Origin of the sequence: Anabaena azotica FACHB-119 (assembly GCF_014697625.1) — a bacterium.
In the GTDB taxonomy this organism is placed as follows: Bacteria; Cyanobacteriota; Cyanobacteriia; order Cyanobacteriales; family Nostocaceae; genus Trichormus; species Trichormus azoticus_A.
In genome coordinates this window covers 57,672-115,342 of record NZ_JACJSG010000011.1, presented here as the reverse complement: position 1 = coordinate 115,342, position 57,671 = coordinate 57,672, and the positions used below count along the sequence as shown (strand labels likewise).

The 57,671-nt window shown below is 40.6% G+C and carries 47 protein-coding genes, 1 tRNA gene and 3 pseudogenes (1 of these 51 only partly in view); 29 read left to right on the top strand and 22 right to left on the bottom strand.

Annotation, left to right across the window (positions count from 1 at the left end):
* From H6G83_RS10165 to H6G83_RS10140, 6 genes are all read left to right on the top strand, one after another.
* Positions 1-979, top strand: the 3' portion of a protein-coding gene (locus H6G83_RS10165; RefSeq protein ID WP_190470807.1) for a diflavin flavoprotein. It extends 752 nt beyond the left edge of the window; only the last 979 of its 1,731 coding nucleotides appear in the window; its start codon lies off the left edge, out of view; the stop codon is at positions 977-979.
* A 106-nt stretch (positions 980-1,085) separates the two neighbouring features.
* Complete coding sequence (locus tag H6G83_RS10160) at positions 1,086-1,607, top strand: phosphate-starvation-inducible PsiE family protein (RefSeq protein WP_190470804.1); 522 nt, start codon at positions 1,086-1,088, stop codon at positions 1,605-1,607.
* 74 nt (positions 1,608-1,681) lie between these two features.
* Positions 1,682-3,412, top strand: a complete 1,731-nt coding sequence (locus H6G83_RS10155) for a diflavin flavoprotein (protein ID WP_190470802.1) — start codon at positions 1,682-1,684, stop codon at positions 3,410-3,412.
* A 190-nt stretch (positions 3,413-3,602) separates the two neighbouring features.
* Positions 3,603-4,076 (top strand): type II toxin-antitoxin system VapC family toxin, encoded by a 474-nt coding sequence (locus H6G83_RS10150; RefSeq protein WP_190470798.1) that lies wholly within the window; start codon positions 3,603-3,605, stop codon positions 4,074-4,076.
* Between the two features lie 2 nt (positions 4,077-4,078).
* On the top strand, positions 4,079-4,306 hold the full coding sequence (locus H6G83_RS10145; RefSeq protein WP_190470795.1) for a hypothetical protein: 228 nt from the start codon (positions 4,079-4,081) through the stop codon (positions 4,304-4,306).
* Between the two features lie 62 nt (positions 4,307-4,368).
* Positions 4,369-4,989, top strand: a complete 621-nt coding sequence (locus H6G83_RS10140) for a Uma2 family endonuclease (RefSeq protein WP_190470792.1) — start codon at positions 4,369-4,371, stop codon at positions 4,987-4,989.
* Between the two features lie 139 nt (positions 4,990-5,128).
* Here the strand turns inward: H6G83_RS10140 and ftsH2 are convergent, their stop codons facing one another.
* Positions 5,129-7,015 carry an ATP-dependent zinc metalloprotease FtsH2 gene (ftsH2, locus tag H6G83_RS10135; RefSeq protein WP_190470789.1) on the bottom strand — a complete coding sequence of 629 codons (1,887 nt, stop codon included), beginning with the start codon at positions 7,013-7,015 and terminating at the stop codon, positions 5,129-5,131.
* A 299-nt stretch (positions 7,016-7,314) separates the two neighbouring features.
* On the opposite strand from ftsH2, the gene H6G83_RS10130 reads away from it, so the two are divergent.
* Positions 7,315-7,482 carry a hypothetical protein gene (locus H6G83_RS10130; RefSeq protein WP_190470786.1) on the top strand — a complete coding sequence of 56 codons (168 nt, stop codon included), beginning with the start codon at positions 7,315-7,317 and terminating at the stop codon, positions 7,480-7,482.
* On the opposite strand, the gene H6G83_RS10125 is transcribed toward H6G83_RS10130, so the two are convergent.
* The 6 genes from H6G83_RS10125 to H6G83_RS10100 form a co-directional block, all read right to left on the bottom strand.
* Positions 7,452-7,946 (bottom strand): hypothetical protein, encoded by a 495-nt coding sequence (locus tag H6G83_RS10125; RefSeq protein ID WP_190470783.1) that lies wholly within the window; start codon positions 7,944-7,946, stop codon positions 7,452-7,454. The two genes, H6G83_RS10130 and H6G83_RS10125, sit on opposite strands and share 31 nt — an antisense overlap.
* A gap of 152 nt (positions 7,947-8,098) precedes the next feature.
* A complete protein-coding gene (gene gltX, locus H6G83_RS10120; RefSeq protein WP_190470781.1) occupies positions 8,099-9,541 on the bottom strand; it encodes a glutamate--tRNA ligase in 1,443 nt (480 codons plus the stop codon).
* Positions 9,542-9,703: 162 nt separating this feature from the next.
* Positions 9,704-9,777 (bottom strand) — tRNA-Asp (locus tag H6G83_RS10115).
* Between the two features lie 32 nt (positions 9,778-9,809).
* Positions 9,810-10,040 carry a hypothetical protein gene (locus H6G83_RS10110; RefSeq protein WP_190470778.1) on the bottom strand — a complete coding sequence of 77 codons (231 nt, stop codon included), beginning with the start codon at positions 10,038-10,040 and terminating at the stop codon, positions 9,810-9,812.
* A gap of 400 nt (positions 10,041-10,440) precedes the next feature.
* On the bottom strand, positions 10,441-11,973 hold the full coding sequence (locus H6G83_RS10105; protein ID WP_190470775.1) for a serine/threonine protein kinase: 1,533 nt from the start codon (positions 11,971-11,973) through the stop codon (positions 10,441-10,443).
* Between the two features lie 53 nt (positions 11,974-12,026).
* Positions 12,027-13,628, bottom strand: coding sequence for a serine/threonine protein kinase (locus H6G83_RS10100; RefSeq protein ID WP_190470772.1), 1,602 nt, complete (start codon positions 13,626-13,628; stop codon positions 12,027-12,029).
* 996 nt (positions 13,629-14,624) lie between these two features.
* Between H6G83_RS10100 and H6G83_RS10095 the strand changes: the two genes are divergently transcribed.
* The 7 genes from H6G83_RS10095 (at position 14,625) to H6G83_RS10065 (ending at position 23,616) form a co-directional block, all read left to right on the top strand.
* The gene (locus tag H6G83_RS10095) at positions 14,625-15,857 is read left to right on the top strand and encodes a glycosyltransferase family protein (protein WP_190470768.1); all 1,233 of its coding nucleotides are present in this window, start codon (positions 14,625-14,627) and stop codon (positions 15,855-15,857) included.
* A gap of 15 nt (positions 15,858-15,872) precedes the next feature.
* Positions 15,873-17,051 carry a glycosyltransferase family protein gene (locus tag H6G83_RS10090; protein ID WP_242044518.1) on the top strand — a complete coding sequence of 393 codons (1,179 nt, stop codon included), beginning with the start codon at positions 15,873-15,875 and terminating at the stop codon, positions 17,049-17,051.
* Positions 17,052-17,093: 42 nt separating this feature from the next.
* Positions 17,094-18,944, top strand: coding sequence for an ABC transporter ATP-binding protein (locus tag H6G83_RS10085; RefSeq protein ID WP_190470762.1), 1,851 nt, complete (start codon positions 17,094-17,096; stop codon positions 18,942-18,944).
* Positions 18,928-19,662 carry a histidine phosphatase family protein gene (locus H6G83_RS10080; protein ID WP_190470759.1) on the top strand — a complete coding sequence of 245 codons (735 nt, stop codon included), beginning with the start codon at positions 18,928-18,930 and terminating at the stop codon, positions 19,660-19,662. Before H6G83_RS10085 ends, H6G83_RS10080 begins: the two co-directional genes overlap by 17 nt.
* A 165-nt stretch (positions 19,663-19,827) precedes the next feature.
* Positions 19,828-21,117: a colanic acid biosynthesis glycosyltransferase WcaL gene (locus H6G83_RS10075; protein ID WP_190470755.1), complete on the top strand. Its 1,290-nt coding sequence runs from the start codon at positions 19,828-19,830 to the stop codon at positions 21,115-21,117.
* Between the two features lie 3 nt (positions 21,118-21,120).
* The gene (locus H6G83_RS10070) at positions 21,121-22,368 is read left to right on the top strand and encodes a glycosyltransferase (RefSeq protein WP_190470752.1); all 1,248 of its coding nucleotides are present in this window, start codon (positions 21,121-21,123) and stop codon (positions 22,366-22,368) included.
* Positions 22,369-22,590: 222 nt separating this feature from the next.
* Positions 22,591-23,616 (top strand): glycosyltransferase family 2 protein, encoded by a 1,026-nt coding sequence (locus H6G83_RS10065; RefSeq protein WP_190470750.1) that lies wholly within the window; start codon positions 22,591-22,593, stop codon positions 23,614-23,616.
* A 283-nt stretch (positions 23,617-23,899) separates the two neighbouring features.
* On the opposite strand, the gene ilvD is transcribed toward H6G83_RS10065, so the two are convergent.
* Positions 23,900-25,591 carry a dihydroxy-acid dehydratase gene (gene ilvD, locus H6G83_RS10060; protein WP_190470748.1) on the bottom strand — a complete coding sequence of 564 codons (1,692 nt, stop codon included), beginning with the start codon at positions 25,589-25,591 and terminating at the stop codon, positions 23,900-23,902.
* A 236-nt stretch (positions 25,592-25,827) separates the two neighbouring features.
* Between ilvD and H6G83_RS10055 the strand changes: the two genes are divergently transcribed.
* Together H6G83_RS10055 and H6G83_RS10050 are read left to right on the top strand one after the other, a co-directional pair.
* Positions 25,828-26,700: a LysR family transcriptional regulator gene (locus tag H6G83_RS10055; protein ID WP_190470743.1), complete on the top strand. Its 873-nt coding sequence runs from the start codon at positions 25,828-25,830 to the stop codon at positions 26,698-26,700.
* Positions 26,701-26,849: 149 nt separating this feature from the next.
* Entirely contained in the window at positions 26,850-28,223 is a 1,374-nt protein-coding gene (locus tag H6G83_RS10050) for an MATE family efflux transporter (protein WP_190470741.1), read from the top strand.
* Between the two features lie 119 nt (positions 28,224-28,342).
* Here H6G83_RS10050 and H6G83_RS10045 read toward each other — a convergent pair whose 3' ends face one another.
* Positions 28,343-30,031: a PAS domain-containing sensor histidine kinase gene (locus tag H6G83_RS10045; RefSeq protein WP_190470739.1), complete on the bottom strand. Its 1,689-nt coding sequence runs from the start codon at positions 30,029-30,031 to the stop codon at positions 28,343-28,345.
* A 482-nt stretch (positions 30,032-30,513) separates the two neighbouring features.
* Between H6G83_RS10045 and H6G83_RS10040 the strand changes: the two genes are divergently transcribed.
* The 8 genes from H6G83_RS10040 (at position 30,514) to H6G83_RS10005 (ending at position 36,326) form a co-directional block, all read left to right on the top strand.
* Positions 30,514-31,569 (top strand): L-histidine N(alpha)-methyltransferase, encoded by a 1,056-nt coding sequence (locus tag H6G83_RS10040; RefSeq protein ID WP_190470734.1) that lies wholly within the window; start codon positions 30,514-30,516, stop codon positions 31,567-31,569.
* 499 nt (positions 31,570-32,068) lie between these two features.
* Positions 32,069-32,404, top strand: coding sequence for a cation:proton antiporter subunit C (locus H6G83_RS10035; protein WP_190470732.1), 336 nt, complete (start codon positions 32,069-32,071; stop codon positions 32,402-32,404).
* Positions 32,401-33,840 (top strand): cation:proton antiporter, encoded by a 1,440-nt coding sequence (locus H6G83_RS10030; RefSeq protein ID WP_190470729.1) that lies wholly within the window; start codon positions 32,401-32,403, stop codon positions 33,838-33,840. The genes H6G83_RS10035 and H6G83_RS10030 overlap by 4 nt, the downstream gene beginning before the upstream one ends.
* Positions 33,825-34,232 carry a Na+/H+ antiporter subunit E gene (locus tag H6G83_RS10025; protein WP_190470726.1) on the top strand — a complete coding sequence of 136 codons (408 nt, stop codon included), beginning with the start codon at positions 33,825-33,827 and terminating at the stop codon, positions 34,230-34,232. The genes H6G83_RS10030 and H6G83_RS10025 overlap by 16 nt, the downstream gene beginning before the upstream one ends.
* A gap of 286 nt (positions 34,233-34,518) precedes the next feature.
* Positions 34,519-34,782, top strand: coding sequence for a hypothetical protein (locus H6G83_RS10020; RefSeq protein WP_190470723.1), 264 nt, complete (start codon positions 34,519-34,521; stop codon positions 34,780-34,782).
* Positions 34,783-34,808: 26 nt separating this feature from the next.
* The gene (locus H6G83_RS10015) at positions 34,809-35,093 is read left to right on the top strand and encodes a monovalent cation/H(+) antiporter subunit G (RefSeq protein WP_190470720.1); all 285 of its coding nucleotides are present in this window, start codon (positions 34,809-34,811) and stop codon (positions 35,091-35,093) included.
* Entirely contained in the window at positions 35,080-35,667 is a 588-nt protein-coding gene (locus tag H6G83_RS10010) for a DUF4040 domain-containing protein (RefSeq protein WP_190470717.1), read from the top strand. Before H6G83_RS10015 ends, H6G83_RS10010 begins: the two co-directional genes overlap by 14 nt.
* Positions 35,664-36,326: a Na(+)/H(+) antiporter subunit B gene (locus tag H6G83_RS10005; RefSeq protein ID WP_190470713.1), complete on the top strand. Its 663-nt coding sequence runs from the start codon at positions 35,664-35,666 to the stop codon at positions 36,324-36,326. Before H6G83_RS10010 ends, H6G83_RS10005 begins: the two co-directional genes overlap by 4 nt.
* A gap of 227 nt (positions 36,327-36,553) precedes the next feature.
* Here the strand turns inward: H6G83_RS10005 and H6G83_RS10000 are convergent, their stop codons facing one another.
* The 9 genes and pseudogenes from H6G83_RS10000 to H6G83_RS09960 form a co-directional block, all read right to left on the bottom strand.
* Positions 36,554-36,700 carry a CopG family transcriptional regulator gene (locus H6G83_RS10000; RefSeq protein WP_190470992.1) on the bottom strand — a complete coding sequence of 49 codons (147 nt, stop codon included), beginning with the start codon at positions 36,698-36,700 and terminating at the stop codon, positions 36,554-36,556.
* Between the two features lie 616 nt (positions 36,701-37,316).
* Positions 37,317-37,448 carry a hypothetical protein gene (locus tag H6G83_RS35875; RefSeq protein ID WP_277876304.1) on the bottom strand — a complete coding sequence of 44 codons (132 nt, stop codon included), beginning with the start codon at positions 37,446-37,448 and terminating at the stop codon, positions 37,317-37,319.
* 746 nt (positions 37,449-38,194) lie between these two features.
* Positions 38,195-38,722 (bottom strand): BUD32 family EKC/KEOPS complex subunit, encoded by a 528-nt coding sequence (locus H6G83_RS09990; protein ID WP_190470709.1) that lies wholly within the window; start codon positions 38,720-38,722, stop codon positions 38,195-38,197.
* Positions 38,723-38,811: 89 nt separating this feature from the next.
* Positions 38,812-38,940: pseudogene (locus tag H6G83_RS35870) on the bottom strand (IS982 family transposase); the annotation flags it as partial.
* 193 nt (positions 38,941-39,133) lie between these two features.
* Positions 39,134-39,520, bottom strand: a pseudogene (locus tag H6G83_RS35260) (ISAs1 family transposase); the annotation flags it as partial.
* Positions 39,521-39,649: 129 nt separating this feature from the next.
* A complete protein-coding gene (locus H6G83_RS09975) occupies positions 39,650-40,582 on the bottom strand; it encodes a hypothetical protein (RefSeq protein ID WP_190470706.1) in 933 nt (310 codons plus the stop codon).
* A 199-nt stretch (positions 40,583-40,781) separates the two neighbouring features.
* A complete protein-coding gene (locus H6G83_RS09970; RefSeq protein WP_190470703.1) occupies positions 40,782-41,714 on the bottom strand; it encodes a hypothetical protein in 933 nt (310 codons plus the stop codon).
* A 426-nt stretch (positions 41,715-42,140) separates the two neighbouring features.
* Positions 42,141-42,569, bottom strand: coding sequence for a hypothetical protein (locus tag H6G83_RS09965; RefSeq protein WP_242044517.1), 429 nt, complete (start codon positions 42,567-42,569; stop codon positions 42,141-42,143).
* Between the two features lie 99 nt (positions 42,570-42,668).
* Positions 42,669-46,052, bottom strand: coding sequence for a sensor domain-containing protein (locus tag H6G83_RS09960; protein WP_190470700.1), 3,384 nt, complete (start codon positions 46,050-46,052; stop codon positions 42,669-42,671).
* Positions 46,053-46,884: 832 nt separating this feature from the next.
* Here H6G83_RS09960 and H6G83_RS09955 point away from each other — a divergent pair.
* The 3 genes from H6G83_RS09955 to H6G83_RS09945 all read left to right on the top strand — a co-directional run bounded on the left by H6G83_RS09955 (position 46,885) and on the right by H6G83_RS09945 (position 50,569).
* Positions 46,885-48,189 (top strand): RNA-guided endonuclease InsQ/TnpB family protein, encoded by a 1,305-nt coding sequence (locus H6G83_RS09955; RefSeq protein ID WP_190470697.1) that lies wholly within the window; start codon positions 46,885-46,887, stop codon positions 48,187-48,189.
* A 61-nt stretch (positions 48,190-48,250) separates the two neighbouring features.
* Positions 48,251-48,919, top strand: coding sequence for a response regulator transcription factor (locus tag H6G83_RS09950; protein WP_190470694.1), 669 nt, complete (start codon positions 48,251-48,253; stop codon positions 48,917-48,919).
* 78 nt (positions 48,920-48,997) lie between these two features.
* Positions 48,998-50,569, top strand: coding sequence for a sensor histidine kinase (locus tag H6G83_RS09945; RefSeq protein WP_190470690.1), 1,572 nt, complete (start codon positions 48,998-49,000; stop codon positions 50,567-50,569).
* A gap of 200 nt (positions 50,570-50,769) precedes the next feature.
* Here H6G83_RS09945 and H6G83_RS09940 read toward each other — a convergent pair whose 3' ends face one another.
* The 4 genes and pseudogenes from H6G83_RS09940 to H6G83_RS09925 form a co-directional block, all read right to left on the bottom strand.
* Positions 50,770-51,576: an EndoU domain-containing protein gene (locus tag H6G83_RS09940; protein WP_190470687.1), complete on the bottom strand. Its 807-nt coding sequence runs from the start codon at positions 51,574-51,576 to the stop codon at positions 50,770-50,772.
* 160 nt (positions 51,577-51,736) lie between these two features.
* A complete protein-coding gene (ilvC, locus tag H6G83_RS09935) occupies positions 51,737-52,732 on the bottom strand; it encodes a ketol-acid reductoisomerase (RefSeq protein ID WP_190470685.1) in 996 nt (331 codons plus the stop codon).
* A 363-nt stretch (positions 52,733-53,095) separates the two neighbouring features.
* Positions 53,096-53,392 (bottom strand): aldo/keto reductase, encoded by a 297-nt coding sequence (locus H6G83_RS09930; RefSeq protein WP_390821601.1) that lies wholly within the window; start codon positions 53,390-53,392, stop codon positions 53,096-53,098.
* A gap of 321 nt (positions 53,393-53,713) precedes the next feature.
* Positions 53,714-54,337: pseudogene (locus tag H6G83_RS09925) on the bottom strand (aldo/keto reductase); the annotation flags it as partial.
* A gap of 265 nt (positions 54,338-54,602) precedes the next feature.
* Between H6G83_RS09925 and H6G83_RS09920 the strand changes: the two are divergent.
* Positions 54,603-55,535, top strand: a complete 933-nt coding sequence (locus H6G83_RS09920; RefSeq protein WP_190470683.1) for an aldo/keto reductase — start codon at positions 54,603-54,605, stop codon at positions 55,533-55,535.
* A 665-nt stretch (positions 55,536-56,200) separates the two neighbouring features.
* Positions 56,201-57,550 carry a helix-hairpin-helix domain-containing protein gene (locus H6G83_RS09915; RefSeq protein ID WP_190470680.1) on the top strand — a complete coding sequence of 450 codons (1,350 nt, stop codon included), beginning with the start codon at positions 56,201-56,203 and terminating at the stop codon, positions 57,548-57,550.
* Positions 57,551-57,671 lie beyond the last annotated feature (121 nt).

The following is a 57,671-nucleotide window of genomic DNA, read 5'->3' as shown; positions in this document are numbered from 1 at the left end:
GTTGGGGCGGTATCAAAACTGGAGTTTAGAACAAACTAAAACAGAAACTTTCGTCGCTTTGTTCTATGCTGAGGACTATGGCTATAGTGAGAAGTTAGTACATAGTTTAGGACATGGCTGTACGAAAATCGGCGTAGGGGTAGAATTAATAGATTTAAACAATGCCCAAGCGCAAGAAGTAAGGGAAATAGTTACTCAAGCTTCGGGTATTGTAATTGCCATGCCATCTCAATATTCACAGACAGCCCAAGCAGCATTAAGTACTATTTTGGCGGCTGTACATCAAAAACAGGCAATCGGTTTACTAGAGTCTGGTGGCGGTGAAGATGAACCTGTTTATCCCTTACGAAATAAGTTCCAAGAATTGGGATTAGTGGAAGCTTTTCCACCCATTTTAATTAAAGAAGCTCCCACACAAGCAATTGAACAACTTTGTGAAGAAGCTGGTACAGATTTGGCGCAATGGTTAACACGCGATCGCACCATTAAACAAATCAAATCCATTAACACCGACTTAGAAAAAGCTTTAGGCAGAATTAGCACCGGTTTATATATCATCACGACCAAAAAAGGCGAAATTCAAAGTGCCATGTTCGCCTCTTGGGTAACACAAGCAAGCTTAGATCCTTTGGGAGTCGCCATTGCAGTCTCCAAAGAACGAGCAATTGAATCTTTAATGCAATTAGGCGATCGCTTCGTTCTAAACGTCCTTGCAGAAGACAATTATCAAGGATTGATGAAACATTTTCTCAAACGTTTCGCCCCCGGTGCAGACCGTTTTGCCGGCATCAAAACCTATCCCGCCAGCAACGGTTCCCCCATCCTCGCAGAAGCCCTAGCTTACATAGAATGCGAAATCACCAGCCGTATGGACTGCGGCGACCATTGGATTATCTACAGCACCGTGGATACAGGTAGAGTCGCCAACGTCAACGCATTGACAGCCGTTCATCACCGCAAGGTTGGAAATCATTATTAGGTGACAGTTGACTGGGGACTGGGAAAAAGCAGGGGAACGCAGGAAGCAGTCTTTCCCCTTTCCCCTTCCCCTTCCCCTTTCCCCCTTCCCCCTTCCCTCACGCACTATGTACAAACCTGTAGAAGATAACCCAATTTCCGTTTACGAAATCAATCGAGGGCGCATTGTCCGTACCTTGGAATTGATTCAAGATGTCATCGTGATTTCCTTGTGTATCGGTTTATTTAGCTTCATGGTAATTCAGGTGTGGGATATGTTTCTTTCCCTGCTACCGCCTTTGGATTTCCATGTTGTGACTGCCGATATCTTGTTTTTGCTCATTTTAGTTGAGTTATTTCGACTATTAATTATCTACCTGCAAGAACAACGCATATCTATAGGAGTGGCTGTAGAAGTTTCCATTGTCTCAGCTTTGCGGGAAGTGATTGTTAAAGGCGTGTTAGAAACCAGTTGGAGTCAAGTTTTAGCCACTTGCGCCTTCTTATTAGTTTTAGGAATTTTACTGGTTGTGCGAGTTTGGCTACCCCCCACCTTTGAAGGTATTGACCCAGAACAACGCATCGTCAAACGCTATCAAAAGCTGCATAAGACGGAATTAGAGACTAATGGCTGGGGAATCAATCAGTGAACAGTTATCAGTTATCACTTACACAACCTGATAACTGGCATACCCAGTACGCAATATTTACAGGAGAATTAACTATGAGTACTGCTACTTTCAGTCGTGCTAGGGATGTACAAGTTGCCGATGTTGGGGAACAGACGCAGGTTTTGCGATCGCGCACTTGGGAACGTCTCAAGTTTGAAGTTGAGTATTCCCGTCAACGGGGAACGACAGCTAATTCCTATCTCATCCAAGCTGAGAAAACGGCTTTGATTGACCCTCCTGGTGAATCTTTTACGGAAATTTATTTAGAAGAACTCGCCCGACATCTCGACCTTAGCACCCTGGATTACATTATCCTGGGTCACGTCAACCCTAACCGCCGAGTCACTTTGGAAAAGTTGCTTGCTCAAGCACCGCAAGCTACCTTGATTTGTTCTCGTCCGGCTGCTAATGCGCTCAAAACTGCTTTTCCTGATTGGGAATCACGAATTCAAGCTGTACGTTTTGAAGATACTCTCGATTTAGGACAAGGACATCAGCTAGTATTTATCACTGTCCCTACTCCCCGTTGGCCTGATGGGTTGTTTACCTACGACCCAGCTACCAAGATTCTCTACACAGATAAGTTTTTCGGCGCTCATATCTGCGAAGATACTTTGTTTGATGAAGACTGGAAAAAGTTAGACGCGGAACGCCGTTATTATTTTGACTGTCTCCATGCAGCCCAAGCTAAACAAGTGGAAGCGGCTTTAGATAAGGTGGCAATGTTGGGGGCGAGATGTTATGCGCCTGGTCATGGCCCGGTTGTGCGTTATAGTCTCAGTCGTTTTACTTACGATTACCGCCAATGGTGTCAAGGGCAGAAGTCTTTAGATTTGAATGTGGCGCTACTTTATACCTCTGCTTATGGTAATACGGGGATTTTAGCTCAGGCGATCGCTCAAGGTTTGATTGAAAATGGTGTTAATGTCGAGTCGATTAACTGCGAACTGGCAGAACCAGCAGAAATTAACCGTATTGTTGAAGCAAGTGATGGTATAATTATCGGTTCCCCGACTTTGGGCGGTCATGCGCCGACACAAATTCAAACTGCTTTAGGTATAGTCCTTTCTACAGCTGCGAAAACCAAGTTAGCCGGGGTGTTTGGTTCCTATGGTTGGAGTGGTGAAGCGATCGATTTAATTGAAAGTAAACTTAAAGATGCCAATTACCGTTTAGGCTTTGACACAATTAGGGTACGCTTTAGCCCTACACCAGAAATTCTCCAGCAATGTCAAGCCGCAGGTGCGACTTTTGCCCAAACCTTAAAGAAAACTAAAAAACTGCGGACACCCCGCCAAGTGGTAGCGGAAGCGAATACAGACCGGACTGAACAAGCAGTGGGACGCATTATTGGTTCCTTGTGTGTAGTCACAACCCGCGACCAAGAAAACCACAAAGGTATTTTAACTTCGTGGATATCCCAGGCGACTTTTAACCCACCAGGAATTATGATTGCGATCGCTCAAGAACAAAACGCAGATTTGATGAGTCATATTGGCGATCAATTTGTCTTGAATATCCTCAAAGAAGGTAGAAATATCCGGCGCTATTTCTCCCGCCAAAGTACATTAGGAGATAATCCTTTTGCCAATCTTGAGACTAAAACTGCTGACAATGGTTGTTTGATTTTAACAGAGGCACTAGCTTATTTAGAATGTACTGTAACCAACCAACTAGAATGCGGTGATAGACGGTTAATTTATGCTGTGGTTAATAAGGGCGATGTATTAGAAAGTAACGGTGTGACTGCTGTTGAGCATCGCAAATCAGGCAGTCATTATTAATTTTTTTCTCCCAAATTTCAAGCTATGGGGGCGCTATGCGCCTCTTTTTTTGTCTATTTATCAGTATTGTTTGGTTAGTGTGAAATAATTAGCGATCGCTTTTCCTGATACTTTGTATTTTCCTGAGTTTGGCTGCATCAGTTAAAGCAGTGGATGTGAGATAAAATAGAGTGGCTTGAAATCTGCCTATATGACTGAATCCGTTTACATTGAGACTAGTATTTTAGGCTACCTTACTGCTAGACCAAGCCGGGATCTTGTCGTGGCTGCAAATGTTGAGATTACGAGGGAATGGTGGGACACACGCCGCAGCCAGTTTAACCTCTACGCCTCCCAAGCAGTTGTGAAAGAAGTTTCTCAAGGAGACGCAGAAATGGCATCTCGACGGCTAGAAATCCTTCACAATTTTTTGTTACTAGACTTGAACCAATCTGTGCTTGACCTCGCAGAGCGATTTTTAGAGCGCAGTAACCTTCCAGCAAAAGCTGATGTGGATGCGCTTCATATTGCAGTCGCAACCGTTCATGGTATGGATTATTTGCTGACATGGAACTGCAAGCACATCGCCAATGCTCAAATTCAAGGAAAATTGGCAGAGATTAGTCTTGATTTCGGGTATGAGTTGCCAATTCTTTGTACACCCTATGAACTTTTAGGAGGTTAATTATGTTTCAAGATGAGATTGTCGAAGAAATTCATAGAATCCGTGAAGAGTATTCACGCTCATTCAATCATGACTTGAAAGCCATATTTGCTGATTTACAAAAACAGCAAGCCAAAAGCGGAAGAGAGGTTGTGAACTTGTCACGAAAGCGCGGTATAACAACACGTTGGAGTGGACGGACGAAAGATTTAGGAGAGGATGCAAAGGATACTAGCCGTCGCTCGATTTAGCCGTCTAATAGCTAAGTTAAGCTAAGAGATAATATTTTCAAAGCTGTAATCATCCATCATCTATGACTCAAGCCATACCCAAGTTAATATCTTTTGCGGAATTTGTTGATTGGCTACCTGAAAATACCGGGGTACGCTACGAACTACATAATAGATGTATTGTGGAAATGGCACGACCAGTGGGGGAACATGAAGAAATTACAGGCTTATTGGGCGTTGAAATTGCTGTTGAAATCGAACGTCTAGGATTACCCTATGGTATGCCTAATCGAGTTATAGTTCGACCCTCTGAAAAAGACTCTGGTTATTTTCCTGATGTGTTGGTGTTAAATCGGGCAAATCTGGTAAATGAACCATTATGGAAAAAACAATCTGTTGTTAGTTTAGCTGCATCAATACCCTTGGTGATTGAGGTTGTATCAACTAATTGGCGGGATGATTACCACTTAAAATATGCTGATTATGAGGAGATGGGTATTCCCGAATACTGGATTATCGACTATGCGGCGTTGGGTGGACGTAATTTTATCGGTAGTCCTAAACAACCGACAATATCTGTCTGTAACTTAGTTGATGGCGAATACCAGATTAGTAAGTTTCGAGATGGCGATCGCATTATCTCTCAAACTTTCCCCGAATTGAACCTCACAGCAGCCCAGATTTTTCAAGCTGGTTTGGTGTAAGGGTTAAATTTGCCATGTTCTCAGCTTCCATTCCCATAACGCAACCACTACAGTACAGAATGAATTGCTTGACTTCAACAAAGCCAAAAAAAGGGATGATGAAAATCATCCCCTAATATTTTGTAACAAAAGTTAAACTTTACAGTTGTGGTACAAACTGCTGCTTCTCAGGTACATCAGTGTACTCAGCAACAATTTGCCGGAACTCTTCACCGTCGATGGTTTCTTTTTCAATCAACAAGTCAACGATGCGATCGGTGACGGTGCGATTTTCACGGATAATTTTCTTAGCGGTTTCGTAGCATTCTTCCACAATTTGCCGCACTTGAGAGTCAATTCTGGAAGCAATTGCTTCAGAATAATCGGATCTGGTCATCCAGTCACGACCTAAGAAGACTTCACCTTGTTGGCTTTCCAAGGACAAGGGGCCTAAGTCAGACATCCCAAACCTTGTTACCATTTGTCGTGCCATTCCTGAGACTTGTTGCAAATCTCCGCCTGCGCCAGTGGTAACTTCAGCACCACCAAAAATAATTTCTTCTGCTGCACGTCCACCCAGAGCGCCAGCAATTCTGGCTTTGAGTTGGGAGCGAGAAATTAAACCTTGTTCTTCGTTGGGGGTAAACCAAGTCAAACCTTGGGCTTGTCCTCTAGGAATGAGGGTCACTTTCTGCACTGGGTCATGGTCTTTTAATAAAGTACCAACCAAGGCGTGTCCGACTTCGTGGTAAGCAATTAAGCGTTTGCTCTTGCTATCTACTAGGGGTGTTCCTTCCATCCCCGCAACTACTCTATCTACCGCATCATCAATTTCGGTGAGGGTGATAGCTTCTTTGCGTCTGCGGGCTGTGAGAATAGCGGCTTCGTTGAGGAGGTTGGCTAAGTCTGCACCAGTGAAGCCAGGGGTACGACGAGCGATCGCTTCCAATGATACGCTAGGATCTAACTTCTTATTCCGCGCGTGGACTTGGAGAATTTCCAAGCGTCCTTTGATGTCTGGTGCATCAACTATTACTTGTCTGTCGAAACGACCTGGACGCAACAACGCTGCGTCTAATACGTCGGGACGGTTGGTAGCGGCAATAATAATGATGCCGGTGTTACCTTCAAAACCATCCATTTCAGTGAGTAACTGGTTGAGGGTTTGTTCTCTCTCGTCGTTACCGCCACCGATACCCGCACCCCGTTGTCTACCAACTGCGTCGATTTCATCGATAAAGATGATACAGGGAGCGTTATCTTTAGCTTTCTTAAACAAGTCACGGACGCGGGAAGCACCCACACCGACGAACATTTCCACGAACTCAGAACCGGAAATGCTGAAGAATGGTACGCCAGCTTCCCCGGCGATCGCTTTTGCTAGTAAAGTTTTACCAGTCCCTGGAGGCCCTACCAACAGTACACCTTTAGGAATACGCGCACCCACAGCCGTAAATCTTTCTGGCTGCTTGAGGAATGTGACAACTTCTTGTAATTCTTCCTTCGCTTCTTCGATCCCGGCTACATCGTCAAACTTCACCCCAGTTTTCGCTTCCATTTGGAAACGCGCTCTGGACTTACCAAAATTCATGGCTTGACCAGGCCCACCGGGAAGATTATTAGAACGACGGAACAAAAAGAACAATCCAGTAATCAATAAGATGGGGAATACTAAATTACCCAACAGTCCCCAGATAGCGCCATCATTGCGTGCTGGATGAGCATCAAAACTAACTTTGTGTTCTTTAAGCTTACTGATTAATTCAGGAGCGCTTATAGGCAAATCTACCCGCCAACGTTGGACGCGACCTTCAATATCTTGATCCTGGGCTTCCACAATGGCTGTTCTGCCGCCTTCATACAGGTCAACATTGGTAACACGTCCAGCATCCACGTATTCCAGAAAGCGACCATAGGTCATGCGAGTGTTGGCTGCGTTCCTAGTCATGTCCGCAGGAGCGTTAGCAAACGTCCCTTGCCAAAAGAAAAAGCCAATTACCAAAGCTGGCAATGTCCAGAGTAGTAGGACTCTCCAAGAGAATTTCATTTTTAATTTGCCTCTAGATGCCAAGTACGATTCATTATTTCTAGCAACTGGAGTTACTAGACAGTTGTACAACGGATGTTTATAAATCCATTTTGTTTAATCTGATATCTAATCATGCACCGCCATAAAGCTATAAGGCCATTATGTTAAATCTAAGATGCTGATAAGAATCTTAATTAAATTTAACTTAATTCTAATACAAGATTGCAAGAGGCTGGTCAGTTATCAGTTATCAGTTATCAGGTGACAGGTGACAGGTGACAGGTGACAGGTGACAGGTGACAGGTGACAGGTGACAGGTGACAGGTGACAGTTATTATTCTTCCCCATCTCCCCCTACTCCCTCATCTCCCTCATCTCCCCCTACTCCCTCATCTCCCTCATCTCCCCCTACTCCCTCATCTCCCTCATCTCCCTCATCTCCCCAATCCCCAATCTACCTAACTTCGGTAATTTCTAACTTGTAGGGAAAATACTTGTCTTTGTTGTAAGAACCGACCCAAACCTGGTAATTTCCAGGCAACCACTCGCCACTGATGCCTGGATTTTTGCCGTTTACGTCATCATTACACCAAGTACCGCCAGGGCCTTTGACTATGATGGTGGTATCTTGCGGAGATTGGACTTGCAGTTTTAAGTACTCGAAATTACTGTTGAGTTTGATGGTGTGGTCTGGTGTTTCATCGACAAATCCGTTACAGGGGCCAGTGGGTGTTTCGATTCTGCCTGCTACTTGGCTTGCCGCTATTGAACCGCCACTCATACCCCTGACTACCAAGGGGTCTGGAGAAAATTTCCTACTGATGGTGACATCCCCAAATATTGGGGGCGCTTCTTGCGCTCTGCTGTTTGTATGAAGTGCCGAGATAACGCCCAGCGTAACTATCATTAAGGATACCCGGATGCCTCTATTTAGCGACGTTTTTAACATTTTAGTTACATAAGCTTTTCAGTGTAAGGAAAGACACTAATTTTACAGCGTATGTTCCCAAATTGAGAGAAATGAACTATTTGACATCACTCGTCCGGTGCGGGCAAGATGCCCACACCATAAGAAATATAAAATTGGTTGATCAGGGATTGTTAACTGGCTGCTACGGACTGACTTAAGCGTGGCTTATCCAAACCAATCTGATTGAGAAGTAACCAAGATTGAATTAAGTCGGGGCCATGCACGTCTCCGGTGAGGGCGACTCGGAGCGATCGCATCACTAAACCTTTCTTCACATTTTGAGCTTTCACCACTTGTTTAATTATGTCTTGGGCTGCCGCTTCTGTGAGTTGGGGTTGGGCTTCCAAGCCAGCAATGATGGCTTCAAGTGCAGCCTGAGAACCTTCTTGCTGCAATTGCTTACTCCCTTCTTCGCTCAATTCCACTGTCTCGATGAAGAACAGCTTGGTCATCTCTACAGCATCGGTTAAGCGTGTCAAGCTGGCGCTAATTAACCCAACCAACTGTTCCAACCAAGGGCGATCGCGTCCCTGTGCAAATGAATATCCTGCTTCTTCCCAATAAGGTATCAACAAATCAGTCAACTTATCAACTGGGGTGTTGTGGATATATTGACTGTTCAACCAATCTAGTTTTGCCCAGTCGAATTTTGCCCCGGCTTTATTCACCCGTTCAAAACTAAATTCCTTGGCTGCGGCTTCCAAGGTAAATATTTCTTGGGTAGAATCTGGTGGCGACCAACCAAGCAAGGTCATGTAGTTGACTAAACCTTCGGCGGTAAAGCCCATTTTCTGAAAGTCGGAAATGGAAGTCACCCCATCCCGCTTGGAAAGTTTACGCCCTTCCATATTCAAAATTAAGGGCGCATGGGCAAATTCCGGGATTTTTGCCCCTAAAGCTTCATATAGGAGAATTTGCTTGGCGGTGTTGGCGATGTGGTCTTCCCCGCGAATGACATGAGTGATTTGCATATCAATGTCATCAACCACGACCACAAAGTTGTATAAAGGTTGACCAATACCATCTTCGGAAGCACGGGCGATGACCATATCACCACCTAAATCACTGCCTTTCCAAGCCACCTTTCCCCGTACTAGGTCGTTCCAGACGATTTCCCGGTCATCGTCAATTTTAAAGCGGATGACGAAACTACGTCCTTGGGCTTTAAATTCGGCTTCTTGTTCTGGGGTGAGGTTGCGGTGACGGTTGTCGTAACGGGGGGCTTCACCTTTGGCTTTTTGCGCTTCTCTTAGGGCTTCTAATTCTTCTGATGTGGTGTAGCAGCGATAGGCTAAACCTTGATCTAAAAGTTGTTGTACGGCTTTTTGATAAAGGTCGAGGCGTTGAGATTGGTAGAATGGCCCTTCATCCCAATTCAGCCCTAACCAACGCAGTCCCGTCATAATATTTTCTGTGTATTCGGGACGCGATCGCTCTAAATCTGTGTCTTCAATTCGCAAGATAAATGTGCCGCCGTGGTGGCGGGCAAACAGCCAGTTAAATACGGCTGTCCTGGCTGTACCAATGTGTAAATTTCCCGTTGGACTAGGAGCAATTCTGACTCTAACCGTCACAGTATTTCTCTCTCTCGCAAAGCATGAATAAATTTAGCTTAGTATCTAAGCCTCTGAGTCCTGAGATTTTTCTAGGAAATCAAGACTCCAAACAATTACTAGTTATCTGTGTCCTCTTCCTATACTACTCAGGACTCAGCACTCATTACTCACAACTTTGAACGGGACTGACGGGGCTCGAACCCGCAACTTCCGCCGTGACAGGGCGGTGCTCTAACCAATTGAACTACAGTCCCTTAATTGGCACTTCCCTATTATGACGCACCCCTCAAGGATTGTCAACCTTGTTTGGGAAAATTTTCTGAAATTCTTCTTGTGCTTGCTTCCCAAGTGGTTGTTGAGAGGGATAAGTCTCACCATATTGGCTGGGGATGTTCACAGGCTTGGCATTCTGAAAATTTGTATTGCCGGAATAACCTGATAATGAAGTTTTGCTGGTAACAGCATATGGCGGTTTTATTGACACTCCCCTGCCTAACCAAGTTTCGCTTTCGCTCACTTGCTTAAAAAGGCAGGGGATTCTTGGTTCAATGAGTCCACTTAGCGCCCGATTCCTTGCGGTATCTTGTGCCAGAGGTGGTTCTCTCCCCAAGCGTTAACTTTTGGTCTGCCCGACCATAGTTGCACAGTGTGCAATATTTGTTTGGTAGAGACGCGATTAATCGCTTCTGTACAATGCTGTTCGTCTAGTACCTGTAAATCTTTTACCTACTTCCAGGTGATACTAGAACTACGAAGTAGAACCAGCAAGATTCATTTGTCAAGGTTCAGCTTCTGCGTATTAGGCAGCAATAGGGTTTTTTCAGTGGTTGATTACCCTTCCACAACCATATTCTACCAAAAGCCGTCCTATAAGGACGGGGTTTTCAACCCAAATTTTCGATAAAATCAGACCAATTTTAACTTAATTTCTTGGCTAATTGTTCCATATGGTGGGTAGATGATAATTGCTGAAGCATCTGTGATTGGATTTGTTTATACTGCTGCTTGAGCAGGTTTTTACTTACATGAGCTTGAGAAGCTAGCGGGAGTTTTTGACTTTGTTCTAGCCAAATTTGTAACTTTTGTCTTTGGCTGGGTTCAATGTCACTATTGAGGATTTGAATACAGCTATGGGGTGCTTCTAGGGTGAAGCAAATTAGAGGGTAGCTGGCATTGTTAACTAAGGATATTATTAGTTGGCGATTGAGGGGATTTTGCGTATCTAGGTAGCAAGGTAGCCACTTTGGTTCTAATTTTTGGTTGTAGAGTAGTGTTACCCACAACAGCATCGGATGGGGTGATGTGACAAAAAGGAAGCGGTTATGAATTTGACAGTTTGCCCGGAGTTGAATTTCTTTTTTAGGTAACATTAGCCAGACTGTGGCTAAATTATTTTGGTTGAGGTTTAGCTGTTGAGGGAAAACAATTTCTTGTATAGGTTTGTTTTGAGGCCAAGTGAATTGGTGAGATTGTTTTTTTAAGGCTGCTATTAGTTCGTAACCAGATGTTAATTTAGGAGTTGCTAGAGATGATATATTAGTAGAAAAAATGGCGCATTGCAAGGGGTCGATACTATTGATGATTTGTAATATTTCTCCAACGTTTTGCGGGCGATCGCTGGCTTTTTTCTCTAAGCAAGCCATGATTAAATTGTTGAGTTGTGAGGGAATTTTTAGGTTGGGTTTAACATCGGCGATCGCTCGTGGTTTTTCAAAGTTATGTGCTTTATACCAAGCGCCAAATAAATCTGTTTCTGGTTGCCAAGGTTTAGCACCAGTGAGCATTTCAAACATGATGACACCCAAGCTATATATATCAGAGCGGCTATCTAAGTTTTCTCCTTCTAATTGCTCAGGTGAACAGTAAGGTAAAGTTCCATGAAATCCTTTATTTGTACTAGCTGTAGTGGCATAGTTGATAAATTTAGCAATACCAAAATCTAGGATTTTTACTAACTGTACTAATATGGGATCGGGAACAACTAAGATATTTGCTGGCTTAATATCTCGATGAACTAAAGGGTAAACTTTTCCATCAATTTGAATACCTTGATGGGCGCATTGTAAGCCCAAACAAATCTGACGGGCAAGATGGATAAACTTAGGTAAGGGTAAGGGAATTAATTCTTTTAAACCTTTGCCGTTGAGGTATTCCATGACATAAAAAGGTTTCCCTGTGTCACTCACACCATAATCGTAAGCCCGGACAATATGTAAACTTTTTTGGCTTAGGGATGCACTCATCAGTGCTTCACGGGCAAAGTCTTTCTGAATTTTAGAATCACATACAGTTTGAGCGAGAAATTTGATAGCAACTGGGGTTTCTCCTAAGAGGATATCAGTTGCTAAAAAAACTTCCCCCATGCCACCGCTACCAATCAACTTTTGTAGTTGATAACGATTAGCAACTAATCCTGTACTGTGTGGAGATGCAAATACACTCTGATTCACCTTGACAACCTCACATATAACCACTTTTGGCAGAAAAAAGTTAAATTTTCCGATTATTGATTATGTTTAAAAATGTGTAATACTTGATCAATTAATTTAGCAAACCAACTTTTGATTTCTACCTGTTCCTGTGGTTTATTGGCTGTTAAATTACGCATGATTTCTAGTCTAATTTCTTCATATTCTGTTTTGAGTATATTTTTAGCTTGTGAAGTAGTAACTATTTCATTGGGTTCGATATTTTGATTGGTTGTCATCCAATCTATCAGTTGTTGACGTTGTTGAGCAGTGAGAGTTAAAGTAATAACTTGAGGGCAATTATTCGGCTCTTCTAGGGCAAAGAATAGGAGATGATAATATCCAGTATCTGCTAAAAATCGGACAATACTTTGACCTCTACTTTCTTGTAAATCTATGAAATAAGATAACCATCTGATGAGGGATAATTCAACATCATGTAGTACCGTAACCCATAGTATCATTGGGTAAACTTCCATTTGACTAATAAATTCAATTCGATGGTTTTTAGATAAAAATTGAGATATTTCCTGTTTTGGTAACATTGCCCAAAAGGTTGGTATTATCCCTTGAGTAGTGGGGAGGAGATGGGGAAAACCAATCTGTTTTACTGGTTTATTTTTCGGCCAAGTTTTTTGTAAACATTCTTTTTCTGTAAGAGAAGTTATGGGTACTAATTGAAATTCAGGAATGTTTTTTCCAATATCATCACTGCTAGAATTAGCATTTTCTATTTTTTGTTTAACTTGTCCTAATACTTGGATTATTTCTTGAGCATTTTGTGGGCGATCGCCTACTTCTTTTGCCAAGCAACTCATGATTAAATCTTGCAATTGTGAGGGGATTTGCAACTGGCTATCTACTTCAGCAAAGGTAGGAGGTACTTGGAAACGATGAGCTTGATACCAATTTCCAAAGGAGTTACTTTCTGTTTGAAATGGATGTTTTGCAGTTAACATTTCAAACATCAACACACCTAAACTATAAATATCAGAGCGAATATCTAATAGCTTACGCCCTTCCATATGTTCTGGTGAACAATAAGGTAAACTACCGATGAAAGAATCGGTAAGTGTCATCCCACTACGTTCTGTTAAAAACTTGGCAATACCAAAATCTAAAATTTTGACATTCTCGCTTTGTTTACTATTATTAGTAATAAATATATTTTCTGGTTTAATATCCCTATGTACAACCGGATACACTTCGCCTTTAAGAATAATACCCTGGTGGGCGCATTGTAAACCCAAACAAACTTGATAACAAATATCTAAAAATTTATCTATTGTTAACGGATGCTTTTTTAATATTTGTTTTAAATTTTTTCCTTCCAGGTACTCCATTACATAAAAAGGAGTTTTTTCATCCGTTACACCATAGCTTAAGACGCGCACAATATTTTTACTTTTACGTCCTAATTGAGCGCCAATAAAAATTTCTCTAGCAAAGCGTTGCGATACCTGTTGATTTACTAAATTTAATATGAGAATCTTCAAGGCGACTTGACGGTTTTTAGCAGTATCTTCTGCTAAATAAACTCGCCCCATACCGCCTTTGCCAATCAAGTCTATTATTAAATAGCGATTGTTTAAAACTTTTCCAATATAAACATCTGGTTCTGTTTTTTGATTTACCATATCTGGTAACTTGACGCTATCGAATAAATGGTAGATTGAATTAACATTTAGTTGAAAGATAAATAAGTTAAAGTCTTATAAAGATGATTCTATCTTTGAAAAGATATTTTATTGTTTATAAAAAATTTTGCCAAATTAAATGCAAAATCTCTTGAATATTATGTAACATAATAAATAAGCAAAAGATATGAGAAAATTCACTTAATCCCTGAATTAACTGGAGAATTTTGTTGAAAGGCAACAGTAAATTCACTGACAAGTTTTTGGAGTTTGCAAATTAGATTGACATTACCGCATCGGGAAGCATCTCAAAAACAGAGGAGAAGGGTTTTTAGCCTCTAAAACCTCTGAAACCCACCCCGCCAAAGCGATGCTTTGTTTCTCCTCCTTGGTAAGGGACGGTTGGAGGTGCTGACAGGTGTAGGGTACAGTCCTTACTCACTGCTATATTAAAAACTTACCCTGGCTGACTGATAACTGATCAGGACATACGCAACTGACACTTGGGGTAGGGTGCGTCAGATGTGAAAAATCCTTAAATATGTACGAAATTATTGAGGCTGACGCACCCTACAGTTAGTTTGATTATGACACTTGCGTAAGTCCTACTGATAACTGATATAGCAGGGGACAGGGGACAGGGGACAGAGTTAAAAGTCTTTGGCTGTCTAAGTTTTTTCATTTCCTCATGTCCTAACTGTCTTGGCTATTGCTATATAATATCAAGTTCGGCTAATTACTTATAATATGGTTGTTTTGGTCGGTAATGGGTAATAGCTAATAGCTAATTGTTTTCTACCATTAGCAATTACCAATTACCAATTACCAACCCCGAAGATATGATAAGTGATTAAGCGGACATGATATAAGATGAGAAATTTCTCATGCAACTTTCATAAAGAACTCATCTAAATCAGCAATTATATGGTTAATAGAAGAACATCAAACGGATGTTTCTGACATATTACACCTGTTCCAACTTAATTGGTAATGCTTATGCGACTGCTGGTATATTCCCACGACGCATATGGACTTGGTAACATCCGAAGAATGTTGGCTATTTGCGAACATCTACGGAGCGAAATTCCTGAATTGTCAATTTTATTACTTTCAGGTTCACCCATGTTACAAGGGTTTCGTTTACCCAAGGGTTTAGATTACATCAAACTTCCTTGCCTGAACAGAGGCTCAAGCGGCGAAGTTGAGGTAAAGTATCTGGGGATGGACATTGAAGAGACGGTGAGATTGCGATCGCAATTAATTCTCTCAACCGCTATTAACTTTCAACCAGATTTATTTCTTGTTGATAAAAAACCATACGGACTTAAAAACGAATTAGCTGATACCATTGATTATTTAGCTGAAAAACTTCCCCAAACTAAGCTAGTTCTTTTACTGCGGGATATTCTCGATTCTCCAGAAGTAACTATCAATGAGTGGAGAAAAAAGAACTATTACACAATATTAGAAAAAGTATACCATCAAATTTTAATAGTTGGTACGCCAGAAGTTTTTGATACTGTTAGTGAATATCAATTTTCGCCTATTCTCGCGCAAAAATCTCGTTACTGCGGTTATATAAGTCGTAAATCAGGGTTAAAATCACCTGATGTGATTAGAGAAGAATTGCAACTATCAACCAATGAACGTTTGATTTTAGTTACTCCCGGCGGCGGTGAAGATGGTTACGAATTAGTTGATATGTATCTTTCGGCAATTCAATTGTTACCCAAATCAATTTGCTGTAAAAGTTTAATTATTTATGGCCCAGAAATGCCTATCAAGCAAAAGCAACTTGTTCATCAAGCCGCTAGCAATAACCCTCAAGTTAAAGTTAAGGAATTTACCGATGATTTAATGAGTTATATACAAGTCTCAGATGCAATAGTTTCAATGGCTGGTTATAATACGGTTTGCGAAATCTTATCTGCAAATAAGCCGGCTGTAATTATTCCCCGATATCAACCATCAAAAGAGCAATTAATCCGGGCTGAAAAAATGGATAAATTAGGATTTTTTAAAGTAATTAATCCAGAGATTGTCTGTCAAAAAGAATTTCAAAAATATCTGGTTAATCAGCTAACGCATCCTCAGTTAAACCAAAATTTTTTAAATATGGATGGTTTGGATAATATCAAAAAATATATTTTCACTTTGTTAAATCAAACCAGATATAAATGTCATCTTCAAAAAAATATTCAATTAGCAAGCTTAGTTGTTAGCAAATAAGAAATGAAAAAAATTATGTTTTACTGCCAGTACCTGAGCGGTATGGGGCATTTAGTTAGAAGCACAGAAATAGTACGAAATTTAGTTAAAGATTTTCAGGTTTATTTTATTAACGGTGGCCCAGAGATAGCAGGCTTTGAAATGCCATCACAGGTAGAATTAATTAGATTACCTGCACTATGGTTAGAGGAGGGAAAATTTACGGTTGGTGATAACCAAAGTGTGGAAGATGTTAAGGAAATTAGAAAAAATCTCTTGATTAGTGAATTTGATAAAATTAAACCTGATTGTTTAATTACTGAATTTTTTCCTTTTGGTAGACATAAGCTATTTTTTGAATTAATTCCTTTTGTTGAGCATATTAAAAATACAAGTCCGACTACCAAGATTGTTTGCAGTTTACGTGATGTAATTGGTAAGGAGAGTGAGCCGGAAGAAGAGGAAATTATTTGTAATTTAATGAATCGTTATTTTGATTTGCTGTTGTTTCATGCTGACTCCAATTTTCAACAATTTTCTGAAAGCTTTACTAGACATAAAGATATTAAAAGTGAAATTATTTATACTGGATTTGTCACTCAATCACCAAAAAACTATGCTAATGATGCCAGCCCATTATGGGGTGATGTCACAGAAACTGCGAAAATTTTAGTCAGTGTGGGTGGAGGAAGAATCGGATATGAACTTCTGGAAACTGTGATCAAAGCCAGCCCAATTTTAGCAAAGGAAATACCACATTTTATCAAAATATTTACTGGGCCTTTTATGCCGGAAGACAAGGTGCGACAATTAAGACAATTAGCAGACGGTAGGCTAGGCGATCGCAGCAATATTCAAATTGAAACATATACCTTACAATTGCTGGAATATATGAAAACAGCAGATATTGCTTTAAGCTTAAGTGGTTATAACACTATCATGAATATCTTGAGTACAGGTGTGCGGGCAATTGTTGTGCCTGTAGGTCATGAAAAGCAAGATCAGGAACAGTTAGTGAGAACTCAAAAATTAGAAAGTTTAGGACTTGTTGATTATATTCTCCCGCAAAATCTCACAGCATCTCACTTGGTACAAAAGATTATATCTGGTTTAAATAAAAATCAATCTTGGCGTAAGTGTAAATTTGATTTGCATGGTGCAGAGACCACATCTTTTGTTTTGAAAAATTATTTATCTCACAAGGCAATTTTCTAATTACCAATAACACAGAGGCGGAGAAAATAAAAGGAGTAATTAATGGGACAGCGTGTCAAGGAAAAGGAATTAAAGGGAGTTATTCCGGGATTATTACGAATTTTCAGCAAATTTTCGCCTTATATTCATCAGCAAAAAGTCTTGATAATCTGTTCATTTTTAGCACTTTTATTTGAGACTAGCTTACGTTTGCTGGAACCTTGGCCTTTAAAATATGTTTTTGACCATATCCTCATACCTGCTCATAATAACTCAGCAAATATTCCTAACACCCACGGTTTTCATCCAGTTTTATTATTAACTTTGTCGGCTGTGGCAATTGTTGTTATATCTGGGTTAGGTAGCATCGCTGCATATCTTAGCACCTACGGAATGTCTTTGGCTGTAGTGCGGATACTGTCAGAGGTACGCCGTAATGTTTTTAATCATTTACAACATCTTTCTCTATCCTTTCACCAAAAATCTAAAAGTGGTGATTTAATAACTCGCGTCACCGCCGATATTGAAAAGATGCGGACTGTGGCGGTAAAAACAGCTTTACCTTTATTAACTAACATATTCTCAATGCTGGGAATGTTGGCAATTATGTTATGGCTAAATTGGGAATTGGCGTTGCTAGTAATGGCGATTTTTCCCTTATTAATGTTGCTAACAAGTAATATGATCAGCCGTATTCGGAAGTTTGCTAAAAAACATCGTGATTCTGAAGGTGTTCTAGCTGCAACAACAGGTGAAACTATTGGTGCAATTAAAATAGTGCAAGTTTTATCTCTTCAAGAAATGCTGCACAATGTGTTTTCAGCACAAAATCAAAAAAGTTTAGATGAGGCGATTGAATCTATTAGGCTATCCGCAGCATTGGAGAGAACTGTACAAATTTTAATGGCGATTATTGTTGCTGTGGTGTTGTGGCGTGGTTCTCATGCGGTGTTGCATAAAGAACTCACTCCAGGGGAACTGTTGGTGTTTATGACATATCTGAAAAATGCTTTTGAACCGATGCGGAGACTTTCCAACCAAGTCGGACAAATTGCTAAAGCGACAGCTTCCGGGGAAAGGGTGGTGGAAGTTCTCGACTATGAACCAAATGTCAAAGATTTACCAGGGGTAAAACCAGCACATCCTTTTTTTGGTGCAGTTCGGTTTGAAAATGTGGCTTTTGGCTACGACAGCAGCGAAGAAATTATCAAAGATATTAGCTTTATAGTCCAACCGGGACAACAAGTGGCGTTGGTAGGGCCTTCCGGTAGCGGTAAATCAACTTTGCTCAGTTTGATATTACGGCTTTACGACCCCGAAAGCGGTCGAATTTTAATTGATGGTCAAGATATCCGTGAATATACTGTACAATCGCTACGGCAGCAAATTAGCGTAGTTTTGCAAGATAGTGTGTTATTTGCTGTTAGTGTCAAAGAGAACATTGCCTATGGGAAATTGGGCGCTACTGATAAAGAAGTGGAAAAAGCCGCACGCCTGGCTAATGCTCACGAATTTATTATGAAATTGCCCCAAGGCTATGATACGATTTTGGGCGATCGCGGTGGTACAATCTCAGGAGGACAAAGACAAAGAATTGCGATCGCTCGTGCAGCAATTCGTCAAGCACCAATAGTTATCCTCGATGAACCCACCACAGGTTTAGATAAAAAAAGCGAATATATCGTCAACTCTGCATTGGCAAAATTAACCCAGGGACGCACAACCTTTGTGATTTCCCACAACCTCAAAGCAGTAGAGAACGCAGATATGATTCTCTATGTTGAAGGTGGAAGGATTTTAGAACAAGGTACACATCGAGAATTAATCTGTCTAGGTGGTCACTACGCCACTTTATACCGGATGCAAAGCGTTGTAGATATAGAAGCAGGAGATATCTATGCAGTTGAAGCTTGAGTCAGGACAAGGAACTCGCGTCATTCTCCTCCGTCACGGACAGAGTACATTTAATGCCTTGGGTTTGTATCAAGGCTGCTGTGATGAATCAGTATTAACCGAAGTGGGACGCAAGGATGCGCGAATTACGGGCAATTTTCTTCAGGAAATAGCATTTGATGCTGTATATATTAGTTCTTTAAAACGGGCGCAGGAAACCGCTAAGGAAATTTTAGAAGTAATTACTGTGCAGTCAAACGCCATTTTTACTAGCGATAAATTGCGGGAAAATCATCTTCCTAGTTGGGAAGGTTTAGCTTTTGAATATGTGCGGGAAACGTTTCCAGAATTGTATCAAATTTGGAAACAGCGTCCTCATGAATTTTGGATGGAAATAGATAATCAAACTAGATTTTATCCGGCGCTTGATTTATATAAACGAGTACAAGAATTTTGGCAAGAAGTGTTACCACTGCATATAGGTCAAACTTTGCTGGTAATTGCACATGGAGGAACAAATCGGGCGCTAATTAGCACTGCTTTGGGGATAAGTCCTGAATATTATCATTGTTTTCAACAATCAAATTGTGGGATTAGTATAGTTAATTTTGCAGATGGTTTATTAGGGTCTGGGCAATTAGAGGTGATGAATTTAAATTATCATTTGAATGTGTTGAGGAAGGAAGAGAAAGAGGAGAGTATTTTTTTAACACAGAGGGATAATACCAATTTTATATGATGTTGCACATAATTATAAAATCAATTAATTTATCTGCGTTTACACCGAAGTTCTGAGCGGCGGCTTCCGCCGCTCAGACTTCTCTCAGCTTGCATCCGCGTTCAATATCCTCGACATATTATTCTATGCAGCTTCATATCAATTTGGTATAAGGAGGTTGGAGAAATGAAGATAGCTTTTATTGTTTGGCGTTTTCCTATTTTATCAGAAGCGTTTATTTTAAATCAAATTACGGGTTTGATTGACCGTGGACATGAGGTGCATATTCATCCGGTTAATGGTTTACCAAAGGGTTATACCGGGAAAGTGCATCCAGTTGTAGAAGAATATAAGCTATGGGAACGTACTTATTTTCCTCCAGTTGTACCTACAAATATTGTTTGGCGTTTTTTGCAAGGGATGGGATTACTATTAAAGAATATTCATCAGGGTTCTTTAAAAAGTCTCAGATTTTTTACTTCTCATAAATATGGTAAGGAAGTCGCTACTTTAAAAACGTTCTACAGAATTGTAGCTTTACTACAAGATGGGGATTATGATATTATCCATTGTCAATTCGGTACGTTAGCGCCTATTGCTCTTGCTTATCGTGAAGCTGGGATAATTTCCGGTAAATTAATTACGACATTTCGCGGTATTGATATTAGTAAGTATGTCCAAGAAAATGGCATCAATGTTTATGACCAACTCTTTCGGGAAGGAGAGTTTTTCTTGGCGAATTGTCAATTTTTTGGCGATCGCGCCATTAATTTAGGTTGTAATCCTGATAAACTTGTAATTCACGGTTCTGGTTTAGATTGCAGTAAATTCACTTTTAAACCTCGATATTTCCCTGTTGATGGTCAGGTGCAGATTGCTACTACAGGGCGTTTGGTAGAAAAGAAAGGCATTGAATATGCTATTCGTGCAGTTGCTAAAATAGCCGCAAGTTATCCAAATATTGAATATAAAATTATTGGCGATGGTGAGTTAAAAGGGTATTTGGAAAATCTAATTAAAGAATTAAATGTTGCTCACATTGTCAAATTATTGGGATGGAAACAGCAGAAAGAAATTGTGGAAATTCTTAATAATACTCACATTTTTATTGCTCCTAGTGTAACTGCTGCTGATGGTAATCAAGATGCACCAGTGAATACATTAAAAGAAGCTATGGCGATGGGTTTACCTGTTATTAGTACCAGACATGGGGGTATTCCTGAATTAGTCGAAGATGGGGTTTCCGGGTTTTTAGTACCAGAGAGAGATATGGAGGCGATCGCCTGCAAATTAACCTATCTTATAGAACATCCCCAACTGTGGGAAAAAATGGGTAAAGCTGGACGTGCGCGGGTGGAAGAAAAATACGATATGCACAAGCTGAATGATGAATTAGTAGCCATTTATCAGCAAATATTACAACCAGAATTAAAAATCATTCCTGACGAATCATCAAAAGAACTAACTTACATTTAAAATATGAAGGTAGCATTTTTGGTTGCACATTTTCCTGTCTTATCAGAACCGTTTATTTTAAATCAAATTGTGGGTGTCATCGAACGCGGTCATGAGGTTGATATCTACTCACTTGATGGTATACCTCAAGATACATCTAAAGTGCATCCCTTAGTCGTACAATATCAATTAATTAATCGCACAATTTACGCTCATTCTCGACCAGAAAATGAGCTATGGCGATGGATTAAAGGTTTGAGTTTACTAATAGCAAATTTTTACAAAAACCCCGCCGTTTGTTTGCAATTACTCAATAGTTCACGTTACGTTAGTCAAGCAAAATCATTAAAAATGCTCTATCGAGCATTACCATTTTTACAAAAGAAATCCTATGACATTATCCATTGTCAATTTAGTACTTTAGGTGTGTTTGGCTTGTGGTTTCGTCAGCTTGGTTTAATTGAGGGTAAATTAATTTCCACCTTTCGCGGTTCAGATATTAGTAAGTTTTTACCAAAATGGGGTAAGAAAGTTTATCAAGAATTATTCTTAGAAACAGATTTCTTTTTAGCTAATTGCGAATTTTTTAAAGATAAAGCAGTTGCTTTAGGTTGCGACGCAAATAAAATTCATGTGCATGGTTCAGGAATTGATTGTCAAAATTTCACCTTTCAAGAACGTCATTTTCCTGAAGATAATATAGTCCGTATTGCTACTACTGGACGCTTGGTAGAAAAGAAGGGAATTGAATATGTAATTCTGGCGATCGCTCAAGTAATACCAACTCATCCTCATATCGAATATAATATTATCGGTGATGGTGAACTGAAACAACATTTGCAAAAGCTAATTGCTGATTTAAATCTTAACGATGTGGTGAAATTGTTGGGATGGAAACAGCAAAAAGAGATTGTAGAAATCTTGGATAAATGCCATATTTTTGTTGCGCCTAGTGTCACCGGAAAAGATGGTAATCAAGATGCACCAGTGAATACATTAAAAGAAGCTATGGCGATGGGTTTACCTGTTATTAGTACCAGACATGGGGGAATTCCTGAATTAGTCGAAGATGGGGTTTCCGGGTTTTTAGTACCAGAGAGAGATACGCAGGCGATCGCCAGCAAATTAACCTACCTTATAGAACATCCCCAACTATGGGTAAAAATGGGTAAAGCTGGACGTGCGCGGGTGGAAGAAAAATATGATATGCACAAGCTTAATGATGAATTAGTAGCCATTTATCAACAAGTTTTAACAGTGAACAGTAAGTAGGGGCGGGTAGGGGCGGGTTCAGTAAAAAATTCATGAGGAAAACAAATATGTCAGTTAAACCCGCCCTTACAGAAATTCATGGGAAAAACAGATATATCTGCTAAACCCGCCCGTACTTAAATACGTTGTTGAAACACTACACCATCCGCCGTCAGAACTGATAACTGATAACTGATTTAAAAACCAACTCATGACAGCAACCAATTAAGAGGATGTAGAAAAATGTTAGAACCAATAATTACAATCATTGTTGTCCCCCGTGAACGTTTTAGCTGTACACAAGAATCTCTAGAAAGCATTTACGAACATACAAAATTACCTTTCAAATTAATTTATGTTGATGGTAATTCACCAACTAAAGTGCGTCGCTATCTAAAAGCAAAAGCCGCAGAAAAAAACTTTAAATTAATTCGCACAGATTATTATCTTTCTCCTAACCATGCACGTAATATTGGTTTGAGTGATGTTGATACTAAATATTTAGTCTTCCTTGATAACGATGTTATAGTGTCTCCAGGTTGGTTAGAAGCATTAGTTAACTGTGCAGAAGAAACAGGAGCAACCGTAGTCGGGCCTCTCATGTGCGAGAAAAAACCAATACATCAAACAATACACTTTGCAGGTGGAGAAAGCCACATCGTCATTGATGTTCATGGCAGGCGACATTTACGTGAGAAAATGTACAAACAAGGTCATCAAGTCGTAAATTTGCGTCCACAACTCCAACGCATTCAAACAGAATTAGCAGAATTTCACTGTACCCTAGTTCGCACCGAAATATTTGAGCGTATTGGCTATTTAGATGAACAAATGCTCAACACCAAAGAACACCTTGATTTTTGTATGACTGTGAAGCAAGTGGGAGGTAAAATATACTTTGAGCCTGATAGTTTAGTTACCTATGTTCCAGGCCCTCCTCTAGAGTGGAGTGATTTACACTTTTATATGTTGCGTTGGAGTGATGCTTGGACATTGGCAAGTTTACAACGCATCCGAGAAAAATGGAATTTATCTGAGGATGGTTACTTCCAAACCAAATATAAAAAATTGGGTGTCAGACGAGTAGCGACAATTATTAAACCTCTTGTGCGTCAAGTCAGCTTTGGGAATGAAAATAAACCATTAAAAAGATTGTTAAAAAAGTTGGATAGAAAACTCAACCGTTTTCTAACTAACCGCTATGCCAAAATGCTACCACAACGTAAAATTGAGTTACCAGCTATCAAGAAAGAACTTGTTGCATTGTAGTAGTAGCGCGACCGGGCTAAAATATTGCATTAGATTTAGAGAAAATTGAACGCAGATGTTGGCGTTCGCGGTAGCGTCTCGTAGAGAAGCCTTTGCTACGCAACGCTACCGCGAACCCGAAGGGTACGCAGATGAACGCAGATGATCAGATTATATATTGTTGGCTAATGCACAAATTTAGTCCGGTTACGCTAGTAGCGTCAGACCCAATAATTTCGGACAAATTAAGGAATTTTCCTCATCTGACGCACCCTACAATTGTGCTAGTTGTGTAAGTCCTGAATTATTCATTGAATAAGTCTAAATCTGTAACAGCACCAACACTACTTGAGGAAACTAACTTAGCATATTTTGCCAGTATACCTTGAGTGTAACGAGGTGGACGGGGTGTCCAGTTAGCACGACGACTGGCTAATTCTGCGTCAGAGATGTTTAACTGTAACAAGCGAGAATTAGCGTCAATCGTGATGCTATCACCTTCTTCGACAAGGGCAATGTTACCACCAACAGCAGCTTCCGGGGCGACGTGTCCGACTACCATCCCATAAGTACCACCGGAAAAACGTCCATCCGTAATTAAGCCGACTGCATCACCTAAACCTGCACCAATAATTGCTGAGGTGGGTGCTAACATTTCCCGCATCCCAGGGCCGCCTTTGGGGCCTTCGTAGCGGATGACTATCACATCACCTGCTTTAATCTTACCTGCCAAGATGGCATCTAAGCATTCTTCCTCGGAATCAAATACCCTTGCTGGGCCTGTAATTACGGGCTTTTTCACCCCAGTAATTTTGGCTACAGCACCTTCTGTAGCTAAATTACCTCTGAGGATGGCTAAGTGACCTTGGGCGTACATGGGGTTATTCCAAGGACGTATCACATCTTGGTCGGGTGATGGTTCATCGGGGACATCTGCTAAAGTTTCGGCGATGGTTTTACCTGTGATGGTGATACAATCACCGTGAAGTAAACCATGCAGCAGTAGCATCTTCATCACTTGGGGAATACCCCCGGCTTTGTGTAGGTCTGTGGCGACGTATCTACCACTGGGTTTCAAATCACATAAAACGGGTATACGACCACGAATAGTTTCAAAGTCATCTAGATTTAATTCTACACCCGCCGCACGAGCGATCGCCAAAAAATGTAACACGGCATTTGTGGAACCACCCACCGCCATAATTACAGATATGGCATTCTCTATAGATTTACGGGTGATAATCTGTCTGGGTAATAGTTGATGGCGAATTGCTTCTACCAATACCTTAGCTGATTCTTCGGTACTATCAGCCTTTTCATCGTCTTCTGCTGCCATTGTGGAAGAATAGGGTAAACTCATCCCCATCGCTTCAAAGGCACTTGACATGGTGTTTGCTGTGTACATTCCACCACAGGAACCTGCACCCGGACAAGCACGACGTTCCACGGCTAATAGTTCATCTTCATTTATTTTCCCGGCACTATATTCACCGACAGCCTCGAAGGAACTGACAACGGTTAAGTCTTTACCATTGTAATGTCCGGGTTTGATTGTACCACCGTAAACGAAGATTGCGGGGATATTCATCCGGGCGATCGCAATCATGGCCCCTGGCATATTTTTATCACAGCCACCGATGGCAATTACACCATCCATACTTTGCCCATTACAAGCGGTTTCTATCGAGTCAGCAATTACTTCTCGTGATACTAGGGAATATTTCATCCCCTCCGTCCCCATCGAAATTCCATCACTAATCGTAATTGTGCCGAATAATTGCGGCATTGCCCCAGCATTTTTTATACCTGCTTCTGCTCTTTGGGCTAGTTGATTTATCCCCATATTACAGGGGGTTATCGTGCTGTAACCATTGGCAACACCGACAATGGCTTTGGTAAAATCTGCATCCTGAAAACCAACCGCCCTTAGCATAGCCCGATTAGGCGATCGCTGTACCCCTTGAGTGACAACCTTACTTCGGAAATTATCTGACATTGTTCTTCACCTATTACTGTCGCCTTGAGTCAATCTCTGTAACTGACTTTTCACAGTATGGGAAAAACCTCTCCAAACCTTTGATCTGTCCCTCTTTCCTATTAGGGGTTAGGTTTAGCGTCAGCTTTTCCACATGATATGAAAAGTCAAACCTCTTTACAAGTATGATAGGTAGACTTTTTTGAGATGTCCAATATATATTTATTTAAAATTGAGACTTATAAAATATCATAACTATGGAAATACGACATCTGCGTTACTTTATTGCTGTAGCGGAGGAACTACATTTCACTAAAGCCGCAGAAAGACTGCACATAGCTCAACCGCCTCTCAGCCAACAAATTCAGCAGCTAGAATTAGAACTAGAAGTGCAACTTTTTCATCGCAAAACTAAGCGACAAGTACAGCTAACCGAAGCTGGTAAGGTTTTTTTACAAGAGGCTTATCAACTATTAGCGCAACTAGAAACAGCAGTCGCACTCACCCAAAGAATTGGCAAAGGTCAAACAGGTCAATTGAGAATAGGATTTACTAGTTTGGTCATATACGACCTATTACCGTTGATTTTGCGGCAATTTCGTGAGCAATTTCCCCAAGTAGAATTAGTGTTAAGGGAGTTAACTACAAGTCAACAGGAACAAGCAATCAAAGATTCTCTAATTCATGTAGGTTTTGCTCATCCACCTTTGGAAGATGACACAATATCTTATCAGTGTATTGACAGGCAAACTTTAGTTGTAGCTTTGCCTTCAACTCATTCATTGGCGCAAACAGAACATATATACGTCCAAGATATCCTCAGCGAACCTTTGATTATGTTTCCCCGCTATCTAGCGCCGGGACTTTACGATCGCATCATGAGTCTTTTTCAGCAGAGAAATATCCAACCTCACATTACTCAGGAGGCGATTCAAATGCAAACAATTATTGCACTAGTATCGGCGGAAATGGGTATAGCAATTACACCATCTTCTTTACAGAATCTGCAAAGGTCTGGTGTTGTTTATCGTCCTCTATTAGATGAAGTACCTGTAATAGAAACTGCTGTGATCTGGCAACAAAATACTTTAACGCCTCTTGTAGAGAATTTTTTACGCTTAATGCTGTAATTTTGTAGTCAGGACTTACGCAACTGGTACTTGGGGTAGGGTGCGTCAGATGTGGAAAATCCTTGCATTTGTACGAAATTATTGGGGCTGACGCACCCTACAGTTAGTTTGATGATGTCTTGTTTCTGCCCTTTGATGTCAAAAATAACATGACTAATAAAGATAGATGGATATTTGAAGTTAAACAATGTCTCCTGTTGGCTGTTCCTTTAGCATCTGCACAACTTGCACAATCAGCAACTGGCTTTGTGGATACTGTAATGATGGGTTGGTTGGGAAGCCAAACTATTGCATCTGGAGGCTTGGGTGCAGCAATGTTTACTTTTTTACTTTTAATTTCTACAGGTATTGTTTCTGCTGTTAGTCCTTTAGCAGCCCAAGCACATGGTTCTGGAAACCCTGAACAAGTGGGTAAAATTGTCAGGCAAGGATTGGGGGTATGTTTGCTGTTAGGAATACCAATTGTAGTGGTACTCTGGAATGGAGGCACTTTACTACTACTATTAGGTCAAAATGCCGCCATAGCAGCATTAGCACAAACTTATTTAAGAGCGATCGCACCTGGTTTTATTGCTGGTTTGGGCTTTGCTGTTCTGAAAAGTTTTCTCTCAGCTGTGTCTCAACCGCAATTAATTATTATCACTGTAGTGTTAGGTACTTTAATTAACATCACAGCTAATTATATTTTCATGTTTGGCAAACTAGGGCTACCCGCTTTAGGATTAGCCGGGATTGGTTGGGCGAGTACATTGTCTTTATGGAGTATGTTTATCGCTTTAGCAATTTATACATATAACCAACGTCAATTTACCATTTACCGCATCTTTCACACTTCATTTTCAGACACTTTTACTCAAGAAAATCGCCGCATTTTTTGGCAGATTTTTCATGTGGGATTGCCTATTGGTGGACTAGTTGCTGTGGAGGCTGGACTGTTCACAGTGGTCACATTTATATTAGGACAATTAGGAACTATACCCTTAGCAGCTCATCAAATTGCCTTACAGACAGCTTCTCTATCCTTTCAACTTGCTGTGGGTATTTCTTTAGCCACAACTGTACGTGTTGGACAATTAGCCGGAGAGCAAGATTTAGCTGGTGTTCGTGTGGCTGGATACGCGGGGATTAGCTTAGGCGCTTTGTCTATGGCTATTGCAGGGATAATATTTTGGTTAATACCAAAGTCAGTTGTTGCTCTTTACCTCGATATCAACAATCCCATTAACGAAGATGTAGTTAACTTAGCAGTCAAATTGCTGGTAGTGGCTGCAATTTTTCAAATTGTTGATGGGGTGCAAGTCACAGCCGTTGGAGCATTACGAGGGTTAAAAGATACGCGAGTTCCTATGTTAATTGGTATTTTTGCTTACTGGGTTATTGGTTTATCTACTGGTTATGGTTTGGGCATATTGTTAAACTATGGAGCAATTGGTTTTTGGTGGGGTTTGGCAATTGGTTTAGCTAGTGCAGCTATAGTTTTGACTTGGCGGTTTAGCGCTTTGCAGTTTACAGTAGATAAATGAAAAGTGCTGTAAAGTTAATGCCTTGAAGGTATAGCAGTAGCCACATAGATTAGGACATGGATGAATCATCAAATCCTTGTAGCAAGTGGCTTTTGACCCTATCACCTGTCCCCTGTTACCTATCCCCTGCTATAACTACTAAAAGGGAGTGTAAACCAAAAGGTTAAACCTTGCTGGGGATGATTGGTAGCGGCGATTTGACCGCCGTGTGCTTGAATAATTTGCCGACATAGATACATTCTGAGGCAAATTGCAGTGGAACAGGGAGATTGAGGATCACGGATTTCTAAATCGAAGAGGCGATCGCAATCTGCTTGACTCATTGTCACACCGTTATCTTGAATATATGTGCGAATCATCCCATCTTCTACTGTGGCTTTGAGTGTAAAGTTTAGTCCAGGGGGATTTTGGTGCAAACTATAAGTAAACAAATTAATCAATACTTTCTCTAACCGCTCCTGATCCGCCATTACTAATGGTAAATCCTGGGGAAGCAAGTTTGTGAAAGTCGCCTGATTTTCGTTCAACAGTGGTTGTAAGCCTGCGATCGCTGTTTCCAACATTCCGCCAAAGGGAACTAGCTGACAATGCAGTTTTAATCCTTGTTCTTGACATGAATGGATTTCTAACAAGGAATCTAGCATGACCATTTGCCGCTTGTTACCTTGAATCATGCGATCGATAATTGACCGAGGAACAGAAATCAGGGATTGGGGATTGGGTACTGGGGATTGCTTCTCATCTCCCCTACTCCCCATTCCTAAATTCTCCAATACCATTAAGTTACCAATCACGGAAGTACGTAAATCATGAGCCACAGTGTGCAACACAACGTTTTTTATCTGTTGCATTTGGGCTAGTTCCTGCATTTTCTGCTCTAATTGGGCGGTGCGTTCTTGTACCTGATGCTCTAAGTTGGCGTTTAAATCAGTCAGTTTTTGGTAAAGTTCTGCTTGTTGCTGTGCTGCTTGAAGCAATTTAGCTTCTGTCTGTTGACGTTCGGTGATATCATGAGTGACTGCTAAAATGTGCGGAATGCCATCCAACTCAATCACTTCGGCAGAAACCTGCACTGTAATTATTTTACCTGATTTACAGCGCAATCGGATTTGGCGATCGCGCACCAAACCTTGTGTTTGTAATTCTTGTAATAATTTGGTGCGATCGCCTTCATTCACCCAAATATTTAACTCCCAGGTAGTACGATCAATAACTTCATCTCGCTCATAGCCTGAAAGCTTGACAAAACTATCATTAACTTCGATGTAGCGTCCCTCTTTGAGAGTGCTGATGCTGATGGGATCAGGACTACAATTAAAAGCTGTAGAAAACTTTTGCGCCAGGTTGCGTAAAGCAATTTCTGTTTGTTTACGTTCTGTAATATCTCGAACCATAACTAAAACTTCATCCAAGCCACTAACTACCAAGCGTGCTTCATAATCTTGGATTCCCAAAGGCGTTGATAACTGATATTCACAAGCTTGTAAAATTCCTGTATCTAAGGTTTTGAGAATGATTTCACTCATCAGGGTAGCAACATCAGTTGGTAAAATATTGTAGAGATTTTTACCAATCAATCCTTTCCCCGAACAAGCCGTATCTGGGGCTTGTTTGCTCAAGGGAAGAAAATGACCATCACGACTGATGCGAAATATAGGATCAGGAATAGCATTTAAAATAGCTTGATATTGTGCTTCAGTAGCTTGTGAGTCCCTAATATGCTGTTGTTGAGGCTGTGGTTCTACGATTTCATCCACTCTGTGTCCCTTGGATCTGCCAGCAAATAAGTTATCTTGAAAAATAATCATAGTTATTTTCACAGTTTTTACTGAGCATAGATGCTATTGCTCTGACTCGGAATAGGATCTCTACTACCTCTTATTTCAGATTAATCCGAGATGCTGCGATCGCATTCACCCATTCGGGTGAACAATTTAGGACTTACGCAACTGGCATATTTTTTCTGTAGGGTGTGTGAGGAGCGATAATATTTGAACGTAGTCATGAGAATTGTAGCGTCACGCACCAACCACCAATTGTGACACTTGCATAAGTCCTGCAATTAATTAATAGTTTCTTTTTTTTAGCTAATGTATTATTCATACAACATTGTCTTACACTAGATAATTACTTAACTTCAGACATACTCTCAAATAGCTTGAGTATATGTATTGAATTAAATCTTATCAAATCTACCTGTCTCTAAAAATATATTTCCTTTTAGTCCGTGACATAAAGATGAGATAATCTTTAAAGCAACAATAGTTTTATCCAACAAATCACGACCTTAATGGCTCAAAATTTGCCTAGTAATTCCCAAATTCAATCTGCAAGCGCAAATCCCATTTTTCACCTAGCCAAGCCAAGTTCTGAGTTCTATGCTGTTTTCCCGGAAGTAGAAATTTTAGATATAATCCACGCTTTAGAATCCAGACGTGAAATCCCGCTAAAATATTCTTACAAAGGAGGCGGAGCCAACATTTGGGATAAATTTTATCTTAAATATATCGTTCCTACATGGTATCGTACATCAAATGTAGAAATAGAATTATTGAAAAATAATTTTGCATATCTTAATGGCAACTATCAAAAATGCGAAAAACTTAATATTATAGATGTGGGTGCAGGTAACTCCTATCCTGTTAAAGCATTTATTAACAGACTGGTCAAGCTAAAGAAGATTAATAAATATACAGCAATAGATATTAGTGATGATTTACTGAAAGTATCTAGCAATAATATAAAAAAATGGTTCCCCAATCTGCCTTTTAATCATTATAGACTGGATATAGAAAATACAGCCATATTTAAGAGTGTTTTAAAAAGTGAAGCTGAAAATACAGCTAATATATTTTTACACTTAGGAGTCACAATAGCCAATCATTGCCACAGAAATCAAGTGTTCAAAAACTTGAGAGACAGCATGGATAAAAATGATTTGTTGGTATTCACCAATGAGATTGGTTCTAATTCTCAATGGGATGGCATAGCCAGAGGCGGTTGTAAGTATCATGTAGACCAAGTTTATAGATGGCTAACAAATAATCTGGGGTTGAAAAATGAAGATTGTGAACTGATCAGAAAGTATGACTTAGCAACGGATAGTATAGTTGCCAACATCAGATTTCGCCATAGATGCAAGATAGATTTCGATTATTTAGGAATAGAGAAAAATATCGAAATAGCTGCGGGGGAAGAAATTACTATTTGGAGACATCACAAGTTTACAATACCAGAACTTATACAAGAAATCGAACAGGCTGGACTCAAGCTTGTACATTACAGTACTAACAAATATTCTTCCCATCTCATGGTGATTTGTCAGCCTTTTTTCATTAGTCATTAGTCATTTATAAAGTAAATAATCAGTAGTAAATATATAAGTAGGGTGTGTTACGGCTGTGTAAGGATTTGAGCGTTGGCGAAATGAGGAATTAGCCGTAACGCACCACCAAATAGGGTGCGTTAAGCGCTGCTTTAACGCACCCTACTGGCTTGTCTAGACTAAAATATTGCATAAATATAACTCTTGTGGTGTGGGCATCTTGCCCGCACCGGACGGGCAGGATGCCCATCCCACAAGAAAAGAATAATGCAACATTTTAGCCTTGCCACGCCACTACTGGCTACTACTCATCTGCTATTACTGTCCCCCCACTCCGCACTTATGTAAATTAATTGAAATTATCAGGCACATATAGATTTAAATCAATGGTTGTCCATTGAAAATGAGATAATAACTGAAAAAAAAATATGCACAAATAAGCGAGAATGCTTATTCATAGCGACATTTATCTCAGATTTACCTTAGTTGATCAGCTAAACTTTACCAATAGGCAATTCCCGTGTTAGAAGCGTGCGTATTAGCAACAATATTGTGCGGATTTTTTGGCATCATCTGGAAAAAGAACCTCGTGATGAAAATCGTCTCTATGGATGTGATGAGTACGGGGGTTATCGCCTATTATGTGATGATTGCATCGCGTAATGGCTTGGTCACACCAATTATTTCCCAAGCCAAAAAAGCCGCTTATGCTGATCCGGTTCCCCAGGCGGTTATCTTAACGGCGATTGTGATCGGATTTTCAATTCAAGCTTTAATGCTGGTCGGTGTGATGAAGCTAGCACGGGATAATCCGACCTTAGAGAGTAACGAAATCGAGAAAAACAATACGCCATGAATAACATTACGATCGCCTGGATTGCACTACCGTTTTTTTTAGGGTTTGTCATTTATCTATTGCCCAGACTTGACAAATATATAGCAATGTGCGTAGCTTTGGCTTCAGTGGGCTATGCGGCGCTGCTATTTGCCCAAAAATCAACACTGACACTCAAGTTACTAGATAATTTCGGCGTTATCTTAACACTCGACCAGTTGACAAGCTACTTTATCTTGACCAATGGGCTAGTCACTGCGGCAGTGATCCTCTACTGTTGGTACAGCGATAAAACAGCTTTTTTTTACGGACAGGCGATAATTCTACATGGCAGTGTCAATGCCGCCTTTGCCTGTTCGGATTTGATTAGTTTATATGTAGCCTTAGAAGTAAGCGGAATTGCTGCATTTCTCTTAATTGCCTACCCCCGAACTGACCGCTCGATTTGGGTTGCCTTACGTTATTTGTTTATTAGCAACGTGGCAATGCTTTTTTATCTGGTTGGTGCGGCCTTAGTGTATCAAGCCCATAATTCATTTAGTTTTGAAGGTTTGCGGGTTGCACCTCCAGAAGCCCTAGCCCTGATTTTTGTAGGGCTATTGACAAAAGGCGGAATTTTTGTATCAGGCTTATGGTTGCCCCTAACTCACTCCGAATCGGAAACGCCAGTGTCGGCTATGCTGTCGGGGGTTGTGGTGAAAGCTGGTGTCTATCCCTTAGTGCGATGTGCGCTGATGGTTCCAGAGATTGACCCGATAGTAAGAACCTTCGGAGTTGGGACGGCGCTTTTGGGAGTGTTCTATGCAGTGTTTGAAAAAGACACTAAGCGGATGCTGGCGTTTCACACAGTTTCGCAATTAGGCTTTATCCTTGCAGCCCCAATTGTCGGTGGTTTTTATGCCCTTACCCACGGACTAGTTAAATCAGCCCTGTTTTTAATAGCCGGGGCTTTACCGAGTCGCAACTTCAAGGAACTGCAAAACCAACCAATCGGGACATCGGTTTGGATTGCCTTGGTGATAGCTAGCTTCTCAATTTCTGGCTTTCCCTTATTATCAGGCTTCGGGGCCAAGGTGTTGACAACCAAGAATCTGCTACCTTGGCAAGCGATCGCTATGAATATTGCCGCCTTGGGAACAGCAATATCCTTCGCCAAATTCATCTTCCTACCTCGTGGAGGTAAAACCGCAGTCAAAGCCGGATTCTGGGCGGCGAATAGCGTGTTAATTGCTGGGTTAATTATTGCCAACGTGGTATATTATGAGGCGTACACCGTCGAGAACATCATCAAACCCCTAGTAACCATCGCTATAGGGTGGGTAGCATACTTGCTAATTTTTAAACGCACAATTTTCAAGCTACCCCGTGTGCTTGAGCAATTCGACCATCTGATTGGTGTGATGAGTTTGATTTTAGTCCTGTTGTTCTGGAAGGGGTTAGCATGGTTGGGCATTTAAATCTCATTTTACGACTGACTATTTGGTTTCTGCTGACGGCAGATTTCAGTTTGGCAAACATCATTATTGGGGTAGCGATCGCCTTTTTATTACCCGGTCGTCCCAGAACCCCAGAATCACTCAAAGATTGGCTGCGTATACTCTGGGAGACGATAGTAGCAATTCCCCAAGCATACATAGAAGCATTTGAAATTATCTTCCGCCCACACCAGCACGAAGAGATCACCCTAGAGCAAGTCAAACCTGGACGTACACCAGGGCTGATATTTTTGGATATATTCGTGATTACCTTTACCCCCAAGACAGTTGTCGTCAGATACCGCGAGGATGGGGTGTATGAAGTCCACCGAGTTACCCGCAGAAGACCAGCGCGACAAAACCTCCCAGATTGAAGGAGGCAGGAGGCAGGAGGCAGAAGGAACAATTGGGATAGGAAAAAGACCCCTCCCAATTGTAAGCGCCGTCTAACGGTGGGGTCTTAAACCCTTGCTTCCTCCGGTCGCGGCAGGAGGCTCCAGAGCAGTTTTTATCCTGCCTCCTGCCCTCTGCCTCCTGCCTTCCAAGATAAAAGACTTTCCAGTAAATAACTATCATATCGCTAGGGCAAGTTGGGAGAGGATGCCAAAATCACCCCTAGCCCCTAACCCCTAGCCCCTAACCCTAGCCCCTAACAAATCGATGAATCTGAATGTGGTAATGATAGTAATGATTTTAGCGCTGCTCATACCCATCTACGAGGCATGGCAGGACGAGAATATCTGGCAGAAAATGTTGGCATTTGCCAGTATTAGCACCAAGGCATCAATCATGATTTTAGTCGTATCCGTCTTGCGCGATGATTGGATGATTGGTGTAGTCGGAGTAATTATCTTGAGTGTGGGGAATGCGTCCTTGATGCTGATAGCCCATCTACTCAAACGCATGAGTGATGTCTTGCATTAATACTTAACATAACCCCAATCTTCTATATGATCGACCTTTTAAGTTATACCTGTATCGGCGTAGGCATCTTCTTTTGGTTTTGGGGAACCTTTCCCTTAATAGGCCAGCGATCGCTATTATTCAAACTCCATACTCTCACAGTTGCAGATACCCTTGGCTCAATGAGTATTCTGTTTGGTCTACTCTTGAAGATACCCAGCAAATGGCCGCTCCTCACCCTCGCTATCATCTCCTTAGCCATGTGGAACACCATGCTGGGCTATGTGTTGGCTTACTGTTCGAGTCGTGAGGGTAGTTATGAACGAGAATGATACCTATATCTATGTGATCACCGCCTTACTGCCATTGGCTGCTTGTATGGTAGTAACTCAGGTCAATCCCTACAATGCCTTAATCATCCGTGGCATCTTAGGGGCAGTCGCGGCAATGCTATATGCTATTTTAGGAGCGCCCGATGTGGCTTTGACCGAAGCTTTAGTAGGTACAATGCTGGCAATTACCCTCTATGCAGTAGCGGTGCGCTCATCCTTGGTTATGCGTCTTGGGGTGCTGAAAGATGAGTTACCACAGACAGATGACAAGCCCGCAAGCGCAAGTCCTTTTGACCAACTGCTAGATGAGTTACGCAGAATTTTTCGTAAACGCCAGATGCGTCTGGAAGTGGTTCCTTATCCAGACACCCAAACTTTGCAGCAAGCATTGATGGATAAAGAAGTTCATGCAACCTGTGTTTCACCAGAACAAGCCACAAGTGAGGATGAAAAATCCTATCACACCGCCATCAGAGTCAAACGTATCTACGACATCATGCAAAGCGAATTAGCATTACCATCAACCAGCCTCACCTATGTAAATACAGCAGATTCAGGGGAGAAGCAGCCATGAAATGGGTATACATTGTTGCTGGGATAGCACTTTTCTTCAAAATGCTGGCTTTACCAAATCCAGCACCAAGTTTACAGGACTTCTCTATTGTGGAAACCCTGGTCAAAGATGGTGGCATACCCAACGCGGTGACAGTAGTAATCCTGAGAAATCGACTCTATGATACTATCTACGAGGTTGTAGTATTTACGATCGCCATCATGGGAGCCTATTTTCTCCTAGCGAATGAAAAACCCTCCAACACATTCTATCGTTTCACAGATCAAACATCGATTATACTGGCACGATTGGGAGCAACCATTGCGGCGATGGTAAGTATCGAACTAGCTATTCGCGGACATCTCAGCCCCGGTGGTGGGTTTGCGGCAGGAGTAGCAGGCGGAACAGCGATCGGCCTAATTGCCATTACCTCATCCTCGGAGTGGATGCAAGGTATCTATCAGCGTTGGCAAGCCGCCACATGGGAGAAAGTTTCAGTTTTAATTTTCATTGTCCTAGCTGCCATCACCTTGGCGGGAATAGAATTGCCCCACGGAGAAATGGGCGCACTAATTAGTGGCGGAGTTGTCCCTTTGCTGAATATCCTGGTGGCGGTCAAAGTTGCCTTGGGGTCTTGGGCAGTAATTTTAGTTTTTATCCGTTATCGCGGTTTGTTATAATTGTACTTCTTATGCTACTTTTTGTAGCTCTTTCTTATGAAAGAAATACACTAACCCAGCTTCTTTTCTCTATTTAGTTTTATTTTTAAAATAGAGAAAAATTTTATGGCAAATTATAGCAGGGAAAAGGGAATAGTCAGGAAAGCCTCTTAGTATCAATGTTTGATGATTAGTTTATCCTTTATTTACCTAGCCACGGCTATATCTGCTATTACCCCAATTATCTGTTATTTCTGATCTGCTAGAGAGCGAATTAGTTCTCGAATTACATCAGTTGCTGGTCTTCCTGTGGTTGAACAGTATTGTTCCAGCTTTTCGGCTTCCCCTGATGTGAGGTTGATTGTCATTCTTTTAACAGCCCATTTCTTATTCACAGATTAAACAATTTAGCAAAACTACACTTTTAATATCAATCATCTAAGCTGTTAGTACAATGTGATAAATAATGATATTGAAATTAAGTAGTAGTAAAGAGAATGCTACAGATGTTTAAGCTGTAGTGAAGCTGTAAAAATACTTATTAAATTATTAAGCTGAGATAATTTAATCTGAGAAAATTGTCAATTAAATATAAAATAAGACTTTACCAAGGGCTTGAGCATTCAGTAGAAACAGGGAATAAGGGAGAGGGAAAAAAGGACAGTTAACAAGCAATTGATATGTATGGAATTTTGTTCAAAAATCAAATCAGAGTCCCATACTACAGTATTAAAGAAAATTTTCGGGCTGCTAAGTACTATTTCGATTTTCTTGCTGACTTAGGTGGTGTTCGATGTGCGCCGAAGTATTTTTCACTCCGATAACGCAGCCACACCCGTAACACTTCGGGAATTTGCTGTTTTTGTTCTTTGGTCAGCTGGTTGTAGAGTGCTAACGCCCGCTCACGCTCAGGCGTTGCTGAATTGGAATATGAAATCGCAAAATGACCTTCCTTTTTCTTTGTAACTTAGCGCCTTTGCGCCTTTGCGTGAGACAAATTCATATCTTGATTCAGCAACGCCCACGCTCACCCCTACAAGCAGCATTATTATGGGCATCCCAATAACTACGAGCTACCCGAATGCGGCGACAGACTTCTTTAATTAGCGCATCTCCACTAAGTGGGGAATCTTGTTTTTCCATAGCCAAGGAGAAGGTTAGTTATAGCAGGGGACAGGTAACAGGTAACAGGTGAGTCCAGTCCTGTAGGCGGGTTTCCCGCCGTAGGGAACTGGCGAACCCGGAGGGTGACAGAGTTAAAAGTCTTTTGCTGTCTAAGTTTTTTCATTTCCTCATGTCCTAACTGTCTTGCTTATTGCGATAAAAGATTTACTTTTATCATTATTAGTCAACAGTCAACTGTCAACTGTCTATAGGAAGAGTAAACAGCAAAGGCTTCTCCATTTCCCCCTCATCAACCTAAAGACGAATATTGAGTAAGCCCTAACTTCCCAACAGAAAGGAAATCGGCTCTGCTCAACGACGTTGTACGCTTGGTCTGCGTGCCTATCAATGGATGATGGAGGTAGACCGCAAGGCTAGACTATATAATCAAGAAAAGTTGCGTGCGTTATCTTGCGATCGCACTAGTAATGTGCGACTCTTTTGTAGTCATGATGCGATTGAATTGAAATCATTCACTAACTAGTTAAGTTATTTTGAGTAAAGAAACACATTGGATGAATAATATCATGTCCGCTTAAATACTTATCATATATTGGGGGCTGGTAATCGGTAATCGGTAATCGGTAATGGCTCACAACAATTACCTATTAGCTATTACCAATTACCGACCAAAACAACCATATTATAAGTAATTAGCCGAATTTGATATAAAAAGGAAAAGCAAAGTTATAGATTTTTTTAGAGAGAAATAGCAGTATAATCAACTATTTGACATGAGAAATAAACCCTGTTTTTTCTAGTAAAAGTTGTAGTTTTATATCAGGAAACTTCTTGTCCTTCTTATTATTTCTCTGCATATCAGAATAGAAGTTGTGCATTAGGACAATGATGCTACGGTACTTGATGATGCTGCTGACGTATAACTCATTTAATTTCATGTCTCCATCAGTATGTATTTGCTCGATATTGTTGAGTAATATGGGTAGCAACTCACGAGGTTGACAGCTATCTTTAATACCATATTTTTCCATGAGCCTGTGTTTATCGCTGTCTGAGCATAAATCAAAAGATGAGCGAATAAGATAGCTAAGGCTCCACAGGATTTCTCCGTAATCATAAAATATGTTCTGCTCAAAGAATAACTCTTCGTCTTTTGTCAAAGCAAAACTTTTGTCAAGTACCAAACCAAAATCGCTTAAATATATCAGCTCGCCGTCGGTGAGAACGTTGTGAAAATGTGCGTCGAAGTGGATAATTCCTTTCCTCTTCAAAAAGCCAATTGTTCTACGCAAATCATCCAGGGGGTTTTGCAGTTCATTGGGGTTTTCCCATAGCCATGTTTTTAGAATATAAGGGATGTATTCGATAAACAGAACTAACTCATAGTTGGCGTGATTGCCGTTGTGATAATTTCTGCATCACTCATTTCACAACGAACATCCTCTTCATGTGCGATCGCCTTCAACAGGTCATCTATGACAGAATAGATAGTAACTGTTTCATTTAACATATATCCCTCCTAATTTTCTGTCTGGAGGGATTTTCTTGTTTCTGTACCCCTATGTCATCTTTCGGAAGAGAGTAACTAGCAACTTGGGTTAATACTAAAATAATTCAATCAGGGGATACATAAAAGTATATTTACCTGTAGAATAGATAAAAATTTTATGTAAAGTATTAAACTCAAGTTTGGATGTACTATTTTAAGCTAACGCTAAAATACTTAGTAAATATTTGTTGTCCATCGCCGCGAGAAACTGTTTATTTTTGATTCCGAGTTTGACACGCTTCTCTTGAGTTAAAAGATTGACTGCAATATGTCTAAGAATTGCAAAATTCTGGGGAGCATTATCTTTTCTAATCAGACAGTCATCTTACCTCAAGGCGACATCCAATACCCAATGTAATGAATTCTCAACTCCCCAATGACTGCGAATAGAATTACCAAACTGTTCAGCGTTATCTTTAAGGCTACTAATAAAATAACGAGTTTCGACTGTTGTTTTACCGTCTAATAAACAGACGGATTCTACCATACCAACACTATTAAAGTTTGACCAAACTGAATCTGGGTTAAGCGTTTTTGCCACAAGTCTAAGTCTAGTTGACGATCGCCTAGTTATAATGTTCGATTTCTTATATATTCACTCATCATCTTCCCTCGTCACCTCTTGTAATACTTTCTCTTACATTATAGGTAATCTTCTGGCGGGAAGGGATTAACTCTCTTTCGCCTTTATTTTTTGTTTAGCCTCGGCAATGAAAGGAGAAATAAATGCGTCTACATCTTTATCGTAGCCATAGTTTATCTGCAACCCAATTAATCGAGCCAGCTGACCTTCCATTAACTGAATCGTATCTTGTCTATTATTCTTATTCAATTCGGCAATTTTCGCAATAACGTCCTTAGTTGCATCTTCAATGAACTGCGCTGACTTTAGATACTGTTGTAGAGTTATTTGTCTGTTAATGTATTGTTGGAAAATTTCTTCTGATGCCATATTTAGTAACTCCAAAGTTATCTGATATTGCCCTGCAACGGTTTGTTCCGCTTGCTGGTTAAATTCATCATGGGAATATTCTACCCTGTAGAGGTAATAATATCCAATAACAAATCTATTGTTTAAAAAAGACGCAGATTGCTGGACATCAATCCCAACGGTAGTAAATAGTCTCAAGCCTTGACCAAGAGGAGATAATCGGGTAGCTCGATTCGATTGAACTCTATTGACAGCACCAAATGAATTAAGCAGTCCAGTAAATATGTTGGCAGTATTTGTCGCAATCAGCAATTGTAAATTATCATCTATACCTGCTGCTTGGTTTATCTCTGGAACTTCATCTGAGGCTTCAGTCCCCTCAGGTAAACTACCAGTCACTGTACTTACTACAGCGGTTACTATGCTGTTTATCAGATTGGTTAGATTATCCAAGCCCCAGGTATCGTGAACTTCGTAACTTTGCTGTGCACCAAAAACATACTGGGCATGCTTCCAATTTCTACCGCTTGTATAAAAATCGTTGATTCTTGTTTGTAAATCAGCCTCTGCCCCTGCTAATGTTTTTTGAAGATTCGCTGTAATTTGATCAATGAATTGTTGATTTTTCTTATCTGCTTCAATTTGTTGTTGGATACTTTTACTTTTGCCCATGATTCACTCCTTTTCTATGTCAATAATGTTTATTCGACGAAATAACACCCTAGTTTTTTCTAAATTCGGATGCTCCCAGTTTCTCTTTATATATTGCTTTTCTTCTTTTCTTTAAGGTCTCGTTGACCTCTCCTCGCGTTAAAACGAGGAGGAGAGGTCAACAATAAAAGCTCCACTGCCAGCCTTTAAAAGCGGTCAGCTAAATCTCTTTCGCGTTTATTTTTTGTTTAGCCTCGGCAATGAAAGGAGAAATAAATGCGTCTACATCTTTATCGTAGCCATAGTTTATCTGCAACCCAATTAATCGAGCCAGCTGACCTTCCATTAACTGAATCGTATCTTGTCTATTATTCTTATTCAATTCGTCAATTTTCGCAATAACGTCCTTAGTTGCATCTTCAATGAACTGCGCTGACTTTAGATACTGTTGTAGAGTTATTTGTCTGTTAATGTATTCTTGGAAAATTTCTTCTGATGCCATATTTAGTGCCTGAAGAGTTCTGTTATATTGCGCTACCAGGGTTTGTTCCGCTTGCTGTCGAAATTCATCAAGGGAATATTCTACCCTGTAGAGGTAATAATATCCAATAACAAATCTATTGTTAAAAAAAGACGCAGATTGCTGGACATCAATCCCAACAGTAGTAAATAGTCTCAAGCCTTGACCAAGAGGAGATAATCGGGTAGCTCGATTCGATTGAACTCTATTGACAGCACCAAATGAATTAAGCAGTCCAGTAAATATGTTGGCCGCATTTGTCGCAATCAGCAATTGTAAATTATCATCTATACCTGCTGATTGGTTTATCTCTGGAACTTCAGCTGAGGCTTCAGTCCCCTCAGGTAAACTACCAGTCACTGTACTTACTACAGCGGTTACTATGCTGTTTATCAGATTGGTTAGATTATCCAAGCCCCAGGTATCGTGAACTTCGTAACTTTGCTGTGCACCAAAAACATACTGGGCATGCTTCCAATTTCTACCGCTTGTATAAAAATCGTTGATTCTTGTTTGTAAATCAGCCTCTGCCCCTGCTAATGTTTTTTGAAGATTCGCTGTAATTTGATCAATGAATTGTTGATTTTTCTTATCTGCTTCAATTTGTTGTTGGATACTTTTACTCTTGCCCATGATTCACTCCTTTTCTGTGTCAATAATGTTTATTCGACGAAATAATACCCTACGCTGAAACCGAAAAATAACCTGTATCAAAAATTAACCATTAGTTAAAATTAATGGTCGTAGATCAAGGCGGGATTTTTCTCGGGAGAAATTGATTTCCCTTTTTTTATTGGTTGAATTTACTTGACACCCAAGTAAAAATGATACATTTTTACTTGGGTGTGGTTTGTCGTGTTCAAGGTGGATGAATTCTTTCGCCAGATATCCCCCCTGTGTCAACGGCTACGATTGTGATTAGCATCCATAAAATAACAGTATCATATTTTGCAATTAACCTACTCGATAAATCCGCAAAAAATAAACAATAGTTTACATTATATTTTGAAATCTTTATTTAATAAGGGTTTCGCTAAATCCCACTCTGACTCAGACTCGTCAATATTTAGATGCGTTCGCCCTGCCACGTTGCCCAGAGAAAGGGATGAATCGATAATGGTACATGACAGGAAATGTAGCGATCGCTCCTTCTAATACCCAATTAGTGGTCTTAATGTGTGTCACAAGTTCACGGAAAACACCTAAACCAACAGAACCCACACCGTAATTAAAGTAAGTTGGTAAGTCATACAAATTTTTGGTAGAAAATAGGTTGTTGTATTCGATATCCGTAACTGGAATACGTTTGACAAATACTTGGGATTCTCCAAGAACGATGGTATGATTTCGCCCCCAACTGGAAGAATTTGATGTACCTAAATCGCTAGCAGCAAACAACGAAAGCAATTGTGCATTATCCAACCGAGCGATTTGTGAACTAAGCCGGAAGTACGTTTTCCTTCTAATTTCTATATCGTTTTTAGCCATTTTATTCAGTTCTGGCACAGCATGAAAAACGACTAATGTTTTTAAACTTATGATGATTAAACTATTTTAGCCTTGCCACGCCAGATTCTTTCATTTTGATTAACACCATTGAGGATTGGCAGTAATTAAGGCTGCTGTATGTGAGCTATCCAATGGCTCAGAAAAAAAGTATCCTTGAACAGATTGACAGTTTAACTTTCTTAAGATAGCTAATTGCTCAGGTCTTTCGACACCTTCGGCGATCGCACTCATCCCTAATTTATCTGCTAGTGTCACGATAATCTCAATAATGTCTAGATTGCGGTTATCAGTCGTCATTGGGTTAACAAAGGAGCGGTCTATTTTTAACACACTAATGGGAAAGCTATAAAGACGACCCAAAGAAGAGTAGCCAGTGCCAAAATCATCAATGGAGATTTCCACACCCAATTCTCTTAGTTTCAAGAGTATAGCAATTGCTTCGTCCCCGTTTTCGACAATCACAGTTTCGGTAATTTCTAGCGCTAAATTATCAGGATTAAGACCAGTTGAATGCAAAATGTGGCGAATTTGCTCGATTAAATTGGGCTGACAAAATTGCTTGGCGGAGAGATTGACACTCATTTTCTCCAGTGAATAGTGAGGATATTTGATCAGCCAAGCTTGCATTTGGCGACAGGCTTCATACAGCGTCCAATAACCAATCTCGACAATTAGTCCAGTTTCTTCCGCCAAGGGAATAAAGTCCACAGGCGAAAGCAAACCACGTTGTGGATGTTGCCAGCGCAATAATGCTTCAAAACCGATAATAGAGCCAGTAATTAGCGAAACAATTGGTTGGTAATAAACTTGAAACTCTTGGCGTTCAATGGCTCGACGCAGATCAACCTCTATCTGTAATCTGAAGAGCGCACTAGCATACATATCCGCATTAAATAGGGCATAGCGCGATTTGCCTAAAGCCTTGGCGCGGTACATGGCCGTGTCAGCATCCCTGAGCAGTTGTTCTGGTTGGTCATAGTCGAGTGTGGAACTCAAAGCAATGCCGATACTGGCACTGGTAAATACTTCTTGCTGATCAAGCTTCAAAGGTAATTTTAGTTCCTGTTGAATATGCTCTGCCACTCTGATGGCATCTGAGACATCTTGAATTCCTGTCAACAGGATGATAAATTCATCGCCCCCAAGCCTGGCGACTATATCTGTAGAACGGATACAGGCTTGGAGAATTTGAGCGATAGTAATGAGAAATTGATCTCCTTTGATGTGTCCCAGGCTATCATTTATGACTTTAAACCGATCTAAATCCAGAAATAACACAGCAAATAAATTATTTTTGTGCTGTTTAGCTTGCTGGAGCGCTTGTGTTAAGTATTCCATGAATAGAGCGCGGTTTGGTAAACCTGTCAACCGATCGTAAAAAGCATTTTGCCGCAATTGTGATTCTGCTTGCTTGCGCTCGCTGATTTCTTCGCATACGGTATTGATCCCAATGATGCGCTCACCATCTTTTAATGGTAAAAAGCTTTCTAACCAAGTCCTTTGCACACCGGGTTGAGCCGGAGTTTCTCCATTTATTTCGATATTGAGAACAGGTTCGCCTGTTTCTAAAATGGGGCGTAGCAGTTGTTCGGCTGCGTCAGCCAAATCTGGTAGCAACTCCCGTAATGTCCGACCGATATGTGCTTCAACAGAAAAACCGTTGATTTGGGCGAGGCGTTGGTTGATGCGGACAAAGCGCAAATCTGTATCCAAAACACTCAACCCAATGGGGGCTGACTGGTAGATGGTTTCAATTTCTACTAATTGGCGCTGAAGCTGGATTTGACTTTCTCTTAGCGCTGCTTGGGCTTGTTTGCTTTCTGTAATATCTCGACAAATGCAGAAGCGGAGGATTTCTCCTTCCCATTCCACAACGTTGGCGCTGATTTGTACATGGTAGACTGAACCATCTTTGCGTCGGTGCTGAGTTTCAAAAACACCACTTTTACTGCTAATGTAGTCTTGCAGAAGTTGCTGAAGTTCTTCATGGGTGAACTGAGCATCCCAATCAAAAACACTCAGGTTTGCCACTTCTGTTAGGCTGTAGCCCAGCATCTGAGCAAATCGCGGATTGGCATCGACTACTCTGCCTGCTTTGTCTAAAATGACGATGCCATCAAAGGAAGTATCCAAGAGTGTTTGAATCCGCAGCGCTTCTTTGGCTAACCTTTGTACAGCCTGTTTGCGCTCGGAAATATCTTCAAAAGCACTGACAGTAGCAATTATTTGCCCATTTTGATCGACAATGGGCGCTGCATTCACTGACAACAGCGTTACGGTTCCATCTCCCCGGAGGTAGTGCATTTCTTCGGCTTTGACGACTTCGCCAGAAATCAGGGAACGGGCGATGGGGTAATCTTGGGGTTGGTAAGGTTGTCCATCAGCATGAATTGCCCTATATTGTGTATATTCCAGGTAAGTGTTTGCATCCATTAAAGAATGCCCCAATACCCTGACTGCTTCTTGGTTATGAAACACCAATTTTCCTGAAGGCGCTTCGGCGATCGCTACACCAACAGGCATTTGTTGTAACACCTGTTCTAATCGACTGTGTTCGGTTTCTAACTGTTGTATCAGGCGAATCCGTTCGGCTTCGGCTCGTTTGCGTTCTGTAATATCTCGCAGTGCCGAAACCCTGACAATCCGCCCCTGATACCAGCTTCGCTTACCTACCACCTCTAATGATATCAGCGTCCCATCTTTCTTGATGCCAGTTATTTCATCAGGCTGTTCATATTGGTTTTCAATATGATGCACCACAGTTTCCCAAGATTCGGGCGTGAGAAAATCAACTGCTGATTTCCCAATCACTTCCTCTAAGCTATAACCAAACATTCTGGCAAACCCTGGATTGGCTGCAATAATTTTCCCACCCTCCTGCAAGACAATGCCTTCAAACATGGCATCTATTAAGGCATGAAATCGCATTTCACTTTCAAGTAATGCTTGTTGTGCTTGTTGGCGTTGGGCAATTTCTAGGCGCAGGGATTGATTGAGGGCGGCTAACTCCTGGGTTCTAGCGATGACTCTGGCTTCTAGTTCCTCATTTAGCGAACGTAATGCTTCTTCTACCTGTTGGCGATCGCTGATGTCTCTGCTGGTATTGATGACTGCGACAATTTCCCCATCTTCTCCCCAAATGGGGGCTATTACATATTCATAATATCTGATACCATGAACTGTTGGGAAACTGGTTTCACCTGTGATGGCAATGCCTGTTTGAAATACAGATTGGCGCTCTTGATCAGACAATTCCATTATGTCAGGCGGAAATCCTAACTCTTGCCAAGTTTTCCCTAGCAATTGGGCTGGTTGTAAACCCAAAGCTGCTAACCCTGCTGGACTGGCATAAAGATAGCGGAGGTGGCGATCGCTAATGTAGATATGATCGCTAGATGCTGCCAGAACTTTATCTAGAAGTTCTATCTGCACTGAGAAAATAGAACTCTGTTCGCTTTCCATGACAGTATCCTCACAATTGCCACTCGCAAAACTTGTTTTTTATGCTTAAACCTAACCCAAATGTTCACGGTTAGTTATGTATATATAATTGTGTCTCGTATTCAAGAGGCCACAAGCTCATTACAGGAGTTTAAAGCCTAAATTGTTCAGTTATAATTCGCTGAAGCTGTATGTTAAGTGTCATCAAACATAGTCATACATCCATATGTATATTTTTTTATATTAGAGGTGATCTGTTTGTGTTGATTCTTCAGTAAAACTCTACCCAGCATTGCACTGACAATAGGGCAGGCAAGCATTGAGATATATTTTAGGTATTAAATAATCCTGCTAATGTGACTATAAACTATTTAAATTCTCTACAAGTCTTGTGACAGAAAAAACTTAGGAAAATGGCAGTTTCTCGAAACTTTACTAATACTATTTTTTTAATAAAAACCACCTTTAGCGGGTAGACAGACAGCAATTATTGTGTTTCTAGCATTATATCATATGTTCTACATCTACGCTGCTTATCTTTTGGGTTGAGTAATAATAGGTATAAGCAGACTTAACAATTAATTTACTTCAAACCATTTATATTCGCTTAATAAAAGTATAAAAAATTATATTATGCTTAAACGTTTTTCTTTATAAATTAGGTATAAAATATACAATATTTTTCATTAATCACTCATTCATGGGTTGATTTATTTATCCTTTTATGAGTCGTGATGCGTAAAACCTCCGTCATTTATGTGGGGGATATAAGCGAATTGCGGATTTTAATCTGCAGTATATAATATTAACAGGATTAATTGGTAATTAATGAGATAATTAATAACATAAGGAGGTGACTTATTTGTACGGTTGTCAACAACTTTTAATTCACGTAAATCAAGAACTAAAATCAATTTTAGAGTTTGTTTGTGCAGAATCAAACAAGCTATCTAATTGTGCTATTTACTATGCTCGTCAAATCTGGTTTAAAGCTAAACGCTATATTACTAAGTTTGAATTGCATAATGAGCTAAAATCAAACCGTCATTTTCAAGCACTTTACTCTCAAGCAGCGCAACAAGTATGTGGTTCTGTATATGAGTCATTTGCATCATTCAAGCAGCTTAATGCTTTGTATAAACGCGGTGAATTAGCAGATAAACCCAGACCACCAAAATACAGAAAAGATGGTTTCAATTTAGTTAGTTATCCAAAACAAGCCTTAAAGCTAACAGATGGGCAGATGAGAATACCTCTTGGTTCCTTGGTGAAAACGTGGTTCAAGCTAGACTCATTCACTTTACCAATGCCTTCAAACCTGAAGTTCGAGGATATCAAAGAGCTAAGAATTTTACCCAGAAACCGTTGCTTTTATGTGGAGTTTGTTTATAAAACTAATACTGTAAAATCAGAGGTAGATATAACTAGAGTATTAGGCGTTGACCACGGGCTAAATAACTGGTTGACTTGCATTTCCAACGTAGGTACAAGCTTCATTGTTGATGGTCGCCACATCAAAAGCTTAAATTGCTGGTATAACAAACAAGTAGCAACCATTAAAGAAAATAAACCTCAAGGGTTTTGGTCAAACAAGCTTGCTGCTATCACCGAGAAACGCAACCGCCAAATTAGAGACGCTATCAATAAAGTAGCAAGAGTTGTTGTTAACCACTGCCTAGACAATCGTATTGGTAGAGTCATTTTTGGATGGGGTCAAGGTATCAAGCAAGAGATTAATTTAGGTAAAAAACGTAATCAACAATTTGTTCAGATCCCCACCGCTAGACTCAAATCACGAATTGAGCAATTATGCCAACAATACAGCATTGAATTTGTAGAAACAGAAGAAGCTAACACCTCAGCAGCATCGTTTGTTGATGGTGATACTCTACCAAAACGCGGCGAAAAACCCGATGACTGGAAATCTTCTGGTCGCAGAGTAAAGCGTGGATTGTTTAGAACAGGGATGAATTGGTATATCAATGCAGATTGCAACGGCGCGGCCAACATCATCCGTAAAGTAAGCACAACACTTGAACTTGATTTAAGTGGAGTGTCTAGGGGTGCTTTGACTCACCCCACCCGGATCTATATCTGGGTGACAGCTAAGAAGAAGCAAAGCGACGCGGTAATAAAGCGTCGCGCCGCATCCTTTTAGAATCCCCCGAATTTAATTCGGGGGAGTAGTCAATTAATACTACGGAGAGAGGTTGCATCAGATGAATCGAATTCTCATCGCTGAAGATGAACCCCGCATAGCGGCTTTTATTGAAAAGGGACTGCGTTCTCACGGTTTTACAACAATTGTGGCAGCTGATGCCTACTCTGCTACTAACATGGCGCTAAGTAGCGGTTTTGATTTAATGATTTTGGACTTAGGGCTTCCAGGTAAAGATGGCTTAGATGTATTAGCAGAAATAAGAGGACAAGGAGAGAATTTTCCAGTGATTATTTTGACTGCGCGTAATGATATTCAAGATAAAATTGCCGGGTTTGAAGCGGGTGCAGATGACTATTTAACTAAACCTTTTCGATTTGAAGAATTGTTAGTGCGGATAAAAGCTAGGTTGCGTCACAGTCCTAGTAACCAAGGCGTTGAAGAGATGGTACTCAAAGTGGGAAATGTGGTTTTAGACCTGCATTCTCGTAAAGTAAAAGTCGGTGAAAATACTATAGAATTACCTGCAAGAGAATTTACTTTGGCAGAAACTTTCTTTCGCCATCCAGGGAAAGCTTTGAGTCGTGAACAATTGTTAGATAAAGTATGGGGTTACGATTATGAGCCAGGCTCAAATATTGTTGATGTTTACGTTGGTTATTTACGCAAAAAATTAGGGAGTGAGTTAATTGAGACTGTTCGAGGTATCGGTTATCGGCTCAAGAATTGAAATGTTTACTCTCACCAATACCCTATGCTTGATATTTATAAATAAATCTCAAAGTAAATTATATTATAGTTATTTTTAATGTGGAAAACTAAAAACAAACAACAAGTAGTAGCCAAAAATTATCAAAAACGTACTAAAGGATTTTTTTGGGCTACACGTACTCAAATTCTCTTTTGGTATGCTATCATAGTATGCTTCATATTTGTGGTTTTTGTGCCAGCTTTTCGCCAAGTTTTATATGCAAGAATTAATGAGCGTGTGCATCGACAAATAAGCGAAAAAATGCAAATATTTAAGAAACTAATTAGCGGTCAAGAGCAATTTCCTCAAGATATCGAATTTGAAGAAGATCCTGAAGCAATTGAGCAACTTAAAAAAGCTGATAAACGTCTAATTACAATCCCAAAAACCAGAGAAGAGTTAAGAGAATTTTTAGATGCGTTTTTGGGAAATCAGCTTCCAGAAGATGACACTTTTCTCATTATGTTATGGAAGGGAAAATTTTATAAATCTAGTCCTAGAGCCAGACCAAAAGAACTGAGTAGAGAGTCACCCTTAATTCAATATTGGGCGGGGTTAACTCAAGGTGAAGCAGGAGAAAAAGTAATTCCGGGGAGCCGTGTTGATAGTATTATCTATGTGGCTCAACCTGTGAAAATGCAAGGCGAAGTGATGGGAGTATTTGTCATCGCTCACGCTACATCTGGTGAACGCGGAGAAGTTTTGGAAGCAGTAGCAGTTATTATTCAAGTGAGTGTAGTAGTTCTACTTTTAGCTTTAGTTTTAGCTTGGTTTGCTTCGGGAAAAATTCTTGCACCCTTACGCTTGCTGACCCAAACGGCTCGGCAAATTAGCGAAACAGATTTGAATCAACGCATCAATATTAATGGTGAGGGAGAACTGGCAGAACTAGCAGTTACCTTTAATGAAATGATGGATAGATTACAAGCTGCTTTCATCAGTCAGCAAAATTTTATTAACGATGCTGGACATGAATTGCGAACACCCATTACTATCATTCGCGGTAATCTAGAATTGATGGGTGATGATCCGCAAGAAGTTGCAGAAACTCTAGCTCTAGTTATGGATGAGCTAGAACGAATGAACCGTTTTGTTAATGACTTACTGTTATTAGCAAAGGTGGAACATCCTGACTTTTTGCTGTTAGAAACAGTTGATGTTTGCACTTTTACTGAAGAATTGTTTGCTAAAATGAAAGCATTAGGCGATGGGTTACGTCCCACAGTAGGCGATCGCAACTGGCAACTCCAAGCCATTGCTAGAGGTAAAATAGTTGCAGACCGTCAGCGTCTAACTCAAGCTGTGATGAATTTGGCACAAAACGCTGTTCAACATACAAAAAATACTGATACCATCGCCCTTGGTTCAAAGATTTATCAAGGTAAAGTTAGCTTTTGGGTGAGCGACACAGGAGAAGGTATCGCACAAGCTGACCAAAAAAGAATTTTCCAGCGTTTTGCTCGTGCTAGTAACAGTCGTCGTCGTTCTGAAGGTGCTGGTTTAGGGTTATCCATTGTCCAAGCTATTACAGAAGCCCACGGCGGCAAAATCACTCTAGAAAGCCAATTAGGTACAGGCTCTACATTCACGATTATCTTACCTTTGGAACCACGCCAAGAAAAAAAGTAACGCCTATAATCTTTTGGGAAATGTTGCTAGCGTGGCTAGGCTAAAATAGTAGGGTGGGCATTGCCCACCATATCATGCCTTTGGTGGGCAATGCCTACAGACTTTTGGGAAATGTTGCGAATATACCAAATTTATACTACTGGCGTGATGGGAAAAAATTGAACGACTGACTTGAAAACCGCTATAATTTTTAATTATTATTATCTACACCTTGCCCCTTGAGGAGTAGCATCAGGATAATAAGTGACAATTGCCTGATCTTTCCTAACAAAAACTGTGGGAAAAGTTTTTCCTGTTTCTTGGTCGCGTACATTATAAATACAAGCGCCTTCTTGATTACCTTGTCTTTTAAATGCTAGGGTTGCGTCAACAAGCATTTCTTCGGCGTTGCTGAGATAGCCGTAACCTTTAATTACATCTGTTACCGTTTGATTTCCTTGTTGTATCACGACACCTAACGTATAAATCGCCCCAGGGACAACTTCTTCCCGCCTTTGATTATTTGGTAAACGTCCGCCAATACCCTGTTGTTGTAACTGTAAATATCTGCCATGAAAATGTAAGCCACCAATATCATTGGCGTTATAAATTTCACCACAAAAGATGTGTTCAAAACCTTTACGTTGAAACCAAATATTAGTTAAATCTTCCATAAATTCAGCTTTTTTCTTTCGTCCCGGAAGCAATTCCCCAGCGCTTACTTTTTGCAGCCTTGCTAAAACTTTTGGATAAGCTGATAGCAACTGTTTGAATTGATTAGGATTAACTCTTGTACCAATAGGGCCGCAGGTTTGGAGTACAGCTTTGTCAAAAGCATTTAATTGGGGTGGTGGTGGTGTAATATCTACTTGCTGTCCTTTGGGAAAACCTACGGGAACAGGGTTATTTTGGTTATCAAAAAAGGGTAATAATCTTTGTTGTGGTTGTGCTTGTACTTGAAAGATTGGATAGGTAAATAACAAAGCAGCAAAGATACTCAACAATTGCTGCAACTTATGGTATGTCATGAAATTAGGTGTAGTATTTCGCAGCTAATTTAGCACCAAAAAAACAAAGGCGCAACGCAGTTTTTACTGCTGTTGCGCCTTGATTTAACCATTTAACAGTCAACAGTTATCAGTGAAAACCACCTAACAACTGTCAACTGTCAACTGTCAACTAATTTTTTTAAACCTTTTTCAACCAGCTAAACATTGCGCGTAAGTCTTTACCAACTTCTTCAATTGGGTGTTCAGCTTCTTGACGACGCATTGCAGTAAATCCAGGTTTACCAGATTGGTTTTCTAACACAAATTCTCGTGCAAATTGTCCCGATTGAATTTCGCTGAGAATCTTTTTCATTTCAGCTTTGGTTTGTTCGTTGACAATGCGAGGGCCACGGGTATAATCACCATATTCAGCAGTATTAGAAATGCTATCACGCATTTTCGCTAAACCGCCTTCAACCACCAAGTCAACGATTAATTTAACTTCGTGTAAGCATTCAAAATAAGCTAACTCTGGTTGATAACCCGCTTCTACCAAAGTTTCAAAACCGGCTTTGATTAAAGCACTCAAGCCACCGCACAATACAGCTTGTTCGCCAAACAAATCGGTTTCAGTTTCTTCGCGGAAAGTTGTTTCTAAAACACCGCCACGAGTACCACCGATACCTTTAGCATAGGATAAGGCGCGATCGCGTGCCTTGCCACTAGCATCTTGATATACCGCAAACAACGCGGGTACACCTTGACCTTGTTCATAAGTCCGTCTTACCAAATGACCAGGGCCTTTAGGTGCTATCATCACTACATCAACATCCGCAGGTGGGACAACTTGCCCAAAATGAATATTGAAACCGTGAGCAAAAGCTAAAGTATTACCTGCTTGCAAATTGGGTTCAATTTCATTTTTGTAAACTGTTTTCTGCACCTCATCGGGTAACAAAATCATGATGAAGTCAGCAACGTTAGCAGCATCCGCCACATTTTTTACAGTCAACCCAGCAGCTTGAGCTTTTTCTGCTGACTTACTACCCGGATATAGCCCCACAATCACATTCAAACCACTATCTTTTAAATTTAAAGCGTGGGCATGACCTTGAGAACCATAACCGATAATTGCAATGGTTTTTCCAGCCAAAAGGTCTAAATTGGCATCTTCGTCATAGTACATCCGGGCCATACAAGCATCTCCTGTCAGCAAGCATCATTTATTGCACTGTGTGTCAGTTGTCAGTTGTCAGTTGTCAGTTGTTATTAATTTGGTTTAAAACCCCAAACCCTTGTGGGTGGTGATAAAACATCTGAAAGTCACTGACTAGTGACCACTTACAAAACTCTATCCATCAGAGGAGAGAATTTTTATTGGCAGGCTTTTGATCTTACCCTAAATTGTGTTGCCAAGGGTACAAGTAGTTTAGTCATTGGTCATTAGTCAACAGTCAACAGTCAATAGTCAATAGTCAACAGTTCAAGATAAAGGTTTTAAACTGTGGACTATGGACTATGGACTATGGACTATGGACTATGGACTATGGACTATGGACTAAATCTTCTGCACTTCTTCATCTGATAGTTTGACATTCAACGCACTTACTGAGTCTTCGATGCTGGAGATTTTGCTTGCGCCGGGGATGGGTAAGATGGCGCTTGATTTGGCGCGTAGCCATGCTAATACAATAGCGTATACGGATACGCCTTTGGCTTGGGCTAATTGGGCGATCGCCGGAATATCTTGCAAATTTTGATGGCGACGACGACCACCAAAAGGACTCCAAGTTGACACTCCTCGCTCTAAAGAGACGTTCGCGTTAGCGTCCCGGAGGGAGGATTCTTGCTTCATCCGTCCTCTCTAGAAATCTGAATACTAGTATTCAACTTTCTCCGTTTGGATACGTCCACAAGCTCACACGGACTGCCCGACCGCGTTTGAAAAGGTTTTTAATTTCTGCGTTTACTCCCACATTTGTCAGCCACTGCGTTGGACGGGTTTCCCGGCATAAAGCAAGTGGCGGTACAAGATGCGCAGATTTATACTACCTGTCTTTCCGGATCAGGAGCAGTCTGCTTGACCTACTTCGTCTTTTATTTGTGCGCTTTACCGCTATTAGTTATACTACCACAAAAGCCGCCCTAGAAGGGCGGGGCTTTAAACCCAGTTTTTCGGTAAAAATGTGATTCCTTCATCTTCACAATACTGCAACACACCATCTTTCTCTGGCTGTCGTTCCCAAGGGCTGTATTGATTCTGCACCGAAACAATCTCTACCACATCCCGCGCCCGTTTAATCTGTTCTACAGAAAAATTAGACACCCCCACAAATCGCACCAAACCTTCCTCTACAGCCTCTTTCACAGGCGCGAGTGATACTTCAATAGTATATTCTGGGTCTGGAGAGTGGTATTGCCAAACATCGATAGGTTTGTCACCACCCAAAGCCGCAAAACTCACACGAATGGCTTGACGCAAATGTTCGGGATTTCCGTTGCTTGTCCAGCTTTCATTGGGACGCATCAAGCCGCCTTTAGTCGCTACCACCACTTGGCTAGTGTCCCCCGGATAACTGCTGAGTGCTTTGTGAATCAGTCTTTCATTGTGGTGCTTGTCTGACTCATCCTTGCAGTAAGAGTCGGCAGTGTCAATAAATGTAATTCCTAAATCTAAGGCACGGTGGATAACTGGAATTGAATCTGACTCTGGAGGTCGATTATATATCGACATGGGCATCCCACCCAAACCGATCGCACTGACAGATACACCTGTTTTTCCTAGCTGTTTAGTTTCCATGCTTCCGCTTGATTTCAATCACTAAGTATCTAATAACTGGTCACAGATGTTTTGGCAATTATTCTACAGACAGGTAAGTAGTGTTCGCGTAGCGTCTCGAAGAGAGGGCTTCAGCCCTCAAGTCAGGACTAAAGTCCTGACTACGAACAGAGGCTGATATTATTATTGAAAAGCTCTAGACTGTACCTGTAGGAAGTTTTTGATAAATTTTTCCTGTGTTTGAATTGACCTTGAGTTATGTATATTCATTCAGGAAAATTTACAAATGTTATACCGAGTTCTTGGCAGTACAGGGGAAAGGGTTTCAGCAATTGGTTTAGGTGGTTGGCACATCGGCTTAAAGTGTGTGGATGAAGAATTAGCTATCCGCATTGTTCATGCAGCGATCGCTCGCGGTATCACTTTCATGGATAATAGTTGGGACTATAACGGTGGAGTGAGTGAGATACGCATGGGAAAAGCGTTGCGCGGCTACCGTGACAAAGTATTCTTGATGACTAAAATTGATGGACGTTCCAAAAAGGAAGCGACAAAACAGTTAGATGAATCACTCAAGCGTCTACAAGTCGATTACATTGATTTAGTACAACACCACGAAATTCTCCGCTATGAAGACCCCCATCGCGTTTTTGACGAAGCAGGAGCGAATGCAGCATTTCTAGAGGCGCGGGAAGCTGGCAAAATTAGATATATTGGTTTTACCGGGCATAAAGACCCCCATATTCATTTACATATGTTAGAAGTGGCATCTGAGCGCGGATTTAAATTTGATACAGTGCAAATGCCGCTTAATGTGATGGATGCTCATTATCGCAGTTTTGCCAAGCTGGTTTTACCGGAATTGGTGAAACAAAATATTGGTGTTTTGGGGATGAAAAGTTTCGCTAACGGTATTCTTTTAAAGTCAAATACAGTCACACCAATTGAATGTCTGCACTACGTTTTAAATTTGCCTACATCGGTTGTGCTGACGGGAATTGATAGCATGGAAATTCTCGACCAAGCTATAGAAGCAGTGCAGACATTTCAACCAATGGATGAAGAACAACTGCGAAATATCTTAGCCAAAACAGCACAAGCCGCATCGCGCGGTGAGTTTGAGCCATTTAAAACCTCATCCATTTTTGATAGCACCGCTCAAAATCCTGATTGGCTGGGAGAAGAACCACAGCGCCTGCAAAAATTAATGCCAACATAATTAGGACTTACGCAAGTGTCATAATCAAACTAACTGTAGGGTGCGTCAGCCCCAATAATTTCGTAAATATTCAAGGATTTTCCACATCTGACGCACCCTACCCCATGTGCCAGTTGCGTAAGTCCTGATAATTATAAAAATCAGGTTTGATTTGAGAATCAGTTTGCGTAGACAGGCATCAGGGAAGAGGCTTTTTCCATAAGTAGTGAAGCTGTTCAAAAATCAGTACATATAGTAGGAGACTCTTAACAGGTGACAGGTGACAGAGTAAAAGCAAGATTTTTTGCTGTCTAAGTTTTCCGATTTCTTGATGTCCTAACTGTCTTGGCTATTGTCATTGTTTCTTGTCGCCTATCCCCTGTCTTTTAAGGACAGGTTTTTTTGTGCTTGAAAGCACTTCCTACTCTCCAATTCCTCGTTTTTACTATATTACGTAAATAGCTGATAGATGTTTAATAACAGTATTTTTACCATTAATTTATGATTTTGCAGAATTTGTTAAAAAATTGCTAAATAATAATTTGATAATTTTAGTTAATATCGTGTAAGACCATAGCAGTTTCACTGGGCATTAGATTATATAATATAGGTTTCAGTAAAAGTAGAAGCCCAAGTAATTATATTAATAATTTCTGAGACAGAGAATAATTTTGAGGGTGGAATAAATGATTAAAATAGCCAGTCGTCAATCTATAGGATTAGAAAATGTCTATGATATTGGTGTTGAGCGGGATCATAATTTTTTAGTTAAAAATGGTTTAGTAGCTTCTAACTGTTTCAACAAATCCCATTCAACAGCTTATGGATATGTTACTTATCAAACAGCATATTTGAAGGCTAATTATCCGTTGGAGTATATGGCGGCGTTGCTGACAGCTAACAGCAATGACACAGACAAGGTACAGAAATATATTTCTACCTGTCTGAGTATGAATATACAGATAGAACCGCCTGATATCAATCGCTCAGGCGTGGATTTTACTCCAGCAGCCGGGAAAATATTATTTGGATTTTCGGCTGTGAGAAACGTGGGACAAAATGCGATCGCCTCAATTTTAGAAGCGAGAAACACAACTGGAGAGTTTAAATCATTAGCCGATTTTTGCGATCGCGTTGATTTGCGTGCTGTTAACCGCCGCACACTAGAATCACTAATTTACTGTGGAGCCTTTGACAAAATTGAATCAAATCGTCACCAGTTAATTCAAGACTTAGAATTAGTTTATGATTGGGCGCAATCCCGCGCTAGGGATCGAGCTAGTGGACAAGGAAACCTGTTTGACTTATTAGGCGGATTTGCTTCTACTAATTCTAAAACAGCTAATAATGCCTTTGAGGCTGCGCCTAAAGCTAAACCTGTGCTAGATTATCCACCACAGGAAAAATTACGTTTGGAAAAAGAATTATTAGGGTTTTATGTCTCAGACCACCCCTTAAAATCTTTAAGACAAGTAGCACCACTTTTAACACCAATTAATCTATCTCAATTAGGAGAACAACGAGAAGACATAAGATTGTGTGTAATTGTCATGCTGAATGGTGTTAAAAAAGTCATGACAAAGAAAGGCGATCCAATGGCGATTTTACAAATTGAGGATTTAACATCGCAATCAGAAGCAGTAGTTTTTCCCAAAACATACGAGCGTATCAGTTTTCTACTACAAGTTGATGCCAGACTGATTATTTGGGGTAAAGTAGACCGACGCGACGAACAAACCCAATTAATCGTAGAAGATGCAGAACCAGTAGAAACTCTGCAAATGGTGCTGGTAGAACTGCAACCTCAACAAGTAGCTGATATTGAAAAACTAGACTATTTAAAAACAATTTTGCAAGAACAATGTGGAGATAAAGAAAAAGCAAAAATGCCAGTGATTGGAATTATACAATCTTCAAATTCGCGTCGGTTAGTGCGTTTAGGTTGGCAATTTTGCGTCCAAGATGCTCGCATTACTGTTCAAGCACTGCAAAATGCTAACTTTACCGCAGAACTTAAATCTCTCATTGGTGGGTGATGAGGACTGCTGACAGGTGTAGGTTTTTTATTGGTGTTCCAAAAACCTTGGTTTGGGGTGTAAGGGTGTAGGGGTGTAGGGGTGGATGAAACAATGATTTTCTCGTTAGTTTTATAGTCCT

What these genes read in the sequence shown, in the direction of transcription:
- H6G83_RS10030 (WP_190470729.1), top strand. Translation starts at nt 32,401, where the DNA reads ATGAATAACATTACGATCGCCTGGATTGCACTACCGTTTTTTTTAGGG.
- H6G83_RS10145 (WP_190470795.1), top strand. Translation starts at nt 4,079, where the DNA reads ATGTTTCAAGATGAGATTGTCGAAGAAATTCATAGAATCCGTGAAGAG.
- H6G83_RS10045 (WP_190470739.1), bottom strand. Translation starts at nt 30,031, where the DNA reads ATGATTATTTTTCAAGATAACTTATTTGCTGGCAGATCCAAGGGACAC.
- H6G83_RS10050 (WP_190470741.1), top strand. Translation starts at nt 26,850, where the DNA reads ATGACTAATAAAGATAGATGGATATTTGAAGTTAAACAATGTCTCCTG.
- H6G83_RS09970 (WP_190470703.1), bottom strand. Translation starts at nt 41,714, where the DNA reads ATGGGCAAGAGTAAAAGTATCCAACAACAAATTGAAGCAGATAAGAAA.
- H6G83_RS10085 (WP_190470762.1), top strand. Translation starts at nt 17,094, where the DNA reads ATGGGACAGCGTGTCAAGGAAAAGGAATTAAAGGGAGTTATTCCGGGA.
- H6G83_RS10160 (WP_190470804.1), top strand. Translation starts at nt 1,086, where the DNA reads ATGTACAAACCTGTAGAAGATAACCCAATTTCCGTTTACGAAATCAAT.
- ftsH2 (WP_190470789.1), bottom strand. Translation starts at nt 7,015, where the DNA reads ATGAAATTCTCTTGGAGAGTCCTACTACTCTGGACATTGCCAGCTTTG.
- H6G83_RS10070 (WP_190470752.1), top strand. Translation starts at nt 21,121, where the DNA reads ATGAAGGTAGCATTTTTGGTTGCACATTTTCCTGTCTTATCAGAACCG.
- H6G83_RS10010 (WP_190470717.1), top strand. Translation starts at nt 35,080, where the DNA reads ATGAACGAGAATGATACCTATATCTATGTGATCACCGCCTTACTGCCA.
- H6G83_RS09950 (WP_190470694.1), top strand. Translation starts at nt 48,251, where the DNA reads ATGAATCGAATTCTCATCGCTGAAGATGAACCCCGCATAGCGGCTTTT.
- H6G83_RS10020 (WP_190470723.1), top strand. Translation starts at nt 34,519, where the DNA reads ATGAATCTGAATGTGGTAATGATAGTAATGATTTTAGCGCTGCTCATA.
- H6G83_RS10140 (WP_190470792.1), top strand. Translation starts at nt 4,369, where the DNA reads ATGACTCAAGCCATACCCAAGTTAATATCTTTTGCGGAATTTGTTGAT.
- H6G83_RS10025 (WP_190470726.1), top strand. Translation starts at nt 33,825, where the DNA reads ATGGTTGGGCATTTAAATCTCATTTTACGACTGACTATTTGGTTTCTG.
- H6G83_RS10125 (WP_190470783.1), bottom strand. Translation starts at nt 7,946, where the DNA reads ATGTTAAAAACGTCGCTAAATAGAGGCATCCGGGTATCCTTAATGATA.
- H6G83_RS09930 (WP_390821601.1), bottom strand. Translation starts at nt 53,392, where the DNA reads ATGAAGCAAGAATCCTCCCTCCGGGACGCTAACGCGAACGTCTCTTTA.
- H6G83_RS10005 (WP_190470713.1), top strand. Translation starts at nt 35,664, where the DNA reads ATGAAATGGGTATACATTGTTGCTGGGATAGCACTTTTCTTCAAAATG.
- H6G83_RS10065 (WP_190470750.1), top strand. Translation starts at nt 22,591, where the DNA reads ATGTTAGAACCAATAATTACAATCATTGTTGTCCCCCGTGAACGTTTT.
- ilvD (WP_190470748.1), bottom strand. Translation starts at nt 25,591, where the DNA reads ATGTCAGATAATTTCCGAAGTAAGGTTGTCACTCAAGGGGTACAGCGA.
- H6G83_RS10055 (WP_190470743.1), top strand. Translation starts at nt 25,828, where the DNA reads ATGGAAATACGACATCTGCGTTACTTTATTGCTGTAGCGGAGGAACTA.
- H6G83_RS10150 (WP_190470798.1), top strand. Translation starts at nt 3,603, where the DNA reads ATGACTGAATCCGTTTACATTGAGACTAGTATTTTAGGCTACCTTACT.
- H6G83_RS09940 (WP_190470687.1), bottom strand. Translation starts at nt 51,576, where the DNA reads ATGACATACCATAAGTTGCAGCAATTGTTGAGTATCTTTGCTGCTTTG.
- H6G83_RS10040 (WP_190470734.1), top strand. Translation starts at nt 30,514, where the DNA reads ATGGCTCAAAATTTGCCTAGTAATTCCCAAATTCAATCTGCAAGCGCA.
- H6G83_RS09975 (WP_190470706.1), bottom strand. Translation starts at nt 40,582, where the DNA reads ATGGGCAAAAGTAAAAGTATCCAACAACAAATTGAAGCAGATAAGAAA.
- H6G83_RS09965 (WP_242044517.1), bottom strand. Translation starts at nt 42,569, where the DNA reads ATGGCTAAAAACGATATAGAAATTAGAAGGAAAACGTACTTCCGGCTT.
- ilvC (WP_190470685.1), bottom strand. Translation starts at nt 52,732, where the DNA reads ATGGCCCGGATGTACTATGACGAAGATGCCAATTTAGACCTTTTGGCT.
- H6G83_RS09945 (WP_190470690.1), top strand. Translation starts at nt 48,998, where the DNA reads ATGTGGAAAACTAAAAACAAACAACAAGTAGTAGCCAAAAATTATCAA.
- H6G83_RS09920 (WP_190470683.1), top strand. Translation starts at nt 54,603, where the DNA reads ATGTTATACCGAGTTCTTGGCAGTACAGGGGAAAGGGTTTCAGCAATT.
- H6G83_RS10095 (WP_190470768.1), top strand. Translation starts at nt 14,625, where the DNA reads ATGCGACTGCTGGTATATTCCCACGACGCATATGGACTTGGTAACATC.
- H6G83_RS35875 (WP_277876304.1), bottom strand. Translation starts at nt 37,448, where the DNA reads ATGGAAAAACAAGATTCCCCACTTAGTGGAGATGCGCTAATTAAAGAA.
- H6G83_RS09915 (WP_190470680.1), top strand. Translation starts at nt 56,201, where the DNA reads ATGATTAAAATAGCCAGTCGTCAATCTATAGGATTAGAAAATGTCTAT.
- H6G83_RS10155 (WP_190470802.1), top strand. Translation starts at nt 1,682, where the DNA reads ATGAGTACTGCTACTTTCAGTCGTGCTAGGGATGTACAAGTTGCCGAT.
- H6G83_RS10075 (WP_190470755.1), top strand. Translation starts at nt 19,828, where the DNA reads ATGAAGATAGCTTTTATTGTTTGGCGTTTTCCTATTTTATCAGAAGCG.
- H6G83_RS10015 (WP_190470720.1), top strand. Translation starts at nt 34,809, where the DNA reads ATGATCGACCTTTTAAGTTATACCTGTATCGGCGTAGGCATCTTCTTT.
- H6G83_RS10090 (WP_242044518.1), top strand. Translation starts at nt 15,873, where the DNA reads ATGTTTTACTGCCAGTACCTGAGCGGTATGGGGCATTTAGTTAGAAGC.
- H6G83_RS09960 (WP_190470700.1), bottom strand. Translation starts at nt 46,052, where the DNA reads ATGGAAAGCGAACAGAGTTCTATTTTCTCAGTGCAGATAGAACTTCTA.
- H6G83_RS10100 (WP_190470772.1), bottom strand. Translation starts at nt 13,628, where the DNA reads ATGGTAAATCAAAAAACAGAACCAGATGTTTATATTGGAAAAGTTTTA.
- H6G83_RS10080 (WP_190470759.1), top strand. Translation starts at nt 18,928, where the DNA reads ATGCAGTTGAAGCTTGAGTCAGGACAAGGAACTCGCGTCATTCTCCTC.